We start from the raw sequence: 57,295 nt of genomic DNA, 5'->3' as shown, positions 1-57,295 counted from the left end.
GTTTCGCACGCGTGGCTGGCGCGCTTCCGCTTTGGTCCGGTGGAATGGCTATGGCGTGCAATGACCTACCGCCAGTGGCCACCGATGCGGCGTGGAGCCGGGCAGGGCTGATCGATGCAGGGCGCGCATCCTCACGTCTGGCTTGCAGCTGGGCATGGCATGCTCGGCATCAGCATGAGCGCCGGCAACGGCCAGCTGATCGCCGATCTCGTATGAGTCCGTACGCCGGTGATCGACCCTGCCCCCTACCGACCCGAGCGATTCCGATGAGCACTGCACCCTATGACTACGACCTGATCGTCCTCGGCGGCGGCTCCGCCGGCCTGGCCGGTGCGATCCGCGCCGCGCAGCACGGCAAGCGCGTGGCGCTGCTGGAGCCGGGCGAACTGGGTGGGACCTGCGTCAACGTCGGTTGCGTGCCGAAGAAGGCCATGTGGCTGGCAGCTGACCTGCATGAGCGCATCGGCCTGGCCAGTGCGATGGGCTTCGATGTCCAAGCGCGCCCGGCGCTGTCGTGGAAGGAACTGGTGATACATCGCCAGGCCTACATCAGCAATATCCATACCAGCTACCACAAGCGCCTGGACGAAACCGGCGTGGTGCGCATTCCGGCGCGCGGCCATCTGCTCGATGCGCACACCGTGGCCTGCAGCGATGGCGTGCGCTACAGCGCCGAACACATCCTGATCGCCACCGGAGCGCACCCGCTGCGCCCGGACATTCCCGGCGCGGAACTGGGCCTGGTTTCCGATGATTTCTTCGATCTGCGCGCGGCACCGGCCGAGGTGGCGATCATCGGTGGCGGTTACATCGCGGTGGAGCTGGCTGGCCTGCTGCAGGCACTGGGCAGCAGGGTGAGCCTGCTGGTGCGCGGTCAGCGGCTGCTGGATCGCTTCGACTACGAGCTGACCGATCAGCTGGCCGAGAACCTGAAGCAGCAGGGCGTGCGCATCCATTTCGGCTATCGCCTGCGCGAACTGCAGCGCGATGGTGAGCGCGTACGTGCATTCGGCCATGATGGCCCGCTCGACAGCGTGTTCGATGCGGTGTTCTTCGCTGCCGGCCGCCGCGGCAACAGCCGTGGCCTGGGTCTGGAAGCGCTCGGCATCGACATCGGCGAGCACGAGCAGGTGCAGGTGGACGAGTGGCAGACCACCCGTGTGCCGAGCGTGCATGCGGTCGGCGACATCGCCGGCAAGGTCGGCCTGACCCCGGTGGCGGTGGCCGCGTCGCGGCGGCTGATGGACCGGCTGTTCGGGGGCCGCCCGCAGTCGAAGATGGATTACGAGAACGTGGCCAGCGTGGTGTTCTCGCATCCGCCGCTGGGCGCGGTGGGCATGAGCGAGGAGGAAGCGCGCCGGCGTTTCGACCAGGTGAGCGTCTACCACAGCCGCTTTCGCCCGATGCTGCAGGCGCTGGCCAACGGCCCCCAGCGCAGCCTGTTCAAGATGGTCTGTGCCGGCCCGGAAGAACGCGTGGTGGGCATCCACCTGCTGGGCGAAGCGGCCGACGAGATCCTGCAGGGCTTTGCCGTGGCGGTGAAGATGGGCGCGACCAAGGCCCAGTTCGACGACACCGTGGCGATCCACCCGACCTCGGCCGAAGAAGTGGTGCTGATGCGCTGAGCCGGGCCGTTGTGGCGCCGAGCCCTGCTCGGCTGCCTTTCGCCCCGGCCTGGCGAAGCCGAGCGCGGGCTCGGCTCTACAGGGCAGCGGGCGCCCCCGTGCGACAATGGGCGTCCCCACGTCTTACCGGGCCGCCCTGCGCGGCCCGCCGTCGTCCTGATGTCCACTCCCGCTTCCCGCATCGCTACGGCTTCCCCACGCATTGCGCTGGGCGGCATCGGCCTCGCCGCGATCGGTGCCATTGCCGCGTCGGGCAAGGCGATCATCGTCAAGCTCGGCCTGCGCCATGGCGTCGATGCCACCACGCTGCTCGCGCTGCGCATGCTGATGGCGCTGCCGCTGTTCGTACTGATGGCCCTGTGGGCCGCACGCCGGGCCGAGCCGCTGTCCTGGGCTGATCGCGCCCGCGTGCTGTGGCTGGGCTTCACCGGCTACTACCTGTCCAGCCTGCTCGACTTCCAGGGCCTGCAGTACATCAGCGTGACCCTGGAGCGGCTGATCCTGTACTTGAACCCGACCCTGGTACTGCTGATCAACGTGCTGCTGGCGCGCCAGCGGCCGGGCCGCTGGCAGATCGGTGCGCTGGTGCTGAGTTACCTCGGCGTGCTGCTGGCCTTCGGGCACGACCTGCAGCGCGAGGGCGGCCAGATCATCGTCGGCAGCCTGCTGGTGCTGGGCAGTGCGCTCAGCTATGCGCTGTACCTGTTCGGCAGCGGGCAGGTGGTCGCGCGCATCGGTGCAGTGCGGCTGACCGCCTATGCCAGCTGCGTGGCCAGCGTGCTGGTGCTGCTGCATTTCGCGGTGACCCATCCGCTGCCACTGCTGTGGCAGGCACCGGCGCCGGTACAGTGGCTGTCGCTGGTCAACGCCACGGTGTGCACGGTGCTGCCGGTGCTGGCGATCATGCTGGCGGTGCAGCGCGTGGGTTCGTCGCTGGCCGCACAGGTCGGTATGCTGGGCCCTGTTTCCACCATCGTGATGAGCCTATGGCTGCTCGACGAACCGATGGGGCCGGCGCAGATCGCCGGCACCGTGCTGGTGCTGATCGGCGTGCTGCTGGTGACCCGGCTGCGGCGCTGACCCCGGAGCAGGCGCGTGCGCGCATCCTGGCGGTGATCCGCGCGATCCCGGCAGGGCAGGTGATGGGCTATGGCCAGGTCGCGATGCGCGCTGGCCTGCCCGGGCGCGCGCGCCTGACCGCGCGCGTCCTGGGCCAGAACGACGACCCGGACCTGCCCTGGCACCGCGTGCTGCGCTCGGACGGGCGCATTGCCCTGGAAGAAGGGTCGGCGGGCTGGCGTGAGCAATCGCAGCGGCTGCGTGCCGAGGGCGTGGTGGTTGAGAACGGCCGGGTGCGGATGCCCACGACCGATCCGACGGTAGCGCTGGATGCTGCCGTATGGGGGCCGGGCTGAGCGCCGCTGGCGACTGAACAGGCCGGACCTGCGGGTCGCCAACAAGGCGCGGTGCTGCGGCTATGATGGAGGTCGTTCCATGCCGGTGCTCCCATGTTCCCGCGACTGCCAACCGTCACCAAGGCCCTGCTGATCGCCAACGCGATCCTGTTCCTGCTGCAGCAGCCGTTCCTGCTCGGCATGCAGACCTTCGAGCCGTTCATGCTGCAACCGCTGCAGCAGGGCTTCGATGCGTTCTCGCCGGGCGGCAACTTCCAGCCGTGGCAGCTGCTGACCTATGGCTTCCTGCATGGCAGCTTCGGCCACCTGTTTTTCAACATGCTGGCGGTCTTCATGTTCGGTGCGCCGCTGGAGCAGACCTGGGGCGAGAAGCGCTTCCTGCTGTATTACCTGGTCTGCGTGGCCGGTGCCGGTGTCTGCCAGCTGCTGGTGGGTACGCTGCTGGAGAACCCGGCCACGGTGCTGGGTGCCTCTGGCGGCGTGTTCGGCCTGCTGCTGGCCTACGGCATGCTGTTCCCGAACCAGCGGGTGATGCTGCTGTTCCCACCAATCCCGATGAAGGCGCGCACGTTCGTGATCCTGTTCGGCGTGGGCGAACTGGTGCTGGGCATGACCGGCTGGCAGCCGGGCGTGGCCCACTTCGCGCACCTCGGGGGCATGCTGTTCGGCTGGTTGCTGATCCGCTACTGGCGCGGGCAACCGCCGTTCAACAAGCGCCGCCCGCCGGGTCCACCGAAGCGCCCGAACCATCTGCGCAGCGTCAAATGAGCCGAAGGATCATTTGACGCTGCAGGTGCCAACCTTGGTTGGCACACCTCGCCAGGATCATTTGACGCGGTAGGTGCCGACCGCTGGTCGGCACGCCTTCAGAGATCCTGCAACACTACCTGCGCCGCATTGTGACCTGGCGCGCCGGTCACGCCGCCCCCGGGATGTGTTCCCGACCCGCACAGATACAGGCCGGGCAGGGCGCCACGATAGCCAGCCTGGCCGACCATCGGCCGTGCCGAGAACAGCTGGTTGGCGCTCAGTGCGCCGTGGAAGATGTCACCGCCGACCAGGCCAAAGGCGCGTTCCAGGTCCAGCGGTGACAGCACCTGTCGGCCAAGCACGCTGTCGGCGAAGCCGGGTGCATACCGGTCGACAGTCGCGATCATCAGATCGGCCACCGTGTCACGGTGATCATCCCAGTGACGTCCATCGGACAGCACCGGTGCCACGTGCTGGCAGAACAGACTGGCCACATGCCGGCCGGGCGGCGCCAGCGAAGCGTCCAGCGTGCTGGGAATCAGCATCTCCACAATCGGTTCGCGTGACCAGCCGTCGCGTCGCGCATCCAGCCAGGCGCGGTCCATGTACTCCAGGCTGGGCGCCATGATGATGCCGGCGCTGAGGTGATCGCCGGGCCCGGGCAGGGCGCGGAAGTCCGGCAGCCGCGACAGCGCCACGTTCATCCGGAACGTGCCGGAACCGCAGCGCCAGTTCGCCATGCGTTCGCGGGTCGCGTCCGGTACCTGTGCCGGGGCCAGCATCTGCTCGTACAACAGCTTCGGATTGACGTTGGCGATCACCGCGCGTGCACGCAGGATTTGACCGTTGGTCAGTTCCACTCCCACGGCACTGCCGTGTTCAACCAGTACGCGTCGCGCGCCGGCGTCCACGTGCAGTTCCGCGCCAGCCGCGCGTGCAGCGGCGGCGATGGCCTGGCTGATTGCGCCCATGCCGCCGATCGCATGGCCCCACGCACCTTTCACGCCATTGCACTGGCCGAACACATGGTGCAGCAGTACGTAGGCGCTGCCCGGTGTATACGGGCTTGCATAGTTGCCGACAATGCCATCAAAACCGAACAGGGCCTTGATCGGCTCGCTCTCGAACCAGCGGTCCAGGTACTCGGCGGCCGACAGCGTGAAAAGGTCCAGCAGTTCCTGGCGTAGCGAAGCATCCAGCGTTGCCAGTTCGCGGCCGAGGCGGCCCATCTGCCAGAGCGCGGGCAGCGCACGCCAACCGCCTGCTACACCCAGGTCCGGTGGCGCGCGTAGGGCCCAGGCGCGCAGCACGTCGGCGAAGATCTCCAGGCGCGCTTCGTATTCGGGTAGCCGCTGTGCATCCCGCTCGGAGAACTTCGCGACCTCGACCTGGGTGCGGCCCGGTGCGGACAGCAGGTAGCGGCCGTCCGGCAATGGCAGGAAGTTGTTGGCCGGGCGATTGATGATGCGCAGCCCATGCGCATGCAGCTGCAGGTCGTCGATCACCTTCGGCTGCAGCAATGACACCGTGTAGGACGCCACCGAGTTGCGGAACCCGGGGTGGAATTCCTCGGTGACCGCCGCGCCGCCGAGAACGCCACGACGTTCCAGTACCAGCACCTTCTTGCCAGCGCGTGCGAGATAGGCCGCGCAGACCAGGCCGTTGTGGCCACCACCGATGATGATCGCATCCCAGGACATCAGCACCTCGGGAAAAGGGACGGAGAGGATTGAGTTGCAGTTGGCACGCGGCCAGCGGCAATGGGGAAAAACGACTTAATCCCCTCCGTCCCCTTTTTTGATCGCTGCTTCGATGCTGGCGATGTCGATCTTCTTCATTGGCATCATTGCGTTGAAGGCCCGCTTGGCCAGCGCCTTGTCCTTGCTGGTCACCGCTTCGATCAGCATGCGCGGGCTGATCTGCCAGGAAATGCCCCAGCGGTCCTTGCACCAGCCGCACTGGCTCTCCTGGCCACCGTTGCTGACGATGGCGTCCCACAAGCGGTCAGTCTCGGCCTGGTCCTCGGTCTGGATCTGGAAGGAGAAGGCTTCGCTGTGCTTGAACGCGGTGCCGCCGTTGAGGCCGACGCAGGGGATGCCGCAGACCGTGAATTCGACCGTCAGTACGTTGCCTTCCTTGCCGTCCGGGTAGTCGCCCGGGGCGTGGTGGACAGCGCTCACCGCGCTGTCGGGAAAGGTGTTGGCATAGAAGGTGGCGGCCTCGAGCGCGCCGTTGTCGTACCAGATGCAGATCGTGTTCTTGTATGCCATGGTCGGGCTCCGCAGCGGACGAAGGCGCAGCGATAGCACGGGCGGTGTTAACCCGGGATCGTGCTGCATCCGCAAAAAAAAGGGCGCCCGAAGGCGCCCTCTGCATCCCCAGCGTGACGGCTGGCTCAGCGCCAGACCTTGATCTGCTCGGATTCGCTGCGCTGCATGGGCTGGCCAGCCTTGCAGCTGAAGGTGGCACCGAACGCCGGCAGGTTGGCCAGCGTGCCATTGCTGCGCCACAGGCCCGGCGCGCGGATGTCGGCGGTCAGGCGGCGCGCGGCCTCGTTCGGCGACAGCTGCTGCGCCCACAACGTGGACCAGGCGCGGAAGAAGCCCTGCTGCTGTGCCGGCTTGGCCTTCGGCTCCTGCGCGGTGTATGCGGCCCAGGCCAGTTCCAGGCCGGCGATGTCGGCCAGGTTCTCTTCCTGGGTGAGCGTGCCGTTGACCTTGGCACCCTTCACGCCCGGGAAGTCGTAGGCGCTGTACTGCGCGGCCACGCGATTGCCGAGCAGGGTCCAGGCGGTCTTGTCGGCCGGAGTCCACCAGCTGCGCAGCTCACCCTTGGCATCGACCAGCGCGCCCTTGGCATCGATCGCACGGGTCAGTTCATGGCCGACCAGACCACCGAAGCTGCCGAACTTGTCGGCGGCGTCGGCCTTGGCGTTGAACACCGGGCCCTGCAGGATCGCGGCGGTGACGATCAGGCGGTTCTGCGCCAGGTCATAGGCCAGCGACGGCTGCTGCGGCAGCACGTCCCAGCGACGGTCGGCGTTGCCCTTGCCGATGCGCTTCATTTCCTCGCGATGGCGCCAGGTCGACGCGATCAGCATATTGCCACCGAACGAGCCGCGGCCCATCGGCTGCACGCTGTAGTCCAGGTCGCGCAGTGGAGTGCCGATCTCGATCTTCAGCGCAGCCAGCTTGGCCTGCGCTTCGGTCTTGGCTTCGGCACTCATCCAGCTGCTGTTCTTTACCGCCTCGATCTGTACTTCGCGCACCTTGTCGACGATCCATGCGGCCTGGCGACGATCTTCGGCCGACAGGTAGCGGGCGGCGTACTCGCGGCCGACCATCGGGCCGGCGGCCACATTGATTGCATCCAGCACGGATTCCCAGCGCTGCGGCGGCAGGGTCTGGCCACGCAGCACACGGCCACGGAATTCGAACTCGGCGTCGCGGTAGGCCTTGGACAGGTACGGCGCCATCGAGTCGCCCACGCGCCAGCGCAGGTACGCCTTCCACTGCTCCGGCTTGAGCTTGGTGACCATGCCATCGAGCTGCTTGAACAGGCCCGGGTCGGCCAGCGAGACCAGGTCATCGTCCACGCCCTGTGCCTTCAGGAAGGCATCCAGCTGCAGGTTGCGGTAGCGGCTGTTGAGCTCCTTGGTGGAGATGGGCGCGTAGTTGTTGAACGGGTTGTTGATGCCGGCCAGCGACTGCGCATTGCGTGCCAGTTCGGTTTCCAGCGCGATCACCGCCTGCGACTCGGCATCCAGCTTGGCGGCCGGGGTACCGGTCAGCGCCAGGATCTGCTTGACGTAGTTGCGGTAGCGGCCCATCAGCGCCACGGTGTCGGCGTCGGTGCGGGTATAGAACGCCGGATCCGGCAGGCCCATGCCGCCCTGCATGAAGTAGCCGATGTGACGATCCAGCGCCTTCAGGTCGACGTCCGGGCCGAAGTTGAAGGCCACCGGGATGCCGACCTGGTGCAGCGCGGCGATCGAGGCCGGCACATCCTTGGCCTTCTTGATGGCGTTGATGCGGGTCAGCAGCGGCGCAATCGGATTGGAGCCGTCTGCTTCCACGGCGGCTTCGTCCAGGCCACTGGCCCAGAAGTCGCCCAGCAGCTTCTGCACATTGCCCTGCGGCGACTTCATCGCGGCGTCGAGCAGTTCACGCTGCTGCTGGCGGCTGCGGTCAACCAGCTGTCCCAGCGCGGTGACGGCGCCGGTCTGCGGCACCGGGTTGGCCTTCAGCCAGCCTGCATTGGTGGCGTCGTAGAAGTCGCTGCACTGGGCGCTGACGGCCGGAGCGCGTGCGGCCTTCTTCTTGGCGGCGAACGCATCGTGAGTCGGGACCAGGGTCGCCAGGCTGATGCCCAGGGCGATGGCAAGCGGACGGAAGTTGGGCATGTGGAACGAATCCGTGATGGATTGAGGGCGCGCGCACTATAGCAAGCCAGGCATGGGCGCGGGATGCACGCGTCGCGGTGCATTCGCCGACCAAGGTCGGCAGCTACCGGGGAGCGCCGGGATCAGAAGATCCACGCCATGCGTGGATGAAAGACACCCCGGAAAAACAAAGGCCCGGGAATTCCCGGGCCTTTGCAGGTCTGCAACAGCGTCAGCCAGGACTTACCAGATCACCACCTGCTGCTCGCCGGTGCGGGCCATCGGCGAACCGGCCTTGCACTGGAACGCGGCCGCGAAGGTCGGCAGGTTCGACGGTGCACCCATGGCGCGGAACTGTGCCGGGGCGTGCGGGTCGGTCGCCAGGCGGACCTTGGCGTTCTCCGGGGTGTACTTGGTGCGCCACACGGTGGCCCAGTTGAAGAAGAAGCGCTGGTCGCGGGTGAAGCCGTCCACCTTCGGGTCTTCCTTGCCGGCGCTGGCCTTCTGCAGGGCATCGTAGGCGGTAGCCAGGCCGCCCAGGTCGGCGATGTTCTCACCCAGGGTCAGGTGGCCGTTCACCGCCTGGCCGTCGACCTTGTACTGGTCGAACTGCTTGACCAGCTTGCCGGTCAGGCCTTCGAAGTTCTTCTTGTCAGCGGCGGTCCACCAGTCTTCCATGTTGCCGGTCGGCCCGAAGCGCGCGCCCTGGTCGTCGTAACCATGGGTCATTTCGTGGCCGATCACCGCGCCGATGCCGCCGTAGTTCAATGCGTCGTCGGCCTTCGGGTCGAAGAACGGCGGCTGCAGGATGGCGGCCGGGAACACGATCTCGTTCTGCAGCGGGTTGTAGTAGGCATTGACCGTCTGCGGGGTCATGCCCCACTCGGTCTTGTCCACCGGCTTGCCGATCTTGGACAGGTTGAACTTGTAGTTGAACTCGTTGGCCGCGCGCACGTTGCCCAGGAAGCTGTCGCGCTGGGTCTGCAGGCCCGACCAGTCACGCCACTTGTCCGGGTAGCCGATCTTCGGGGTGAAGGTTTCCCACTTGGCGATGGCCTTGGCCTTGGTCTCCTCGCTCATCCAGCTCAAGCCCTGGATGCGCTCCTTCAGCGCGGCGGCCAGGTTCTTCACCAGTTCTTCCATCTTCGCCTTGGCTTCCGGCGAGAAGGCAACCTTCACGTACAGCTGGCCGAAGGCTTCACCCGCATCGTTTTCGATGGTGCCCAGCACGCGCTTCCAGCGCGGCTTCTGTTCCTTCTGGCCGTTGAGGGTCTTGCCGTAGAACTCGTAGTTTTCCTGCACGAAGGCATCGGCCAGGTACGGCGAGGCGCTGTCCACGGTGTGGAAGCGCAGGTAGGCGCGCCACACCGACGGGTCGGTATCGCCCAGCGCCTTGCTCACTTCCTCATGGAAGGCCGGCATGGCCAGCGAGAACTTCTCCGGCGCGGCCACGCCCTGCGATTTGAAGAACTCGGTCCAGCTGAAGTTCGGGGTCAGCTTGTCGGCATCGGCCAGGGTGACCGGGTTGTAGTACAGCTCGACGTTGCGCGACAGCTCCACGCGCGACTTGGAGGCCTTGGCCAGGCGGGTCTCGAACTTGACCACGTCCTCGGCCTGCTTGGCGGCGTCGGCAGCGGCGACACCGGACAGCTCCAGCACCTTGGCGACGTGCGCCTGGTAGGCCTTCAGCTTGTCGGCATTCTTGGCGTCGGTGTAATAGGTGCTGTCCGGCAGGCCCAGGCCGCCCTGGCTGGCGTAGGCCATGTTCACGGCCGAGTTCTTGAAGTCGGCTTCGGCACCGAAGCCGAACAGGACGTTGTCGCCCCTGGCCGCGCTGGTGCGCAGGTAATCGGCGATGGCCGCCTTGTCCTGCAGGCCGTCGATGGCGGCCAGGTCGGCCTTCAGCGGCTCGATGCCCTGGGCATTGATCTTGGCCTCGTCCATGCCGGTGGCCCACAGGTCGCCGACGATTTTCTCGATGTGGTTCGGATTCTTGACCTGCGCCACCTGTTCGGCCAGCTGGTGCTGCACGGCCACCGAGCGCTCGTCGAGGATGGTGAACGCACCCCAGCTGGTGCGGTCGCCCGGAATTTCATTGGCGGCCAGCCACTTGCTGTTCACATAGTCGCCGAAGGCGCCGCAGGCGTCCTTGGTGGTATCCAGATCGCTGGGCTGGAAAGCGTTGTAGGCCGGCAGCTTGCTTTCGTCCAGCGTGTAGTTGGTGGCTTCGGCCGCGGCCGGCGTGGAGGCGGTGGCGTCCTTGGCCGGGGTTTCAGTCTTGCCGCAGCCGACCAGCGCGGCCGAAACGGCCAGGGTCAGCAGCACGATCTTGGGAGTACGGGTCACTTTGATGGCCTCCAGGCCGAGTGAGTCAGGGAAAGGCCGTGGGACGGCCGTGGGCCGAACGATACGCCGCCGGCCAGACCTGCAAGGGTGTCGAAGGTCATGGCCGGGTGCAAGGGGGCCGCTTGGTGGCCCGGAAAAGACAGACCCGGCAAAAGCCGGGTCTGTCGGGTGTTGCGGTCAGCGGTGGATCAGAACTTGTACTTCAGGCGCACGAACGGGGTGCGACCGTAGTAGTCGTACTGGGTGGCGAACGGGTGGGTGTTGCCGTAGCGCGAAGAGTAGACGCTGCTGGAGATCAGCGGCGGCTTGGCATCGAACACGTTGGAGACGCCCACCAGAATCTGCCAATCGGCCTGCTCGTAGCTCACCGAGGCGGTGTGATACCAGCGGCTGCCAGCGGTGATGTCGCGGTAGGAATTCGGACGGCCCTGATAGGTGAACGTCTCCAGCAGGTCCGGGTCCTTGGTCGACGCGATGTACTGGGTCATCCAGTTGTAGGTCCAGTCGCCACGCTCCAGGCTCAGGCCCAGGTTGCCGACCAGGTCCGGGCGACCGAAATCACCCAGCTGGTCCGACGAGGACAGGCCGCTGGCCGCTGCGCTGTCGAACAGCTCGGCGGTGTCTTCAACCGTGTAGGTGACCTGCGAGTCCAGCGAGAACTTGCCGAAGCTGAACTCGTGTTCCCAGTTCAGGGTCAGATCCCAGCCGCGGGTGCGCTGGCGGTTGATGTTCAGGTACTGCGCATACACCTCGGTGATCATGTTCGCGTTGGTACCCGAATTCGGATTACGACGCATCAGGTCGCAGTAGCGGTTCGGATAGGTGGTCGACTCGTAGCAGCCTTCCAGGATGGACGCTGCACTCAGCGCGGTGATCTGGTCGCTGACTTCGTAGTCGAAGTAGTCGATCGCAACGCTCAGGTCAGCAAATTCCGGGGTGAACACCAGGCCGATGCTGCGTGCACGCGAGGTCTCCGGCTTCAGGTCGCCGCCAGCGCCGCCACGAGTGAAGACGGTGGCGCTGCTGTTGCCTGCGGCGGTGTAGTCGCCCGGGATACCGGCAGCGGCGCAGTTGGCAGCAGCGTTGCTGTTGTTGCCTTCAGCCCAGCGGATGCAGGGATCGATCGCGGTCTGCGCCTGGAAGCCGGTCTGATTGCCAAGGTACAGCTCATACAGGCCCGGTGCACGGTAGGAGGTACCGATGGTGCCGCGCAGGCGCAGCGACGGGATGATCTGCCAGTTGACACCGAACTTCCACACCTTGTCCGAACCGGACACCGTGTCGTACTTGAAGACGCGGGCCGAGCCGTTCAGCGACAGCGACTCGATGCCCGGAACTCCCTTGAAGACCGGCACATCCAGTTCGACGAACGCTTCCTTCACCTTCTCGTCGCCCTTGGTGCGACCGGCGGTGGTCGAACCCCAGATGTCGGCAAAATCGGCACCCGGCTGGTCGTCGATCTTGTAGTTGCGGTACTCCACACCGACTGCGGAAGCCACGGCACCGGCCGGAAGATCGAACAGCTCACCGCTGAACACGGCGTTGACCGTGGTCTGATCGTAGGTGGTCTTGCCCTTGGCCCAGACGCCGAGGATCGAGACCAGCTCGTCGACCTTCGAGCCATTCAGATAGCCCGGGTCGAAGTAGTTCGCAGCTGCAGTGCCGGTACCCGGACGGCCGATGTCGCCGCTGATCGAGTTGCGGATGCCAAGGTTGCTGTACTTGCCACTGGAGTGGCTGTAGTTGGCATTGACTTCCCAGCCCCAGGTGCTGCTGCCGAAGCCGCCATCGAACTTGTTGGCGAAGTAGTAGTAATCAACTTCGGTCTCGGAAGCAGACTTGAACGGCAGCACCGGCTGAGCGCGGGTGGTGGTGCCGGGGATCAGCACTGTCGGGAAGAACTGGCGCCACGAGAAGTTGTCCGTGGTGCGGTTGTTGTAGAGGAACTGGGTCTTCCAGTTGAACGAATCAAAGCCGAAGTCAGTGGCAAAGTAGACCGTCTTGCGCTCTTGGCGGTTGATGATCTGGGCTTGGCCGTAAGCCTGGAAGTTGTACGGCTCCTGATACGTCGCCACGGGGTTGCCGTTGGCATAGGTCTGGTTGGCGCGCGGACGATAGCCCGGGAACGGGCCAACCGTGCTGCCATCGGTGCTCGGCACGTAACGGACGGAACCGACGTCGATGACGTTGTGCAGCATGTTCTGGCAGTTGGCCAGGTTGGTGCCGGCCAGGATGGAGCGGTCGACGCGGTCGATGCGGTTGCCCTTGTCGTCCCAGACGATATCTTCGGCGCACTTGAAGAAATCGCGGTCACCGCGGGTCAGTTCGTTCTGGCGGTACCATTCCACGGCGGCGACGATGCTGCCATTGTCGAAGTTCCAGCCGTTGGCCAGCGACGCCGAGAATACTTCACCGCCGCCTTCGGTCGGAACGCGACCGCTGACGGTCAGCTCGGGACGGTCGAAGTTCTTCTTGGTGATCAGATTGACCACGCCGGCGACGGCATCGGAGCCATAGATGGAGGACGAACCGTCCTTCACGATCTCGGCACGCTGCAGGACGGCGGTGGGCAGCACGTTCAGGTCGAACGCGCCGACCGCGCCGCGGGTACCGGCCGGGCCCGGACGCTGGCCATCAAGCAGGATAAGCGTGCGATTGGCACCCAGGCCGCGTAGCGAGAACGTCTGTACGCCGGTACCACCATTGGTGGTGAAGCCGCCGAACTGATTGGTGATCTGCGTTTCGGCGGCGCCGATCGCCGACTTCTGCAGGAATTCACTGACGCTGGTCTGGCCCTGGGCGGCATTGCGCTCGGTGTCGATGGTGAACACCGGCGAGGTGGTTTCATAGTCCGCGCGACGGATCAGGGAGCCGGTGACCGTAACCTTGTCAAGATCAGTGGCCTTCTTGTCAGACGTCGAAGCACTTGACGCCGCTGCTTCCTCGCGGGTGGATTCCTGGGCCAGCACCGGGGCTGCCTGCAGGCAGGCAATCACTGCCAGGGCGAGCGGCAGGCGGCTGGGCGTAATAAGGCGGTTGGTCTTGCGCATTGTGTCGGATCCCCACTTGTTATGCTTCGGTTAACGGAGTGTATGTACGGCGTAAAGTAAATGCAACATGAACATTCCCCGTATGTAACGCGCTTTTGCTAATGGCGTATTCATGTGCCGATGGGGAGCTGCAGAGCTCCCCAGCTGCGTGGACGACGGCAGGGTGCCTCCCTGGGCGGCCTACAGGCCGCCTGGGCCGCAGTCCTTGGCCAGGAAGTCGGCCATCAGCGGCAGCGTGGCCCGGTAGTGGCTCGGGTACCACGGCATGCTGTGCGGCATGTCGGCGATCAACTCGAACTTCGCCGGAACCTTGCCTTGGACTGCGTTGTAGAACGATCGGGCGTGGAACGCCGGAGTACGTACGTCACGATCTCCGACGTAAAGCAGTACCGGGATGGTCGCCTTGGCCGTGTTCTGTATCGGGTCCATTCCCTTGACGGTCTGCCCCTGCAGGATGCGCTGCAGGCGGTTCTCGCTCCATGACATGCCGACTCTGCCGAGATCGGTGACGGGCGCTCCGGCAATGGCGCACTGGAAAGTCGAGGGGCTGCGGACCGTGGCTGCCGCGGCTGCGAAGCCGCCATAGGAGTACCCGAAGATGGCCAGGCGGTCCTTTGCGGCGATGCCCTGCTGCACCAGCCACGCAGCCGCATCGTCATTGTCGTCCTGCATGGTCAGCCCCCACTGCCTGTCACCCGCGAGCCAGTGGTCGCGTCCAAAGCCGGTTGAGCCTCGATACTGGGGGCGGATGACAGCGTAGCCACGCGAGGTGAAGTAAGGCACCCAGCCAGATGCATCCCAGCCGGCATAGTCACGAGCCCATGGGCCACCGTGCGGGTGCACGAGCGCTGGAAGTGGTTCTCCCCCTTCCTTCCAGCCCGCGGGCAGATCAAGGATGGCGGGAATCTTTCGTCCGTCGCGGGCGGTATAGGTGACCCAGCGTTGCTGGCCGATCTGCCTGCCATCGATCCAGGGTCGCTCACTGCCCAGGGTGGTCACCTGTTTGCGGTCGCTGAGTATGTGATAGGTCGTCGGCGTGTCGGCACTGTTGGTGGTAAAGAGCACGCGGGAGAGATCGTCGTTGTAGCCGGTGATGGCGACGTACTTCCCCGGATAGGCCTGTTTCAGGCCGTCGTAGAGGGCCTTCATCTGCGGATCGACATAGATCGCTTCGCGCCGCGGCCCATCCACATAGAAGCCCAGAACCTGATTGAAGTTGCTGGGTTTGCTGCCGAGGATGAGGCCGCTGATCGGATGCTGCGGGTGGGCGGCCAGCGGCTCCTTGTCGAAGGTCCGGGTTGCTGGGTCGTACAGGCGGGCCTGCACCTGCTCGGAAAATCTGTCGGTGAGGATGTAGAGCTTGCCGGTCTGGTCATCGATGCCGGCCACGTCCATCGTGTAGCGTTCGCTGAGCTTGGTTGTCAGCGCATCGTGCTTCTCGAACTTTCCGCTTGCCTTGTCCTTGATCAGGATCTGCTGTTCGTACTCGCTCGACCCGGCCGGTTCGATCTGGGTCCTTGTCAGGAGTTCGCCGCTGCGGGGATGGAACAACCCGGGCGTCGAGCGCGCGTCGCCACGGAAGAGCAGCTCGGTCTGTCCGGTCTTGAGATTGAACAGGTAGTAGCCTGCCGAGAACGTTGACTGATTGATCTGTGAAATGATGACCTTGTCAGGGTCCATTGGGAGCGAGTGAACCAGTGACGCAGTTCCCGCCAGTTCCAGGCAGCGTTGTGTCTGTTCGCTGATGCCAAGCTTGCGTGAATTGTCGGCGAATGCTTCGTCGAACTTGGTCTGGGAAGTGTCGGTCAGGTAAGCCTTCGATAGGAAAGTCTTGGTGTTTCCCACCGAGTTGCCTTCTCCACAACCGGCCAGCTGCGCGGTAAGTTCCTGGCGGCCGATGACAAGGCTGCGGCCGGCCTTCAATGCGCTGGCGGCGATGAACTTCATGCGGTCGCCGGAGGGCGTGATGGCCACCGGGCCTGCGCCGAGATTGTCCAGGTTCCAGTTGGCGAGCGCGGTGTCACCGTTGTTGCTTCCCGGGGCAGCGATGATCGCAACCAGCTGCTTGCCATCGGGGCTCATGGTGACCGATTGGATGGCGGGAATCTTGGCGAAGTCGTCGACCGGCAGCGGTGTAGCCAGCGCCTGGCCCACGGCCAGGCCCAGCAGCGTAGCAGCAGCGCCCAGATGGGCGAAGAGGCGTGTGGCTTTCATGTACAGGGCATCCTTGGCAGTTTGACTGGAAGATGACCTGAAGATGAACGAGGGCGCCCGGTTCGTCAACTTGGCGTGAAATCTACAACCCTGGCCGGCCCTGGTTGCGTTCCAAAGTAGAAGGCCCCGCTGGAGCGGGGCCTTCTGCAGCACAAGTGGCGTCAGCGGATCAGCGGCCACCGAACTCGTACTTGGCCTGCACGTAGATGGCTCGCCCGTAGGCGTTGTACAGGTAATTGTTGTACGGCTGGCCACTGGTGCCGGCGAAGCTGAAGCGCTGGTTGTCCGGCATCCTGTTGAAGACGTTGTTGACCATCAGCGACAGGGTCAGGTTGTCCAGCGCGCGATAGTTCACGCTCAGGTTGTAGGTGGTGTAGGAGCCCCACTTGCCCGCCTTGTAGCCGGAGCTGTGCACATAGTCGTAGCCATTGCCCAGGTATGCCATGTAGTTCGGCGTCTTGCCGATGTAGTTGGCATACAGGGTAGTGGTCCACTTGTCCTTGGCCCAGCCGATCGAGCCGTCCGCGCGCACCTTTGCGTAAGAGTCGTACACCCACATCGCGTAGGGGTCACGCAGCAGGTCCAGGAACTCATCGCCCGGCTGCGGCTGCAGCTCGCGCTTGAGCATGTCGGTGTAGTTGCCCGAGAACTGCAACGAACCGAAGCGACCCATGTCGTGCACGTACTTGAAGCTGGCGGTCAAAGCTTCCAGGTTCTGGCGCGCAACATTCATCTTCGGGGTGTAGATCTCGTCCAGCACGCCGGATGCATCACGGGTGATCCAGTCGTTGACGTTCTGGCAGCTTGCAGAGGTGTTGTTGGCCTGGTCGTTACGGCAGTAGTACTCGGCCAGCAGCAACTGGTCCGAACTGAGCGTGTCGACCTCGTTCTTGATTTTCCAGTTGTAGTAGTCAACCGACAGCGAGAGGTTATTGATCGGAGCCCACACCACGCCCGCGTTCCAGACGTCGGCGGTGATAGGCTCCAGGTCCGGGTTGCCCGAACGCGTACCGAACACCGATACGCTGTCATACGGGCAGCCAGCGGTGTTGCTCGGGGCATACCCCAACTGGCCGCAACGGTAGTAGTCGGTGGAGCCGTTGGCATAGTAGCCACTGCGGCCCTGGAAGGCATCGGACAGGGTCGGCGCGCGGAAGGCCGTCCCGTACTTGCCACGGAACAGCAGGCTCTCGATCGGGCGGAACTCGATGCCGATGCTGTAGGTGGACTTGTCGACGGTGTTGCTGCCGATCTTGAAGGCGTCGTAGCGGCCGGATCCGGTCACGGTCAGCATGTCATGCAGCGGCAGGCGCAGTTCGCCTGTCACGGCGTAATTGCTGCGGTGGCCGGCGCCGGAGACCGCCGTGGTGCCCCAGACGCTGCCATCCATCAGGCCCGGATCGGGAGTGTAGTCCCAACCTTCGCTGCCACCCTCAACCACCACCGCCAGGCCGGCGTCGCCACCGGGCAGCTTGAACAGCGACCCGTTGGTGACCTGGGCCCGGGCCAGGTTCTGCCAGGTACGGCTCTGGCTGTAGCTGTAGCCGGTGAACGTCTGGAAATCACCTGCCGGCAGTGGCGCATAGAACGCTTCCCAGTTCGGGCTGTAGATGTTGTAGCCAGTGCTGGTAGTACCCAGCACCGGGCCCAGCACACGCTGCTCGAAGTAGTCGTTGATCGGATCGTTCCAGCGCACGAAGTTGCGCTCGGTCAGCTTGTACTCGCCACGGGTGAAGCTGACGCTGTAGTCCCAGTTGCCGGCCGTGCCGCGGCCGCCCAGTGTCACCTGGTAGGCCTTGTTGCGGTCGGTGTTCATGATGTCGCGGTAGCCGGCGCCGCCGATGTCTTCCGGGGCGAACACGCGCTGCAGGTTCATGTACTGGCCGCTGGCCTGGTCGTAGAAGCGACCCCAGCCGGACGAGGTGCCCCACCAGGTGTAGTTGGAGCCGGTCGCATACTTGACCTCTTCCAGGCTGTACAGCGCATCGCCAAACAGCTGCAGGTTGTCATTGAGGTCAAAGGTGGCAGAGCTGTAGATCTGTGCGCTTTCCTTGCCGTTCTTGATGGTCTTGTAGCCGGTGCCGTACACCGAGCCGCATGCCTGGCCGGTCGGGCGGGTGCCCAGTACGGTGGTACCGTCGAACTGGCCCGCCACGTTGGCGCAGAGGTTCGGGTCCATCATGGCGTAGCGGTTGTTGGCGGCCGGCAGCAGCACCAGGAAATCGTTGGAAACGTACTGCGGGCTGTAGCCGTCTGGATTGTTGACCTTGGTCAGGTCGCGCTGGTAACCCCAGATCGGGCTGGTCTTTTCGTACTGCACGTTGACCAGCGCGTGGAAGCGGTCATCGACGCCATTGAACCCGTGTGCGCCGCTCAGGCGGAAACTGTTGCCACCGCCTTCGCTGTAGGCACCGCCACGGACGTTGAGAACGCCGCCGTCCATGCGTTCCTTGAGGATGATGTTGACCACGCCGGCAATCGCATCCGAGCCATACAGGGAGGACTGGCCACCCGGCAGGATCTCGATGCGCTCCACGATGTCGATGGGAATGCCGCTGATGTTGTTGAACGTATCGCCGCCGTTGTACAGCGCTGGATACGAAAGCATCGGGCGGCCATTGATGAGGTACTTGGTGTAGCCCGGGCTGAGGCCGAACATGCCGGCCGCTTCGGCGCCCTGGGTGAACGAGGCCGAGGTCTGGCCGCCCTGGAGGCCGCCCGTGGACAGTGAGGACTGCTGCAGTACGTCGGCCACACTGGTGAAGCCGCGGGTCTGGATGTCCTCGGCGGTGACGGTCAGGACCGGCGTGTGGTTCTCGATTTCGGTCTGTGGAATCAGCGAGCCGGTGACGGTGACGCGGTCAAGCTGGGTCGGTGCGTTGCCGCTTTGCGCCAGCGCGGTACCGGAGGCGAGCAGGGTGCCAAGCAGGGCGAGGGTCAGTGGGTGGCGCAGCGGCGTGGAGCGATGGCAAGACATGATGGATCCCCGTATGAGCGTTGTCGGCTGGCTGACGTCCTCCCTGACAGCTTTCATGATTTGTTCAGTTGCAATCCATTCAGCTGGACCGTAACACGGCGTTCACGTAGACAAAATAGTCCAGTCACAACAACAGGCTGGCTTTCTCTGAAAAAGTTCTTTTAAATCAAAATCTAAGGCTGCTTGTTTGGGAATGTTTCAAAATGTTGCGCTGCGGAACGGTGTTGTTCACTTTTACATTCAACATATAAATCAATAGCTTACGTAACGACCGGCATGCTAATGAAATATTAACAAATGGTGTGGATGTGGATTCGTGCAACATTTGTTAAAAAAAGGCCCCGCCGAAGCGGGGCCGTTGGTCCAACAGACGTGTGCTGCTTACTTCCCGCCGAACTCGTACCTGGCCTGCACGTAGACGGCGCGGCCGTAAGGGTTGTAGATGCTGCTGTTGTAGGGAGCGCCGACGTTGCCGGCGTAACTGTGTGCCTGACCGTCGGGCATCTTGTTGAACACGTTGTTGACCATCATCGACAGCGTCAGGTTGTCCATCGCCTGATAGTTCACGCTCAGGTTGTAGGTGGTGTATGAGCCCCACTTGCCGGCCTGGTAGCCGGACGGATGCACGTAGTCGTAGCCCTTGCCCAGGTACGCCATGCGGTTTGGCGTCTTGCCGATGTAGTTGAAGTACAACGTGGTAGTCCACTTGTCCTTCGCCCAGCCCACCGCACCGTCGGCACGCACCTTGGCGTACTGGTCGTAGTTCCACATCGCGTACGGGTCGCGCAGCAGGTCCAGATACTCATCGCCCGGTTGCGGCTGCAGCTCGCGCTTGATCATGTTGGTGTAGTTGCTGGAGAACTGCAGCGCGCCGAAGCGGCCGATGTCCTGCACGTACTTGAAGCTGGCCGTTACCGCCTGCAGGTTCTGGCTGGCGATGTTCATCTTGGGCGTGTAGATCTGTTCCAGCTTGCCGGCGCCATCGCGGGTGATCCAGTCGTTTACGTTCTGGCAACTGGCCGAGGTGTTGTTGGTCTGGCCATTACGGCAGTAGTACTCGGCCAGCAGCAACTGGTCGGAGCTGAGCGTATTGACCTCGTTCTTGATCTTCCAGTTGTAGTAGTCCACCGACACCGACAGGTTGTTGATCGGCGCCCACACGATGCCGGCATTCCAGACGTCGGCGGTGATCGCTTCCAGCTCAGGGTTGCCTGACTGCTCGCCGAACACCGATTCATTGGCATAGGGACAACCCACCGTGTCGCTGGGGTTGAAGCCGAGCTGTCCACAGCGGAAGTAGTCGATCGAACCATTGGCGTAGTACCCACTGCGCCCCTGGAACGCGTCGGACAGGCTGGGCGCGCGGAAGGCGGTGCCGTACTTGCCACGGAACAGCAGGCTTTCGATCGGGCGGAACTCGATACCGATGCTGTAGGTCGATTTGTCGACGGTCTTTTCGGCGATCCTGAACGCGTCGTAACGTCCGGAGGCGGTCACGGTCAGCGACTCCAGCAGCGGCATGCGCAGCTCGCTGGTCACCGCGTAGTTGCTGCGATGGCCGGCACCGGCCACCGAGGTTGTGCCCCACACGCTACCGTCCAGCAGGCGCTGGTCAGGGGTGTACGACCAGCCTTCGCTGCCGGCTTCGGCCACCACGGCCAGTCCGGCATCACCACCAGGCAGCTTGAACAGCGAACCGTTGGTGATCTGCGCGCGGCCCAGGTTCTGCCAGGTGCGGCTCTTGTTGTAGGTGAAGCCGGTGAAGGTCTGGAAATCACCGGCCGGCAGCGGCGAATAGAACGCGCTCCAATTGGGGCTGTAGATGTTGTAGCCGTCGTCGGTGATGCCCAGTACCGGGCCCAGCACGCGGTCTTCGAAGTAGCTGTCGATCTCGTTCGCCCAGCGCGCAAAGCTGCGCTCGGTCAGCTTGTACTCGCCTCGGCTGAAGCTGGCGCTGTAATCCCAGTTGCCGAAGTTGCCACGCCCTCCCAACGTGACCTGGTAGGCCTTGTTGCGATCAGTGCTCATGGTGTCACGGTAGCCGGCGGGACCGATGTCCTCCGGCGCGAACGCGCGCTGCAGGTTCATGTATTCGCCGCTGGCCTGGTCGACGAACGCACCGAAGCCGACATCACTGCCCCAGAACGCGTAGCCCGAACCGGCGTTGTACTGGACCTCCTCCAGGCTGTACAGCGCATCGGCGAACAGCTGGAAGTTGTCGTTGACATCAAAGGACATCGACGAATAGATCTGGCTGCTTTCCTTGCCGTTCTTCAGCGTCTTGTAGCCAGCGCTGAAGGGCGAGCCGCAAGATTCACCGACCGCGCGCGTGCCCAGTACGGTGGTGCCGCCGAACTGGCTGGCCACGTTGGCACAGCGGCTTGGATCCATCATCACGTAGGCGTTCTGCTGGTCCGGCAGGTAGACCAGGAAGTCGTTGGTCGGAACCTGTGGCGTATAGCCACGGGTGTTGTTCTGCTTGGTCAGGTCGCGCTGGTAACCCCAGATCGGACTGCTCTTCTCGTACTGCACGTTGACCAGCGCATGGAAACGGTCATCGAAGGCGTTGAAGCCATGCGCGCCACTGACTCGGAAATCGTTGCCGCCACCCTCGGTGTAGGCGCCGCCGCGCACGTTCAGTACGCCGCCGTCCATGTGGTCCTTGAGGATGATGTTGACCACGCCGGCGATCGCGTCCGAGCCGTACAGCGACGATTGGCCGCCCGGCAGAATCTCGATGCGCTCGACGATGTCGATCGGGATGCCGCTGAGATTGTTGAAGGTGTCGCTGCCGTTGTAGAGAGCGGGGTAGGACAGCATCGGCCGCCCGTTGATCAGGTACTTGGTGTAGCTCGGGCTGAGGCCGAACATGCCTGAGGCTTCGGCGCCCTGGGTGAACGAAGCTGAGGTCTGGCCGCCCTGCAGCCCGCCAGTGGTCAGCGAATTCTGCTGCAGTACTTCGGCCACGCTGGTGAAGCCGCGGGTCTGGATGTCCTCGGCGGTAACAGTCAGGACCGGCGTGTGGTTCTCGATCTGTGTCTGCGGGATCAGTGAGCCGGTGACGGTTACGCGTCCGAGATCGGTGGGCGTGTTTTCCTGGGCGAGCGCGATCGCGCTGCTGCCGGCCAGGATCAGGCCGCTGAGGATGGCGCGGGTGAGCGGGTGACGCGGGAAGCCATTACGAGACATGCGGTACTCCGTGTGGTCGTGAGAAACGCGTTTTCCCTTTCCTGGGAACTCATGGATGGTTCAGCAGCCTTCAAAACCAGAATGGCGGCGTCTTTCGAACGTAACACACGCTTAACCTGATTTGCGCGACTTTGTAATGTGTTGAGCTGGGGCTGGCCTTGAATAATATTTTTATTTTAAAAAACAATTGGTTGCATTAATCAGTGGACTTTGCCGAGTCTGGCTGAATGAATGATGAGTAAATAAATGCTGGCTGGCAGCGGAAGTCGCTGTTCCGCGCTGAATATCAATCCAAAAAAAAGGCCCCGCCGAAGCGGGGCCTGGTCCGGAATCAAACCCGGAAAACGACGGGATTACTTGCCGAAGTCGTACTTGGCCTGCACGTACACGGTGCGACCGTAGACGTTGTACAGGTAGTTGTTGAACGGCGTGCCGGAGGTGCCCTGGTAGCTGTGGGCCTGCTGTTCGGGCATCTTGTTGAACACGTTGTTGACCATCAGCGACAGGGTCAGGTCATCCTGCGCACGGTAGTTCACGCTCAGGTTGTAGGTGGTGTACGAACCCCACTTGCCTGCCTTGTAGCCCGATGCGGCGTGGGTGTACTCGTAGCCGTTCAGGCCTGCCAGGTAGTTCGGGGTGTGGCCGATGTAGTTCGCGTACAGCGTGGTGGTCCACTTGTCCAGCGACCAGGCCACCGACGCGTCGGAACGGACCTTGGCGTAGCTGTCGTAGTTCCACATCGACTTCGGGTTGCCCAGCAGGTCCTGGAAGTCCTCACCCGGCTGCGCCTGCACTTCACGCTTCAGCATGTTGGTGTAGTTGCCCGAGAACTGCAGCGAACCGAAGCGGCCGATGTCCTGCAGGTACTTGAAGCCGACGGTCACGGCCTGCAGGTTCTGGCGGGCCACGTTCATCTTCGGGGTGTACAGCGAGCTCAGGTTGCCGGCCGAATCGCGCACGACCCAGTCGGCCACGTTCTGGCAGGTGGCCGAGGAGCCATTCGGCAGGCCGTTGCGGCAGTAGTACTCGGCCAGCAGCAGCTGGTCGGTGCTGGCCGTATCGACTTCGTTCTCGATCTTCCAGTTGTAGTAGTCGGCCGAGATCGACAGGTTTGCCATCGGTGCCCAGACGATACCCGCGTTCCAGACGTCGGCGGTGATCGGCTCCAGGTCCGGGTTGCCGGCCCGCTCGGAATAGACCGAGACGCTGTCGGCGTAGCGGCAGGCGTCGGTGTTGCCCGGGGTGTAGCCCAGCTCGCCGCAACGGTAGTAGTCGGTCGAGTTGGCAGCATAGTAGCCGCTGCGACCCTGGAAGGCGTCGGGCAGGGTCGGCGCGCGGAAGGCGGTGCCGTACTTGCCGCGGAACAGCAGGCTTTCGATCGGACGGAACTCCACGCCCACGCTGTAGGTGGCCTTGTCGACGGTGTTGTCGGCGATCTTGAAGGCGTCATAGCGACCGGAAGCGGTCACCGTCAGCGACTCCAGCAGCGGCATGCGCAGTTCGCTGGTCACCGCATAGTTGCTGCGATGGCCGTTGCCGGCAACAGCCGACGAGCCCCACACGTCGCCGTCCAGCAGGCGCTGGTCGGGGCTGTAGTCCCAGCCTTCGCTGCCGCCTTCGACGACCACGGCCAGGCCCGCATCGCCACCCGGCAGCGAGAACAGCGAACCGTTGGTGACCTGCGCGCGAGCCAGGTTCTGCCAGGTGCGGCTGTGGTTGGTGGTGTAACCGGTGAAGCCAGCGAAATCTTCCGGCGAGATCGGCGAGTAGAACGCGCCCCAGTTGGTGTTGTAGATGCCGAAGCCATCCTTGGTGCCCAGCTGCGGGCCGAGCACCTTGTCGGCGAAGTAGCTGTTGATGGCATTGCCGAAGCGCTGGAACTTGCTTTCATCCAGGCGATATTCGCCGCGGGTGAAGCTCAGGCTGTAGTCCCAGTTGCCCACTGCGCCCTTGCCGCCCAGGGTGACCTGGTAGGCACGGCTCTTGTCGTTGTTCAGGATGCTCTTGTAGCCTTCGCCGCCGATGTCTTCCGGAGCGAAGGCGCGCTGCAGGTTGACCAGCTTGCCCGACGCCTGGTCGTAGAAGCCGCCCATGGTGCTCTTGGTGCCCCACCACAGGTAGTTCGAGCCCGAGGTGTATTCGGTCTTTTCCTTGCTGTACAGCACGTCGGCGAACAGCTGGAAGTTGTCGTTCACGTCGAAGGTCATCGACGAATAGAACTGGCCGCTGTCCTTGCCGTTCTTCAGGGTCTTGTAACCGGCGCCGAACACCGAGCCGCAGGACTGGCCGGTCGGGCGGTTGGCCAGCACGGTGGTGCCGCCAAACTGGCCGGCGACATTGGCGCAGTTGCCTGGGTCCATCATGTACAGCGCATTGGTCTTGGCGTCGATGACGGCGAAGTCGTTCGACGGCAGCTGTGCGGTGTAGCCGTGGGTGTTGTTCTGCTTGGTCAGGTCACGCTGGTAGCCCCAGATCGGGTTGCTGCTTTCGATCTGCACGTTGACCAGCGCATTGAAGCGGTCGTCCAGCGCCGAGAAGCCGTGCGCGCCACTGATGCGGAAGCTGCTGCCACCGCCTTCGGTGGAAGTGCCGCCACGCACGGACAGGCTGCCGCCTTCCATGTGGTCCTTCAGGATGATGTTGACCACGCCGGCGATCGCGTCCGAACCGTACAGGGAGGACTGGCCGCCCGGCAGGACTTCGATGCGCTCGACGATGTCGATCGGAATGCCGCTGATGTTGTTGAACGCGTCGCCGCCGTTGTACAGCGCCGGGTAGGACATCATCGGGCGGCCGTTGATCAGGTACTTGGTGTACCCCGGATTCAGGCCGAACATGCCAGCGGCTTCAGCGCCCTGGGTGAACGAGGCGGAGGTCTGGCCGCCCTGGATGCCGCCGGTGGTCAGCGAAGACTGCTGCAGCACTTCGGCGACGCTGTTGAAGCCGCGCGACTGGATGGCTTCAGCGCTGATGGTCATGACCGGGGTCTGGGTCTCAACCTGGGTCTGCGGGATCAGCGAACCGGTGACGGTGATCTTGTCCAGGTTGGTGGCCTTGTCCTGGGCCATTGCCGGCGAGGCGGCGACCAGGGCGGAAATCAAGGCGACGGCGAGGGTGTTGCGACGTGCGGAATTGCGAAGGTCTTTCATGTGGTTCCGTTCAAAGAGCAAATACAAATACGGCACTGCGCATGCGCCATCGTGCGTGCAATGAAACAGCGACGCAGCCCAAAACCAGTGCTTAGCGAACGTAACATGAACTTAACAACCTGTGCACGAATCTGTAGCAATCCTGAATTTCAGTCAGCTTGTGTCCAGCTTGTATGATGTTTGGTTATTCCCCCTGACCCGCCGGTGCTCGTTGTGAACAGTTCTCCCCGCCGTCCCCATGCAAGCCAGGTCCAGAAGGGGCTCACGCCGCATGCCCGCATCCGCAACGTGATCGCGGTTGGTTCGGGCAAGGGCGGCGTCGGCAAGTCGACCACCGCAGTCAATCTGGCCGTGGCGCTGCAGCAGCTCGGCGCACGCGTGGGCGTGCTTGACGCGGACATCTATGGGCCGAGCGTACCGGCCATGCTGGGCCTGTCCGGTCGTCCGGAAAGCCCTGACAACAAGAGCATCGAGCCGCTGCGCGCGTTCGGCGTGGACACCATGTCGATCGGCTACCTGATCGAAGAGGATACGCCGATGATCTGGCGTGGGCCGATGGCCACCTCGGCGATGACCCAGCTGTTCAATGACACGCTGTGGGATGACCTGGATTTCCTGCTGATCGACCTGCCGCCGGGCACCGGTGACATCCAGCTGACCCTGACCCAGAAGATTCCGCTGGCCGGTGCGGTGATCGTTACCACGCCGCAGGACATCGCCACGCTGGATGCGAAGAAGGCGCTGAAGATGTTTGAGAAGGTGGAGGTGCCGGTGCTGGGCATCGTCGAGAACATGGCGGTACATACCTGCAGCAGCTGCGGGCATGTCGAGCACCTGTTCGGCGAGGGCGGCGGCGAGCGCATGGCCGCGCAGTATGGTGTGCCGTTGCTGGGTTCGCTGCCGCTGCAGATCGGCATCCGCGAGCAGGGGGATGCTGGCACTCCGATCACCGTGGCGCAGCCCGATTCGGTGCCAGCCCAGGCCTACCGCCATGCCGCCCAGCGCCTGATCGAGGAAGTGGGCAAGCGCCCGCGTGCCTCCATTCCGATTCTCTCTTCGCTGCTGTAGGTGCCAGGGCAGGGCCGCCGGCGACGCCCGGCCCCCTGCTAGAATCCACGCGCCCCCTCGTACCCAGGACAAAGCATGAGCATCAAGAGTGACCGTTGGATCCGCCGCATGTCCGAGCAGCACGGCATGATCGAGCCGTTCGAGGCCGGGCAGGTCAAGCAGGCCAATGGCGAGCGCATCGTCAGCTACGGCACCTCCAGCTACGGGTACGACGTCCGTTGCTCGCGCGAGTTCAAGGTGTTTACCAACATCAACTCGACGATTGTCGATCCCAAGCATTTCGATTCGGGCAGCTTCGTCGACATCACGGCCGATGAGTGCATCATCCCGCCGAACAGCTTCGCCCTGGCGCGTACCGTGGAGTACTTCCGCATCCCGCGCGACACCTTGGTGGTGTGCCTGGGCAAGAGCACCTACGCGCGCTGCGGCATCATCGTCAACGTGACCCCGTTGGAACCGGAGTGGGAAGGCCACGTCACCCTGGAATTCAGCAACACCACGCCGCTGCCGGCCCGCATCTATGCCAACGAAGGCGTGGCGCAGATGCTGTTCTTCCAGGCCGCGGCCGATGACATCTGCGAGACGTCGTACCGCGATCGTGGCGGCAAGTACCAGGGCCAGACCGGCGTGACCCTGCCGCGGACCTGATCGCCCGCGTCATTGCATGACGAAAGCGCCGGGCCGTGCCCGGCGTTTTCGCATGGTCCACGCGGTGCGTTCGCCGGGCACGACCCGGCGCTACGTCATTTGCCGCGACCGAACAGCATCGCAATGCCCACGCCCACCAGTGCCACCGGCCACCAGGTCAGCAGCAGCTTGGACAGGTTCAGGTGCGTCCAGCCGAGGTTGCTGGCGAGCATGAACAGGCCGATCAGGATCAGCAGGATGGCGGCAACGAGGTTGAATCGCATCGGGTCGGGCAAGGCTCAGGAACGGGCTGGATATCCTAGCCGTTCCTTCCAGTAGGCGACATGCTGGTCCAGCGCCGCAGGCTCGTAGCGGTGCGCCGGGCCGCTGCCCCAGACCGGGCCGGGCCAGGCCGGATCGCCGTCATGGCGGCCGATCACATGGAAGTGCAGCTGGCGCACGATGTTGCCCAGCGCGCCGATATTGATCTTCTCCACGCCGTCGTGGCCCTTCAGGGCCTTGCAGGCGCGGTTGAGCTCGGTGCGCAGCTTGTCCTGCTGCTCGCCGTCCAGCTCGATCCACTCGGTCACCCCGGCCAGGCGTGGTACCAGCACCAGCCAGGGGAATCGTTCGTCGTTCATCAGCCGCACTTGCGACAACGGTCCTTCCGCCACCAGCACGCTATCGGTGGCCAGGCGTGAATCGAGTTCGAATTCGCTCATCCAAGATGCTCCGAGAAGAAGTCCAGGGTGCGTTGCAGCGCCAGGGCGGCGCTGTCTGGATCATACGCATGTCCGACCTCGCGGTTGAAGGCGTGGTCGGCCGGATAGACGAAAGTGGCCATCTGCGGCAGCTTGTCGCGGTGGGCCTGGACGGCCTCCGGCGGGATGCTCCTGTCCTGGGTGCCGAAGTGGAAGATCACCGGCGCCTTGGGTGTCTCATCGAGGAACTGGACGTTGCGTGCGCCGTAGTAGCTGACCGACGGCAGCCCGAGCCGCAGCGCCGACAGCATCGCCACCGTGCCGCCCCAGCAGTAGCCGACGGTGCCGACCTTGCCGTAGGGGGCCAGCCGGGTGGCCGCCGCGCGGACCACTTCCAGCGCCTTCTCCATGCCCAGCGCGCTGACCCTTTCCAGGCCCTGCTTCACGCCGTCGGCGTCGTAGGGCAGGGCATCCGGGTCGGCATCGGGTCCATCGACCAGGTCGAAGAACGAAGGAGCCAGCACCGCATAGCCCTCGGCGGCGAAGCGCTCGGCCACGGCACGGATGTGCGGGTTGGCGCCGAAGATTTCCTGCACCACCACCAGCCCGCCTCGCGCGGTGCCCTCGGGGAGTGCCTGCCAAGCCCGTACCGTGCCGTGGTGCGTATCCAGGGTGATCCATTCGTTCATCGCGGCTGACTCGCTTTGGAAACTGAAACCCGATTATCCGGTGCGCGTCAGTGCACGTCATGTCGGCAGTTGGGCCGGATCGGTGATTTCCAGCTGCCTGGCGTCTCCAGCTATCTGCGGGCAGGGTTGGAAACCATGGCCTAAGGTGGTTAGATGGCGGGGCACCACTGCGCTTGATCGTAGTTGGCGCCGCACGTGCGTTTTTTCGTCAAATTAACGGAGTGATTGATGAAGAGCATGATCGTGATGGCAGTAATGGGCATTTCATTGCTTGCGGTGATGGGGCCTGCCAAGGCTGCGGACCCTTATCCGAGGTGCACCGCGTGCTCCAGGGGCTGGGCCGAGTGTGTAGCAAACAACGGTGCTGATCACCCGATCTGTCAGCACAAGCAACTCGTATGCGATCAGATCTGCGCATGGGAGATCCCGGTAGTGGGCATCCCATCTGCCTTGGACGCGGGCGGGCGCGAGGCTCCGACAGGCAGGCTGGAGCTTGCTGTGGCGATGGCCAAGCGATTGTCCAGCTCCTGAGGTACAAGGGGCCGAACGACGGCCCCTTCCTCGGGGCGCGTCTCAGGGCGCGGGACGATAGCGGCGAGCCATCAGGCCAGCCCGGTATCCTCACTGGGGCGGCTGGCCGTTCAGAGCGCCGCCGCCAACCCCGGTATACTGGCGCCCTTTCAGGCCCCGGCCCCCAGGAACCCCTGCCATGCCGGCAGGGGCCCAGGCCCCCAGAGTCCCGCGATTCCATGTCCCAGCTGAACCCCAAAGTCGGCTTCGTCAGCCTTGGCTGCCCGAAGGCCCTTGTCGATTCCGAGCGCATCCTCACCCAGCTCCGCTCGGAAGGCTACGACATCGTCCCGTCCTACGATTCGGCCGACGTGGTGGTGGTCAACACCTGTGGCTTCATCGATTCTGCGGTGACCGAGTCGCTGGACGCGATCGGCGAGGCGATGAACCAGAACGGCAAGGTGATCGTCACCGGTTGCCTGGGCAAGCGCCCGGAGCAGATCCGCGAGGCGTACCCCAACGTGCTGGCGGTGTCCGGCCCGCAGGATTACCAGAGCGTGATGGAAGCGGTGCATGAAGCACTGCCGCCCAAGCACGATCCGTTCGTGGACCTGGTGCCCGACTACGGTATCAAGCTGACCCCGCGGCACTACGCGTACCTGAAGATTTCCGAGGGCTGCAACCACAAATGCAGCTTCTGCATCATTCCGTCGATGCGCGGCAAGCTGGTTTCGCGCCCGGTGGACGAGGTGCTGCGTGAAGCCGAGCGCCTGGTGCGTGGCGGCGTGCGCGAGCTGCTGGTGGTTTCGCAGGACACCTCGGCCTACGGCGTGGACGTGAAGTACGCCGAAAAGATGTGGCGCGACAAGGCCTACCAGACCCGTTTGAAGGCGCTGTGCGAAGGCCTGTCGGAGCTCGATGCGTGGGTGCGCATGCACTACGTCTACCCGTATCCGCACGTGGACGAAGTGGTGCCGCTGATGGCCGAGAACCGCATCCTCCCGTACCTGGATATCCCGTTCCAGCACGCCAGCCCGCGCATCCTGCGCCTGATGAAGCGCCCCGGCGCGGTGGAGAAGACCCTGGAGCGCGTGCAGAACTGGCGCCGTATCGCGCCGGACATCACTGTGCGTTCGACCTTCATCGTCGGCTTCCCGGGCGAAACCGAAGCCGAGTTCGAGGAACTGCTGTCGTTCCTTGACGAAGCGCAGCTGGATCGCGTCGGTGCGTTCGCCTACTCGCCGGTCGAGGGTGCCACCGCCAACGACCTGCCTGACGCCGTGCCGGAAGAGGTGAAGCAGGAACGCCTGGCCCGTTTCATGGGGAAGCAGGCGCAGATTTCCGCCGCGCGCCTGGAAGCCAAGATCGGGACCGTGCAGCAGTGCCTGGTCGATGCCATCGAAGGCGATATCGCCGTGGCCCGCTCCAGGGCCGATGCGCCGGAGATCGACGGCCTGGTGCATATCCAGAACGCCGATCAGGTGCCGCTGCGGGTGGGCGATTTCGTCGACGTGGAAATCACCGAGAGCGACGAGCACGACCTGTACGGCGATGCGCTGCCGGCCAATGCCCGCCCGGCGTTCGACCTCAAGGTACTGTGATCGCAACGGCCGCCGCCGGTGACGGCAGCGGTGTCCGGCGCTTCGTGCCGCCGCCGCGTGCGGCGGTCGATCCGCAGGTGTTCGCGCATCCGTTGTTTGCCGGATTGCAGGATTTCCGGGATCTGCTGCTCGGCCCTCGCTGGCCGTCCATCGCTGCACTTGATGCGCGCCTGCCATTGCCCGGGAAGCGCCTGGTTGAACAGGACGCCGCGCTGCTGGCCGATGGCCTGCACTACGAAGCCCGCATCGCGCAGGGGCGCATCGCCACCCGCGCAGACAACTGGCACGACCTGTTCAATGCGCTGGTCTGGGCCTCATGCCCACAGCTGAAGCGTGCGCTCAATGTGCAGCAGTGCGGGCATATCGAGGCCATGCCGCCTGGCCAGCGCAACCGCGCGCAGGCCGCGTTGACCCAGTTCGACGAAACCGGTGTGATCGTGCGCGTGCGCGATGACTCACTGCGGGCTGCCTGGGATGCACACGACTGGCCCGCGTTGTTTGACCCGGTGAACTGGCAGAGCGATGACATCGCCATCACCGCGGTATTCGGGCATGCGCTGATGGAACAGGCACTGCTGCCAGGGCGATTGCTAGTGGGCAAGTGCGTGGTGGTGCACAGCGATGCCGATGCGGCCTGCGTTGACGCGGTGGCCGTGGCCATCGCCGAGGGCAGGGCGGTGACCGATCCCTTGCAGCTGCGTCCGCTGCCGTTGGCTGGAATCCCGGGGTGGCACGAGGGACAGGACGCCGCCTTCTATCGCAATGCCGACTACTTCCGCCCGCTGCGTGCGGGACGCACATACCCGCCGCCGTTGTAGAGCCGAGCCCATGCTCGGCTGCGTTTGCCCATCAGCCGAGCATGGGCTCGGCTCTACAACGGCTCGTATTCCACGCCGATCACCGCAAAGGTGAACCGCCCGCCGGGCAGCTCCACCGAAAACTCGTCATCCAGCCGCTTCTTCAGCAGCGCACGCGCCAGCGGCGAATCGATGCTGATCCAGCCCAGGCCTGCGTCGGTCTCGTCCGGGCCGACAATGCGGTAGCGGCTGGTGTCGCCACTGTCCACGTTCTCCAGCTCCACCCACGCGCCGAAGAACACCGCCAGCGGATCGGTTGGCGTAGTGTCGACCACGCGCAGTGATTCCAGCCGCTTGGTCAGGTAGCGCACGCGGCGGTCGATCTCGCCCAGCTGCTTCTTGCGGTAGGTGTACTCGGCATTTTCCGAACGGTCGCCTTCTGCGGCGGCTGCGGCCAGTGCTTTCACCACTTCGGGTCGCCGTACCCGCCACAGGTCATCCAGTTCGGCCTTCAGCCGAGCGTGGCCGGAGGCGGTGATCAGGGCGGTGCTCTTTTCTGCAGGGGGACGCCAGCGCGACATGCAATACGACTTCTTTTCCGGGGGACGAACGGAGGGTGGGGTCAGACTCCGCTTCCGCGGGAAGGGCTCTGACCCCAGCAGCGGCGGATCAGATCAGCGCTTGCCACCGAAGATGCCGCCCAGCAGGCCGCGCACGATCTGGTTGCCCAGCTTGGTGCCGACCGTGCGCGTGGTCTGCTTGGCCATGGTCTCGATCATGCCCTGGCGGCGGTTGGTGCCGAAAATCGCATCCTTGATCGCCTGGCCAAAACCGCCTTCCTGCGCATCGTCCTGTTCGCGGCTGCGCGCGGCTGGCGCCTGCGCCTGCTCGACGCTCTTCTGTGCGCGCTGGGCCAGCAGTTCTGCAGCCGATTCGCGGTTGATCGCGGTGTCGTAGCGACTGCCGACCGGGCTGCCGGCACGCACCTGGGCGCGCTCGGCTTCGGTGATCGGCCCCATCCGGCAGCGTGGCGGCGCGATCATCGTCTGCTGCACCGGCATCGGCACGCCCTTGTCCTGCAGCGTGGAAACCAAGGCCTCACCGGTGCCGAGCTGGCTCAGTACCTTGGCCACGTCCAGCTTCGGGTTCGGCACGAACGTCTCGGCCGCGGTCTTCACCGCTTTCTGGTCGCGCGGGGTGAACGCCCGCAGCGCGTGCTGCACGCGGTTGCCGAGCTGGCCGAGGATGTTGCCCGGCACGTCGTCGGGGAACTGCGAGCAGAAGTACACGCCCACGCCCTTGGAGCGGATCAGGCGCACCACCTGCTCGATGCGCTGCACCAGCGACGGCGGTGCGTCGTCGAACAGCAGGTGGGCCTCGTCGAAGATGAAGACCAGCTTCGGCTTGTCCAGGTCGCCCACCTCCGGCAGCTGTTCGAACAGCTCCGACAGCAGCCACAGCAGGAAGGTGGAATAGAGCTTGGGCTTGAGCACGAGCTGGTCGGCGGCGAGGATGCCGATCATGCCGCGGCCGTCGTGATTGACCCGCATGATGTCGGCCAGTTCCAGGGCCGGCTCACCGAAGAAGTTCTCGCCGCCATCCTGCGCCAGGCGCAGCACCGACCGCTGGATCGCGGCGATCGACTGCGCGCTGACCAGGCCGTATTCGGTGGAAATGTCCTTGCGCTCCTCGGCCACCAGGCCAAGCAGGGCGCGCAGATCGTCCATGTCCAGCAGCAGCAGGCCACGATCGTCGGCCAGCTTGAACACTATGTCGAGCACGCCGGACTGGGTGTCGTTCAACTCGAGGATGCGCGCCAGCAGGGTCGGGCCCATCTCGCTGACCGTGGTGCGCACCGGATGCCCGAGCTTGCCGTACAGGTCCCAGAAAATGGTCGGGCTGGCGGCCGGTGCGTAGTCGGCCACGCCGATCTCGGCGGCGCGCTTGAGCAGGTTCTCCGCGCCGGTGCCCGGCACGGCCAGGCCGGACACGTCGCCCTTCACGTCGGCGAGGAATACGGGTACGCCCAGTCGCGAAAAGCCTTCGGCCAGGGTCATCAGGGTCACGGTCTTGCCGGTGCCGGTGGCGCCGGCCACCAGGCCGTGGCGGTTGCCGAGTTTCGGCAGCAGGGTGACGGCCACATCGTCGGTGATGCCTTTGCCGAGCAGAATCGGATCCATGGTCCAGCCCTTGTGGTGAATAGCCCAATGTTAACCGCCGGCAGTGGCAGTCCGAAGGTCGGCTTGCCCCGACCTTGGCGGCGCCGCTACTCTGCCTGCCTGTTTCGCACACAGTGCCATCAATGCCCGTTCCTGTCCTGATTTCCCGCGGTTGGCCGCTGCTGGCCCTGGCCGGCCTGGTTTCCCTGGCGCCCGACGCCCATGCGCAGCGGGTCTCGGCCCGGGACAAGGCGAAGGTGGATGCGCTGCAGCAGCGCATGACCGTCGCCGAGAAGCGCTACAGCGATGCGCTGCTGCTGGTCGCCAATGCCGACCCCAAGGGCAGCAACGAGGCCGACGCGGCGCTGGAGGACATGGAAGACGTTCTCAACGACTGCGTGAAGCAGAAGGGCTGCCAGATGGGCACGCTGCTGGCCAGCTACAAGCGCCTGCTCAAGCACGACGCCGATGCGGCGGGCAGCGATGAGGTGGCCGACGAGGGCGGTGACCGGCTGGAAGCCGACCCCGACCATATCGGCCCGCTTACCGCCGACGTGCCGGAGGCGGCCCGCGCCGCTGCGCTGCTCAACGACAAGCGGCACGCCTTCGACAGCATGGTCGAATACAACCCGGCCGTGCAGGCGGGCATCCGCCGCTGGCTGACCGACATGCGCCCGGCGCTGCTGACCAGCTACGAGAACTACCAGAACCTGCGTGCGGTGATGTGGCCGGAGTGGGAAAAGCGCGGCCTGCCCGAGGCGCTGCTGTTCGGCATCATGGCCAAGGAGTCCAACGGCCGCGTGCATGCCTCCTCGCGCGCCGGCGCCGCCGGCCTGATGCAGTTCATGCCGGCTACCGGCCGCCGCTTCGGCCTTGGCCCGGATGGCACCGGCTTCGACACCCGCTTCGACGCGCGCAGCGCCGCCGAGGCCAGCGCCAGCTATCTCAACGAGCGCCTGCGCGAACTGAACAACAACGTGGAAATGTCGGTGGCCGCCTACAACGGTGGTGAAGGCCGTGCCGCGCGCGTGTTCAAGCAGAGTGCGGGCCAGAGCTTCTGGACCGACAGTGTCTACAACCAGTTCCCCGGCGAGACCAAGGACTATGTGCCGATGGTGATCGCGGCGGCCTGGATCTTCCTGCACCCGCAGCAGTACGGCGTGGAATTCCCGAAGATCAGCGCGCAGCCGGCCACGCTGCGCCTGGCCAAGTCCACCACCATCTACGAACTGACCATCTGCCTGGGCAGCCACGGCACCCGCGATGGCTACATGCGCGCGCTGCGCAACCTCAACCCGCGCTATGAAGCCGACGGCTGGATTCCGGCCGGCACGCTGATCAACGCCACCACCCGCATCGCCGGCCTGTACCAGCGCAACTGCGTCAGCGGCCCGCGTGCCGACCTGGCCCGTACCCTGATCACCGCCGACCTGAACGCGGCGATCAAGCGCCCGGCCGCCGCCAGCTACACCGGCAGCGTGGCCGTGGGCGGCGTGGTGCCGGTGGCCGACGCCGCAGCCTCCACCAGCGTGCCGACCACCCCGGTCGCTCCGGTGGCCGCGCCGCGCCCGGCCGCACGGCCAAAGCCGCCGCGCAGCCACAAGGTGGGCCGGGGTGAAACCCTGGGCGCCATTGCCGCGAAGTTCCAGTGCGATGTGCCGACCCTGGCCCGCGCCAACGGCCTGAAGGCCCCGGCCTACAGCCTGCGCCAGGGCCAGACGCTGAAGCTGCAGGGCTGCGACAAGTAATTCCCACGACCGCTGGAATCTGCAATGGACCTCGAAGACACCCGCAACCTGTTCGCCAACCTCCGCGAAAACACCGACTGGGACATCAAGGGCCCGTTGCTGTGGGGGTACTTCTTCGTGCACTCCACCGCTGAGCCGCTGCAGGCGCTGGCAGAGCACCTGCAGGCGGAGGGCTATACCTTCGTGGAATTGTTCGAGCAGGAGCCGGAAGAGGGCGACGCGCCGTTCCACGTGCTGCATGTAGAGCGCGTGGAGATCCACGACGAAGCCTCGCTGGACCGCCGCAACCAGGAATTCGCAGCGCTGGCCGCGGAGAAGGGCGTGGAAGACTACGACGGCATGGACGTCGGTCCGGCCCCGGTCCTGCAGTAACGCGCGTACCGGTAGTGCCGGCCGCTGGCCGGCAATGCCCGACGCGTTGGATCAACGGAGATGCCGGCCAGCGGCCGGCACTACCGAAGCCTCAGCGCAGCTTCGCCAGCGCCTGGCCCAGCTGCACCGGGCTTTCAGCGGCCAGCTGCGGGGCGAACTCAGCCACGCCCGGCGGCAGCAGCACGATCACGGTCGAACCGTAGTTGAAGCGCGCCATCTCGGCGAAGCGCTCCAGCCTGATGCCCTGGCCGCGGTAGTCCTTGCGCGTGATGCGGTCGCCATAATGCGGAATTTCCTCGCCGCTCCACACGGTTTCGACGCCCGATACCAGCAACGCACCCACCATCACGCTGACCATCGGGCCGAAGCTGGTGTCGAAGTGGCAGACCAGGCGCTCGTTGCGGGCGAACAGGCGCGGCACGCCGTTCACTGCGGCCGGGCCGACGCTGAACAGGCGGCCCGGCACGTGCACGGTCTCGCGCAGGGTGCCGGTCCACGGCATGTGCACGCGGTGGTAGTCGCGCGGCGACAGGTACACGGTCGCGTACAGGCCGTCGTTGTACGGTTTGGCATCCTCGTCACTGCCCAGCAGTTCGGCGGCGGTGAACGATTGGCCCTTGGCCTGGAAGATGCGGCCGGCCTCGATCCTGCCGAGCTGGCTGATGCGGCCGTCGGCCGGCATCACCAGGCTGCGCGGATCGGCGTCGGCCACGCGCGCGCCCGGCTTCAGCGCGCGGGTGAAGAACTGGTTGAAGGTCGCATAGCTGCGCGGGTCCGGGTTGGCCGCTTCGTCCAGGTTCACGTTGAACTTGCGGGTGACCGTGTCGATCAGCCAGCGCGACACGCGCGGATCGTCCGAGTACGCCAGCGAACGCGCCATCGAAGACAGCAGGCGGTGGGGCAGGGCGTACGTCAGGGCGGTGGTGAGGCTCATGGGGCGGTTTTCTCGGTCAGCTTCTGCAGGTCGCGGGCGATCGCCGGCGCGTTGAACGGGGGCCGTACCAGGCCGGCAAGGCGGCCCTGCGGGTCGAGCACGGCCAGGCTGGCTGAGTGCTCGACGGTGTAATCCTCGGGGTTCTCGTCGAAGTGCTTGCCCGGCACCTTCTGGAACACGAAACCGAGCGAGGTGGCGAAGCGCTCCAGCGACGGGATATCGGCGGTGGCGGCCAGGGTGTCCTTGTGGAAGCCGTGCACGTACTCGCCGAGCCGGGTGGCGCTGTCACGATCCGGGTCGACCGAGATGAACAGCACGCGCGGGCGCAGGCTGTCGGGCAGGGCCTCCCACTGGTTCTGCGCGCCAGCCAGCTCGGCCAGGGTGGTCGGGCAGACGTCCGGGCAGAAGGTGAAGCCCAGGAACACCAGCGTCCAGTGGCCCTTCAGCTCACCCGGTATCAGGCGGGTGCCGTCGGACTGGGCCAGGTTGAAGTCGGGCAGTTCGCGCGGCTGCGGGTACAGCGTGATCGCTTCGGTGGCCGGGGCATTGGCCGGCGGCTTCGGCGCAAACACCTGCTGGGCGGCCAGCAGGCCCAGGCCCGCCGCCAGGGCGATCAGCAGGATGATGCCGGCATTGCGATTGAACATGGGTGCCCCCGCGCGAAGTGGGCTCCATCATACCGGGTGAGGCCGGATCGTTTCCGCCGCAACGGATGCTGCCGCGGGCGCCAGCCCCTATAATCGGGGCCCACTTTGCCCGCAGTACCGCCATGACCGCTGAAACGGCCGCCGAACTCCACACGATCATCGATCTGATCCGCTACGGCACCAGCCGTTTCAACGAAGCCGGGCTGACCTTCGGTCACAGCTACGACAATGCGCTGGACGAGGCCACCCAGCTGGTGCTGCACAGCCTGCACCTGCCGCACGATCTGGGCCCGGCCTATGGCCAGGCGCGCCTGCTGCAGGCCGAAAAGCTGCGCGTGCTGGAACTGTTCCAGCGTCGAATCGATGAACGCATCCCGGCCGCCTACCTGACCGGTGAGGCCTGGTTCGCCGGCCTGAGCTTCAAGAGCGACAAGCGCGCGCTGGTGCCGCGTTCGCCGATCGCCGAACTGATCGAATGCGGCTTCGAGCCGTGGCTCGCCGGCCGCGATGTCAGCCGTGCGCTGGACCTGTGCACCGGTTCGGGCTGCATCGCCATCGCCATGGGCCACTACTACCCGAACTGGGAAGTGGATGGCGTCGACCTCAGTGACGAAGCACTGTCGCTGGCCGAGGAAAACAAGGAACGCCTGCAGGCGCACAACGTCACCCTGATCAAGTCGGACCTGTTCAACGGCCTGACCGGCCGCCACTACGACCTGATCGTCACCAACCCCCCGTACGTCACCAACGACGAGACCGACGCCCTGCCGCAGGAATACTCCTACGAGCCGGAGATGGGCCTGCGTGCCGGCGACGACGGCCTGGACCTGGTGCTGAAGATCCTGCGTGACGCGCCGCTGCACCTGAGCGAGGACGGCCTGCTGATCTGCGAAGTGGGCGAATCCGAGCAGCACCTGATCAAGCTGCTGCCGGAAGTCGATTTTTCCTGGATCGAGTTCAAGGTCGGCCAGATGGGTATCTTCGCGGTCGAATGCCGCGAGCTGATCGCCCACAGCGCACGCATCACCGAACTGGCGGCGCAGCGCCCGTGAGCTCCAATTCGTTCGGCAAGCTGTTCACCGTCACCACGTTCGGCGAGTCGCACGGGCCGGCCATCGGCTGCGTGATCGATGGCTGCCCTCCGGGGCTGGCGCTGGACGCGGCCGAATTCGCCCACGACCTGCAGCGCCGTGCCACCGGCAAGAGCCGGCACACTTCCGCGCGGCGCGAGACCGACGAGGTCGAGATCCTCTCTGGCGTGTACGAGGGCCTGACCACCGGCACCCCGATCGCGCTGCTGATCCGCAACACCGACCAGCGCAGCAAGGACTACGCCAACATCGGCCAGCAGTTCCGGCCGGGCCATGCCGACTACAGCTACTGGCACAAGTACGGCATCCGTGACCCGCGCGGTGGCGGCCGTTCCTCGGCGCGCGAAACCACCATGCGCGTAGCCGCCGGGGTGGTCGCCAAGAAGTGGCTGGCCGAGCGCTTCGGCGTGACCGTGCGCGGCTACCTGTCGCAGCTGGGCGACATCACCCCGGTCGGTTTCGACTGGTCGGCGGTGGAAGACAATCCGTTCTTCTGGCCGCACGCCGCACAGGTGCCCGAACTGGAGGCGTACATGGATGCGCTGCGCAAGTCCGGTGATTCGGTCGGTGCGCGCGTGGACGTGGTGGCCGACAACGTGCCGCCGGGCTGGGGCGAGCCGATCTACGGCAAGCTCGATGGCGAACTGGCTGCCGCGCTGATGAGCATCAACGCGGTGAAGGGCGTGGAGATCGGTGACGGTTTTGCCAGCGCTGCACAGAAGGGCACCGAACACCGTGACCTGCTGACCCCGCAGGGCTTCGTCAGCAACCACGCCGGCGGCATCCTTGGTGGCATTTCCACCGGCCAGCCGGTGGTCGCGTCGATCGCGTTGAAGCCGACCTCCAGCCTGCGCCTGCCGGGCCCGTCGCTGGATACGGCCGGCAATGTGGTCGAAGTGGTCACCACGGGCCGCCACGACCCCTGCGTCGGCATCCGTGCCACCCCGATCGCCGAGGCGATGATGGCGATGGTGCTGATGGACCAGGCGCTGCGCCATCGCGCGCAGTGTGGCGATGTCGGCACGGTCACCCCGCGCATTCCCGGGCAGATCGATGGCTGATACGCGGCCGACCGTGTGGGTGAGCCAGCCGCTGATCGATGCGGCCATCGCGCCGCTGCGCGATCGCGTGCAGCTGCGCAGCACCGACACCGTCACCGCCTGGGCGCCGGACCAGATCGCCGAACAACTGGCCAGCGCCGACGGCGCGATCATCACGCTCAACGAGCGCATCGGCGCGGCCCAGGTGGCCGGCGCCGCGCAGCTGCAGGTGATCGCCAATGTCGGGGTGGGCTACAACAACCTGGATGTGGACGCGCTCAGCGCGGCCGGCATCCTGGCCAGCAACACGCCGGACGTCCTGACCGAAACCACCGCCGATCTCGGTTTCGCCCTGCTGATGGCCACCGCGCGCCGCATTACCGAGTCCGAGCGCTGGCTGCGCGAAGGGCAGTGGCAGCAGTGGTCGTTCCAGACCATGCTCGGTGCCGATATCCACGGCAGCACGTTGGGCATCCTTGGCATGGGCCGCATCGGCCAGAGCATCGCCCGTCGCGGCGCGCACGGTTTCGGCATGAAGGTGCTGTACCACAACCGTTCGCAGCTGCCGGCGGCGACCGAGGCGGAATTGGGCGCGACCTATGTGGATCTGGATGCGCTGCTGGCACAGTCCGACCACCTGCTGCTGGTGCTGCCGTACACGCCGGCCTCGCATCATCTGATCGATGCCGCCGCACTGGCGAAGATGAAGCCGTCGGCGACGCTGGTGAATATCGCCCGCGGTGGCCTGGTCGATGAGATCGCGCTGGCCGACGCGCTGGCCAACGGTCGCCTGGCTGCGGCGGGCCTGGATGTGTACGAAGGCGAGCCAACGGTACGCCCGGAACTGCTGGCGCTGCGCAACGTCGTGCTCACTCCGCATATCGGCAGCGCCTCGCTGGCCACGCGCACGGCGATGGTACAGCTGGCCGTGGATAACTTGGTTGCTGGGCTCGGCCTGGACGGCGGCCCGTCGCGCATGCCGAGCGCGATCAACGCTGATGCGGCGATGGCCGCGCGCGTGACGCTGGGCAAAAAAACCGGGAAACGATAGGGAACCTCCGCGCGCCCCGCTTGAGGAGGTTCCCCGAACCCAGCTGTCGTGCGTGTTTTTCCCCATTCCCGTTTTCGTGAGAGTTCCCCCATGAGCAATGCACAGCGCAGTTTCCACGTCGCCGTCGTCGGTGCCACCGGCGCCGTCGGCGAGACCATGTTGTCGATCCTGGCCGAGCGTGATTTCCCGATCGGCACCCTGAGCGTTCTCGCCTCCGAGCGTTCGGCCGGCGGCGAGATCGAATTCAACGGCCAGAAGGTCAAGGTGCAGGACCTGGCCACCTTCGATCCCACCGGCGTCGAGATCGCCCTGTTCTCGGCCGGTGGCAGCGTGTCCAAGGAATACGCACCGAAGTTCGCCGCAGCAGGCGCGGTGGTGATCGACAACTCCTCGGCCTTCCGTTACGACGATGACGTGCCGCTGGTGGTGTCCGAGGTCAACCCGGAACAGGTCGCCAACCGTCCGCGCGGCATCATCGCCAACCCGAACTGCTCGACCATGCAGATGCTGGTGGCGCTGGCACCGCTGCACCGCAAGTACGGCATCGAGCGCATCAACGTCTCCACCTACCAGTCGGTGTCCGGCGGCGGCCGCTCGGCGATGGAGGAACTGGGCAAGCAGACCGGCCAGCTGCTCAGCTTCCAGGAGATCGATCCGCAGCGTTTCCCGGTGCAGATCGCCTTCAACCTGATCCCGCACATCGATGACTTCCAGGACAACGGCTTCACCAAGGAAGAAATGAAGCTGATCTGGGAGACCCGCAAGATCCTCGGCGATGACAGCATCCTGGTGAACCCGACCGCGGTGCGCGTGCCGGTGTTCTACGGCCACTCCGAGTCGGTGGCGATCGAGACCCGAGACAAGGTCACGGTCGCCGAAGCGCGCGCGCTGCTGGAGCAGTCGCCGGGCATCGAAGTGGTGGATCGCCACGAGGCCGGTGGTTACCCGACCCCGGTCACCCACGCCTCAGGCACCGACGCGGTGTACGTCGGCCGCATCCGCGAGGACCTCTCGCACCCGCGTGGCCTGAACCTGTGGATCGTGTCGGACAACGTGCGCAAGGGCGCAGCCCTGAATGCCGTACAGCTGGCCGAGCTGGTTGCCGCCGAGCAGCGTTGATGGAGAGGCCGGGCAATGCTCGGCCTTTCCTGTAGAGCCGAGCCCACGCTCGGCTCAGGCCATGCAGCCGAGCATGGGCTCGGCTCTACATGGGTGCGGACCTTGGTCCGCACGCTTTATAGTGTCGCCCATGAATAAACGGGCCAGGGGCGCAAAGCGCCCGCTCACCTATCTGTCCGCAGCGCTGCTCGCCTTGGCCAGCAGTTCGGCGCTCGCCCTGGGGTTGGGCGACATCCGCGTCCTGTCCAGGCCGGGCCAGCCCCTGCTGGCAGAAATCCCGGTCGTTTCGGCCGATCCGTCCGAGCTGGAAAACCTGCGGGTGGCCTTGGCCTCGCCGGTCACTTTCGAGCGTGTCGGCCTGCAGCGGCCGACCGGACTGGTCAGCGAACTGCAGTTCGAGCTGACCCGCGACACGCAGGGCAGAGCGGTGGTGCGGGTGACCTCGCAGGCACCGGTGGAGACGCCGTCGCTGAGCTTCCTGATCGAAGCCGACTGGGGCCAGGGCCGCCTGGTGCGCGAGTACTCGGCGCTGGTCGATGCGCCGCCCAGTGCGCTGGCCGTGGCCGAGCCGGAAATCGTCGCGCCGGCAGGCACGCTCTCCAATACGATCGTGCGCGAACCTGCACCGGCTTTGGCAACGGCGCCAGCCGCAGAGGCGCCCGCTGCGCCGCCACCTGCGGTGGCGGCTGCAGCAGCACGCCCGCGTGCGGCCTCCGCGCCGGTCGCTGCACCGGCGGCCGATGGCAGCGTCACCGTACAGCGCGGTCAGACCCTGTCGCAGATCGCCAGGGTGGTGGCGCGTGGCAACCAGGTCAGTCGCGACCGCGCGATGATCGCCCTGCTGCGTGCCAATCCCGAAGCCTTCATCCGTGGCAACGTCAACCTGCTCAAGCAGGGCGCGGTGCTGCGCATGCCGGGCAGCGATGCGCTTGCGGCGGTCGACGCCGCCGAAGCGGCGACGCTGGTGCGCGAGCACGCCGCGCAATGGCGTCAGGCGCGTACCGTGCCGCAACCGGCGGGCATGCTCGCACCGGTTGCCAGGGCGGCAGCCACGAACGCTTCTTCCCCGGCTGCGGCCAACGGGCCACGGCTTGAGATCGCTCCGGCGCTGGCGTCAGACGCCGCGCACGCGGGCACAACCACCGGCACAGCTGCCGGCAGCGAGGGTGACATGCTGGGCAACGAACAACTGCGCCAGGCGCGTGAGGACATCGCCACCCGCGATGCCGAGATCGGCGAGCTGAAGCAGCGCGTGGCCGATCTGGAGAAGCTGAAGGAACAGCAGCAGTCGCTGATCGCGATGAAGGACAACGACCTGGCCGCTGCGCAGCAGCGCCTGGCGCAGGCGCCGGGTGCCCGTGATGCGGCGACACCGTGGTACTGGCTGGGGCTGCCGGTACTGCTGCTGGTGGCGGGGGCGGCCTGGCTGCTGCGTCGTCGCAAGCCGTCGCCGTTGCCGCCGCTGCGTGAGGAAGACGATGCCGCCGGCCTGGCCGCAGCGGTGCCGGCAGGTGCCGCGCTGGATGCGCTGGCCGAGCAGTCCTCGTGGTCGTCGCCTGATGCCGGCAACGGCCGCCAGGAACCGGCGATGCCTGCGTGGGCGACCGGAACCGAAGTGCACGACGTGGTGGTCGCCGAACCCACCGCTGAGCACGCGGTGCGGGCCGACCAGGAGGCCGACACGCTGCGCGACCAGGACGCGGTGGCATTGCCCGAAGCGGTGACCGATCTGCCGCGCTGGGACGATCCCGCAACCACCGGCGACGAGGTGGTCCCGGCCGAGCCGCTGCAGGACGATCGCGTTGTACCGCAGGTGCCGGCCGAAGTGGTGGTGCCCGACTACGCACTGCATGCCGAACGGCAGCCGCAGTTCCGCGGTGTGTTCGATCTGCCGGCCGACGCGCATGAGAACCCGTCTCCGGCGGATGCCCCAGGTCCCGAAGCCATCGACGGCATCGACCGTGGCAGCACCGAGGCTGCTCATTCCGACGACACCGCGTCGAGCGCCCCCGCGCCTGCCGATGACGCGGGCTGGTCGCCACGTGCCGGCCAGGAGCGCCTGGAACTGGCCATTGCCTACCTCGATCTGGGTGACGCGCAGACGGCGCGCACCTTGTTGCTGGAAGTGGCCGAGGGCGGTGACCTGCACAGCCAGGCGCAGGCCCGCGAACTGCTCGCCCGCCTGCCGTGACCGAACCCGCCGACAAGGACCCTGCCATGAGCCGCGAGCGCCGTATCGACTACGTTGAATTCGCCTCCAGCGACCCGGCCGCCAGCCGTGTCTTTTTCGAAACGGTGTTCGGCTGGTCATTCGTCGACTACGGCAGCGACTACACGGCTTTCGACGATGGCCGCCTGCAGGGCGGCTTCTTCCGTGGCCAGCCGCAGCGGGCCGGCGACAGCGGTGCACCGCTGCTGGTGCTGTATGCCGACGATCTGGCTCCGGTCGAGGCGGCCGTGCGCGACGCCGGCGGCCAGATCGTACGCCCGGTGTTTTCCTTCCCCGGTGGCAGCCGCTTCCAGTTCGTCGAGCCCGGTGGCAACGAACTGGCGGTCTGGTCCGAACGCGATCCGGCCTGAGCGCCGCCCCACCCGCAACATCGAGGTAGCACATGCGTTATGCGCTTGGCGTCGAGTACGACGGCAGCGATTTCAGGGGCTGGCAGAACCTGGGCCAGGGTGGTCCCAGCGTGCAGGCCAGCCTCGAGCAGGCCTTGTCATCGGTGGCGGATGCGCCGCTGCAGGTGGTCTGCGCCGGCCGCACCGATGCCGGTGTGCACGGCCAGTGCCAGGTCGTGCATTTCGACACTGACGTGGTGCGTGACCCGCGCGCCTGGATGCTCGGCACCACCACCCGCCTGCCGCGTTCGATCGCGGTGCGCTGGTGCGTGCCGGTGGCCGATGATTTTCATGCGCGCTTCTCGGCACGTGCGCGCCGCTACCGCTATCGGCTGCTCAACCGCGAGGTGCGGCCCGCGCTGGACCGGCAGACCCTGAGCTGGGAGCGCCGCGCGCTGGACGAGACCCTGATGCACGCCGCCGGCCAGGCCCTGCTCGGCGAGAACGATTTCAGCGCGTTCCGTTCGGTGCAGTGCCAGGCGCTGCATGCCCGGCGTGAGCTGCAGTCATTGCAGGTCAGCCGCCAGGGCGAAGTGATCGAAGTCGCAGTGCGTGGCAATGCATTTCTTCATCACATGGTCCGCAATATCGTCGGATCGTTGATCCTGGTGGGCAGCGGCGAAAAACCGGTGGAATGGATCGCCGAACTGCTGGCTGGGCGCGACCGCACCGTAGCTGGTCCCACCGCACCGCCGCAGGGCCTGGTGTTCCTTGGGCCCCTGTACCCCGACAACTGGCATCTGCCCGCCGAGGTCACGCTATGAGCCGTTCCTACTACCGTACACGCATCAAGTTCTGTGGAATGACCCGCGCCGGCGATGTCCGTCTGGCCGGTGAGCTGGGCGTGGACGCAGTGGGTTTCATCTTTGCCCGCGAGAGCAGCCGCCGGGTCGCGCCTGCCGAGGCGCGCGCGATGCGCCAGGCAATCGCGCCGATGGTCGACGTGGTTGCGCTGTTCCGCAACAACAGCAAGGAAGAAGTGCGCGAGGTGCTGCGCACGGTACGACCGACGCTGCTGCAGTTCCATGGCGAGGAGGACGAGAGCTTCTGCCGCAGCTTCAACATGCCGTACCTGAAGGCGATCGCCATGGGGGGGCGCGAAGAGGTCAATGCCCGCACCCTGCAACTGCGCTATCCCAGCGCTGCCGGCTTCCTGTTCGACAGCCACGCGCCGGGTGGCGGTGGCGGCACCGGCGTGGCGTTCGACTGGGGCCGCGTCCCGACCGGATTGCATCGGCCGTTCCTGCTGGCCGGTGGCCTGAACCCGGAAAACGTCTACGACGCCGTGCTGGCGACGCTGCCGTGGGGCGTGGACGTCTCCAGCGGTATCGAACTGGAGCCGGGCATCAAGGACGGTTACAAGATGCGCACCTTCGTCGAGGAAGTGCGGCGCGCCGATTGCACCGTCCTGGAGTGATCCGCGTCACCTGAGGGGCGCCCGGATGTCATCGTCGACGGTGAGCCTTGCAGCAGACCCTCAACCAGGGACTGTCCGCCGACGGCATCGTCGGTCGCCACACCGCTGCCGCACTGGCGGCGGGGCGTGTGCAGGGTCATGAACCCGCAGCGGCTGTGCCCAAAGGGCCGTCGCTCAACGATGCATCGCATCCGGACCACGCACTGCACAACGCTGGCCGCAGCAAGCTTCCCAGCGTGTTTTCCGAAGAGGCTGCGGCCAATATCACCCTGCATGCAAAGCAGAACGGTATCGACGCGGCCCACAAGCTGCAGAGCATCACGGTGCAGGATGGCAAGCCGTTCGTGATGGGCACGACGCCGGGCTTCCGCACCGCTGTCGATCTGGCCCAGGCGCTGCCGTCGCTGGAGCAGACCAGTGCCAAGCTGCTGGCAGATCCGTCGCACCAGCAGCAGGTGCATGAGGAGCAGCAGCGGGTCGCGATGGGCGGTCGCTGAGGCCTGCATTGCCGGCTCCGGGAGGTGGATGCCGCCCGGGGCCTCGTCTCATCGCAGTTGCGCTGCTGCCCAGTCGGCCAGGGCGTCTACCCGTGCATCGGCCGGGCCATCCGGCCGCGCCAGCACCCAGAAGCCGCCGGTGGCCGCAAACCCCCACGGTGCGACCAGCCGGCCTGCTGCCAGATCTTCGGCCACCAGCGGCTCGGGCGCGATTGCCGGGCCCAGCCCGGCCACGGCTGCTTCCAGCAGGTAATAGAGATGTTCGAAAGCGGTGCCCAGCTGCAGCTTTGACGGGTCCAGGCGGTGTGCCTGCGCCCAGGCGGGCCAAGCCTGCGGACGTGACGTGGTGTGCAGCACGGTTTCCTGCAGCAGTGCCGAGGGCGGTGCCTGCCGCAGGCGCTGCGCCGCCGGATGTGACGGGGCCACCACCACACCGACCCGTTCCGGTGCCAGCTCGCGGACCTGCCAGCCGCGTGGCCACGGTCCCTGCGCCAGCAACAGCACGGCGTCCAGCGCCGCCTGCGCTTCGGTGAAACTGCCGTCCAGCGCCGACCACTGCAGGCGCACGCCGGGCAGGGCGGCCTGCAGCACGGGCAGGCGCGGAATCATCCAGCGTGCCAGTACGCTGCCGCTGCAGCCCAGTACCAGTGCTGGGGAGGCCGCGGGCCGCCGCAGCTCGCGCACGCAGCCTTCGATCCCGGCGAAGGCCTCGCTGCACGCTGCCTGCAGGCGCGTGCCCGCAGCGGTCAGGCGCAGGCCGCGACCGGCACGCTGGAACAGCGCCAGGCCGAGGTGATCCTCCAGCAGCTTCAGTTGCCGGCTGACCGCGCCGTGGGTGACGTGCAGGTCCTGTGCGGCGCGCCCGACGCCGCCAAGGCGGGCAGTGGCTTCGAACGCGCGCAGCGCATTGAGGGGAGGCAGCAGGGAGCGGATCACGTGAGATTTCCTGACGATATGTGCCAGATAATATCCATTTTTCCGGTCTTGACCCGTGCGCTAGAGTATCCACCTGTCTGAACCACCGGTCGTATCCATGTCTGCCTCCCCCATTGCCGACTACCACGCCTTCCCGGATGCCCAGGGCCACTTCGGCCGCTACGGTGGCAGCTTCGTTGCCGAAACCCTGGTCGGCCCGCTGCAGGAACTGGCCCAGGCCTATGACCAGGCCCGCCAGGACCCCGCGTTCCAGGCGGCCTATGACCGCGACCTGGCGCACTACGTGGGCCGGCCGAGCCCGATCTATCACGCCCAGCGCCTGAGCGATCACGTCGGCGGCGCGCAGATCCTGCTCAAGCGCGAGGACCTGAACCACACCGGTGCGCACAAGATCAACAACACCATCGGCCAGGCACTGCTGGCCGCACGCATGGGCAAGAAGCGCATCATCGCTGAGACCGGTGCCGGCCAGCATGGCGTGGCCAGTGCCACCGTTGCCGCGCGTCTGGGCCTGGAATGCGTGGTCTACATGGGCGCCACCGACATCGAGCGGCAGAAGATCAACGTCTACCGCATGAAGCTGCTCGGTGCGACGGTGGTGCCGGTCACCTCCGGCTCGGCCACCCTGAAGGACGCGCTCAACGAAGCGATGCGCGACTGGGTGACCAACGTGCAGGACACCTTCTACATCATCGGCACCGTGGCTGGACCGGACCCGTACCCGCGCATGGTGCGCGACTTCAATGCCATCGTCGGCCGCGAAGCGCGTGAGCAGATGCTGGCCGAGTACGGCCGCCTGCCCGATGCGATCACCGCCTGCGTCGGCGGCGGCAGCAATGCCATCGGCCTGTTCCACGCCTTCCTCAACGATCGCCAGGTCGAGATCGTCGGCGCCGAAGCCGCCGGTGATGGCATCAGTACCGGTCGCCATGCCGCCTCCATCGCGGCAGGCCGCCCCGGCGTGCTGCACGGCAACCGCACGTACGTGCTGTGCGACGATGACGGCCAGATCATCGAGACCCATTCGGTGTCGGCCGGCCTGGACTATCCGGGCGTCGGCCCGGAGCACGCGTTCCTGGCCGATACCGGCCGCGCGCGCTACCTCGGCATCACCGACGAGGAAGCGCTGCAGGCCTTCCATCTGCTGGCGCATACCGAGGGCATCCTGCCCGCGCTGGAATCCAGCCATGCGCTGGCACAGGCAATCAAGCTGGCGCGTGAGCGTCCGCGTGACCAGATCGTGCTGTGCAACCTGTCCGGCCGCGGCGACAAGGACGTGCACACCATCGCCGCGCGCGAAGGGCTTGTGCTGTGAATCACGTGCTGCGCCACGGCGGGGCGCTGGTGCTGGTGATCGGCATGGGCGGCTGCACGCCGCCCGATCCACCGGTGCTTGCCCCGGCGCCGGCCGCCCCCGCGGCGATCGCCCCGGCACGCGAACCGGCCAGCAACGACGATGAGGCCGCACATCGCCCGATCGAGGGCGCGGCGATGTCCACGGCAGGCGATGGCGGCGAGGACCAGGCGGCCCGGGCGGTGGTGTCGGTGGCCCTGGACCATGCCGGTGAGGTGCTGATCGGCCAGCCCTTCAGCGAACTGCAGGGCGAGGCGCAGTGGCACTCGGCCGGGCTGGGCGAGTCGACCGCTGGGCGCTGCGAGTACTACGAGCGCGGCACGCTGCCCGAGGGCGTGGCGATGATGGTGCAGGACGGCGACGTGGTGCGCTTCGACCTGGCCCCCATCGACGATTCCGGCCAGGTGGTGCTGCAGCCGGGGCCGTTCGGCCTTCATCTGGGCATGCCACGCGCGCAGGCACTCCAGCAGTTGCCCAAGGGCGTTTCCACGCAACCCTATGGTGATGATGCGGAGGCCGGCGAGAGCCTGCTCTGGCAGGACCCCGGTTCCGACCTGGCGATCCGTGTGGAGATCGTCGACGGCACCATCTCCCGAATGTACTGGGGCGCCAGCGGCGCCGTTGACCTGATCGAAGGATGTACCTGACATGTCCGTATCCCGACTCGATGCTTGCTTCCAGCACCTGCGCGAACAGCAGCGCAAGGCGCTGATTCCCTTCATCACCGCAGGTGATCCCTCGCTGGAAGCCACCGTGCCGGTCATGCACGCGCTGGTCGATGCTGGTGCCGACGTGATTGAACTGGGCGTGCCGTTCTCCGATCCGATGGCCGATGGCCCGACCATCCAGCGTAGTTCCGAACGCGCGCTGGCGCGGGGAGCCGGCAGCCGCTATGTGCTGCAGGCGGTGGCGCAGTTCCGGGCGCGTGATGCGCACACCCCAGTGGTGCTGATGGGCTACCTGAACCCGGTGGAGATCCACGGCTACGCTGCCTTCGCCGGGGCGGCCGTGCAGGCCGGCGTGGACGGGGTGCTGCTGGTCGACCTTCCGCCGGAAGAAGCCGTTGAAGCGCAGCAGGCCTTCGATGCAGCGGGCCTGGCGCTGGTCCTGCTGGCGTCGCCGACCACCAGCCAGGCGCGTGCCGACAAGCTGCTGGCCCTGGCCCGTGGCTACCTTTATTACGTCAGCTTTGCCGGCGTGACCGGCGCCTCCGAGCGTCTGGACAGCGACGCCGCCAGCGCCCGCCTGCAGGCGTTGCGCGCGCGCGCCTCGGTGCCGGTGGTGGCGGGCTTCGGCATCAAGGACGCCGGCAGTGCCGCAGCCATGGCCCGCCAGGCGGATGGCGTGGTGGTCGGAAGTGCGCTGGTGGCGGCGCTGGCCGAAGCGGGCTCGGCTGAAGACGCGGCCCAGCGTGCGCGGGCGTTCCTCGCCCCGCTGCGGCAGGCGCTGGACGCGTAGCGGTAATGCTGGCCGCTGGCCGGCATCGTCCGTACCCACCCGCGTGCAGGGCCGCCGGCCAGCGGCCGGCACCGCGCAGCACCTAAACGTACGTCCCAGCATGGTTTTTCCGGCTGCCCCGTAGCTGGCAAGGGGGTGCACGGCCGGGGAAAGCGGAGCTAGACTGTCCGCCTTTGCGGCCCATGGGCCGCCCTGAACGGAAGTGTCCTCCCGCATGAGTTGGCTCAGCAAGTTGATGCCGTCCGGCATCCGCACCGACAACACCCCCAGCAAGAAGCGCAGTGTCCCCGAGGGCCTGTGGGAAAAGTGCAGCAACTGCGGCAGCGCGTTGTACCGTCCGGAACTGGAAGAGAACCTGGAGGTCTGCCCGAAGTGCGGCCACCACATGGCGATCCGCGCGCGTGCGCGCCTGGCGGCCCTGTTCGACGCCGACAGCACCACCGAGATCGGTGCGCGCCTGGGACCGACCGACCTGCTCAAGTTCAAGGATCAGAAGAAGTACAGCGAGCGCATCAAGATCGCGCAGAAGAACACCGGCGAATACGACGCGCTGATCGCCATGCGCGGCCTGCTCAAGGGCCGTGCGCTGGTCGCCTCGTCGTTCGACTTCGCCTTCATGGGGGGCTCGATGGGCTCGGTGGTGGGCGAGCGTTTCGCGCTGGCTGCAGAAACCGCGGTCGAGATCGGTGCGCCTTACGTGTGCTTCTCGCAGAGTGGCGGCGCGCGCATGCAGGAAGGCCTGTTCTCGCTGATGCAGATGGCCAAGACCTCCGCTGCGCTGGGCAAGCTGCGTGAAGCCGGGCTGCCGTACATCTCGGTGCTGACTCATCCGACCACCGGCGGCGTTTCGGCGTCGTTCGCGATGCTGGGCGACATCAACATCGCCGAACCGCAGGCACTGATCGGCTTCGCCGGCCCGCGCGTGATCGAGCAGACCGTGCGCGAGAAGCTGCCGGAAGGTTTCCAGCGTTCGGAGTTCCTGCTGGAGCACGGTGCCATCGACCAGATCTGCGATCGCCGCGAACTGCGCGACCGCCTGTCCGATCTGCTCGCCATGCTGGGTCGGCAGCCCGCGCCGCAGGTAGCCTGATGGGTGCCCGCAAGTACTTCGGCACGGACGGCATCCGTGGCCGGGTCGGGCAGGGCGTGATCTCGGCCGACTTCGTGCTGCGCCTGGGCAATGCGCTGGGCCGTGTCCTGCTCGCCCAGCGTGGCCAGGACGGACGCCGGCCGATCGTGGTGATCGGCAAGGACACCCGCATTTCCGGCTACATGTTCGAGGCGGCGCTGGAGGCCGGCCTGGTCGCCGCCGGTGCCGACGTGCAACTGCTGGGTCCGATGCCGACCCCGGCGGTGGCGTTCCTGACCCGCACGCTGGGCGTGGACGCCGGCATCGTCATCAGCGCCTCGCACAACCCGCATTACGACAACGGCATCAAGTTCTTCTCGGCCCAGGGCGAGAAGCTCGACGATGCCACCGAGCTGGCCCTGGAGGCGGCGCTGGACGTTCCGTTCACCACCGCCGAATCGGAAAAGCTGGGCAAGGCATTCCGTGCACGCGAAGCGGTCGGCCGCTACATCGAATTCTGCAAGGCCAGCGTGCCGCGCACATTCGATCTGCGTGGCCTGCGCCTGGTGCTGGATTGCGCGCATGGTGCCACCTACCAGATCGCGCCGCTGCTGTTCCGCGAACTGGGTGCCGAGGTGATCGGCATCGGCGCCGAGCCCAATGGCATCAACATCAACGCCGGCGTGGGCTCCACCCATATCGACAACCTTGCGGCCAAGGTCCGCGAGACCGGCGCCGATCTCGGTATCGCCTTCGATGGTGATGGCGACCGCGTGCTGATGGCCGACGACCAGGGCAACCCGGTCGATGGCGATGACCTGCTGTACATCCTGGCCCGTGCCTGGAAGGCCGAAGGCCGCCTGCGCGGCCCGGTGGTCGGCACGCTGATGAGCAACTATGGCATCGAGAAGGCCCTCGCCGACCTGCAGATTCCATTCGTGCGCAGCAATGTCGGCGATCGCTACGTGCACCAGGCGCTGATCGAAGGCGGTGGTGTGCTCGGCGGTGAAGCCTCCGGCCACCTGCTGTGCCTGGACCGCGCCACCACGGGGGACGGCATCGTCAGCGCCCTGCAGGTGCTGGTCGCGCTGCGCAACAGTGGGCAGACCCTGCGCCAGGCGCTGAAGGGCCTTGTGCGGGTACCGCAGAAGACCGTGAACGTGCGTCTGGGCAATGTCCCGGCCAAGACTGCGGTGCAGTCTGAAAGCGTGCAGTCCGCGCTGGCTGTGGCGCAGCAGGCTGTCGCCGGCCGTGGCCGCGCGTTCCTGCGCCCGTCCGGTACCGAGCCGGTGGTGCGGGTCACGGTCGAGGCCGATGACGCCACGCTGATGCAGGACACGCTGGACCGCCTGTCCGCAGCGGTGCGTGAAGCCGCTGCCTGAAGCGCGTGCACATTCGCACCAACGAAAAACGCCCCGCAAAGCCGGGGCGTTTTTCATTCAACCGGCAGGGGCGTGGTGCTTATGGCCCCGGCACCATCTTCTTCTGGCGCGCTTTGAAGCCATTGAACAGTGGCGCGATCAGCGGGTTGTAGCTCTGCGCGATGCGCTTGCGCAGCCAGCTGGCCGGGCGGTTGCGGATCGCGAAGCGGTAGATCCGCTCCGGATCACCGCCGACCACGTTGCGGCCGAACGGGTGGGTGGTGTGCAGGTAGCGGAAGCCCTGCTCGCGTGCCACCTCGATGTGGTCCTGGTCGAAATCGCCGTAGGGCCAGCACAGCGTATCGGACACCTCGCCGAGCTTGTCCTGCAGGACGTCGCGCGAGATTGCCAGATCCCGGCTGAGGCCCGCACGGCGCTGCGCACGGTCCAGATCGTCGCGGCGCAGCCAGCGGGTGTGGGTGTGGGTATGGCAATGCACTTCGAAGGTGCCGGCGGCAATGGCTGCGCGTGCTTCGCTCCAGCGCATCATCACGTCGTCGCTGCGGTCCTGCTCGTAGATCGCCGCTTCGCAGCCACGATGGTCCGGCGTCGACGGCAGTGCCGCGCCGGCAATGCCGGCGTGCGGACGTTCCGGGCCTTCGCCCATCCAGCCGGTGACCACGAACACCACCGCGTGCATGCCGTACTTCTGCAAGATCGGGTGCGCATACACCCAGTTGTCGAGATAGCCATCGTCGAAGGTGATGACGATCGACTTGCGCGGCACCGGCTTGCCGGCCAGGAAGCCGGCGTACTGCTCCAGCGTCAGTGAGGTCCAGCCATTGGCTGCCAGCCACGCAATCTGGCTTTCGAAGTTCTCCGGCGACACGGTGATCATGCCCGGCGAAGGGCTGACGTGGTGGTGCATCAGCACCGGAACGGTTCGTGCATCAGCCATGTCCCAGCTCCTTCAGCCACTGGTGGTAGTAGTGTTCGGTCGCTTCACCGTGGCCGTCCGGCGTGAAGCGATGTGCGCCGTGCATCCACTCCCAGCCAGCGCGCCCCATCTGCCGTCGCCGTTCCGGGTCGTCCACCAGCAGGCGCAATGCACCTGTCAGGGCGGCATTGTCACCCAAACGGGTGAGAATCGCATTGCTGCCATCGATCACCATTTCCGGCACGCCGCCCACCCGCGTGGCGACGATCGGTACGCCCACGTAGGCCGCTTCCAGGAATACGGTGCCGGCCGCTTCCTTGTGCGAAGCCAGTGCGAAGATGTCGAAGCCGGCCATCAGCCTGCAGGCTCCATCGCGGTAGCCGAGCAGGTGGACCTGGCGCTGCAGCCCGTGCTCGGCGCACATCGCCTGCAGTCGTTCCGTCACGGCCTGGCCATCACCGACAATCACCAGGTGCAGGTCCGGGTTGGCTTTGCACAGCGGCACCATCGCCTGCAGCAGGTCGGCATGGCCTTTGGGCTCACGCAGCACGGCCACGCAGCCGACCACGATGTCCTGCTCGCCGAAGCCAAGCTCGGCACGCACTTCCGCGCGTACGTCCTGCAGGCACTGCCAAGGATCGGCCTTGCGGATATCACTCCAGCGTGGAGGCACCGCGATTGGCGGCACGATACCAATGCGCTCGGCTGGAATGCCGCGGTCGACCAGCAGTTGCTTGACGAAGCTGCTGACGGTCAGCACCCGGTGTGGAAGCTTGGTATAGGTCAGCAACGAGTTGACCGGGCTCATCAGATGGCGCGAGCGCACCACCAGCGGCGTGCCGCCCAGGCGTGCACCGGCGGCTGCGATCAGCGCATCGCGGCGGCTGGTGGTATTGACCACGTCGAAGCGTTCGCGGCGCACCAGCCGCGATACCGACCACATGCCGCGCAGCAGGCGTGCCAGGCCACCCATGCGCAGCGTATGCACGGTGAATCCGTCCTCGCGTGCCAGTGTGGCCAGGCGTGCATCGGGCTGGCACAGCAATGACACCTCATGGCCACGCGCGCGCATCACCTGCATGTGCCGGAAGATGTAGATCTCCTGCCCGCCCATTCCCTTGGCGGCTTCGGTATGCAGGATGCGCAGAGGACGGTTCATGCAGGATCGGTCCTTGAAGATCAGCGGTTGCGGAAGCGGGTCAGCGCTTCCCATGCAGAGCGGATGGCTGCGGCGTCCGGAGCCTGCTGCGGCAGCGGGCGGTAGTGCCGGTCGAGCGCGGTGGCGTTGCCGAACTTGTCGAATACGTAGATGGCATCGCCATGGCGTACAGCGCGTTGCGACCAGCTCTCCACCACCAGTGCACGTTCGCTGGCGGCGGGCGTGGCCAGCAGGTCCTGGCCGGTACTGAAGTCCGTCAATGCGTTCTCGCAGCCCAGCGCATGGCGCATCAGCGTCGGTACCCAGTCTTCGTGCGAGCTGGTGCGGACGTCGCGGCCAGCGGCCCTGCCTGGCCAATGCAGCACGAACGGGACCTGCAGCTGGTAATCGGAGAAGTTGCCGTTGTGGCCCCAGTAGTTCAGCTTGAGGTCGTTGAACTCTTCGGCATGGTCACCGGTGACCAGCACGATGGTGTCCTCGGCCAGGCCCTGCGCGCGCAGGTCGTCCAGCAGCGAACCGATCAGGCTGTCGGCATAGTGCACGGCAGTGCGGTAGCGGTTGAGTTCCGGCGTCGGGTCGTGGTCCGGGCCGAAGGACAGGAAGTCGATCTCCTTGGCCATCGGCGTGGCTACCGGTGGGTAGCTGGCGGGCAGGTGGTAGCCGGCGTGGGTGGAGTCGAGGAACACGAAGCCGAACCATGGGTGCTGCGCCGCCTGGCTGCTGCGGATGTCATTCCGCAGCGCGGCGACGATGGCTGCGTCGCGCTTGTCGGGGGTCATGGCGGAAGGGCCTTGGTGCAGCCGGTCGCGCACATCGGCAAATGCCGTGCGATCGAATTCCGGGCTGTACAACGGCGCGCTGCCGTACAGGTGCAGGTCGTAGCCCTGCTGGCCCAGCACCTGGAACAGCTGCGAGCCGCGCTGTTCGTCCAGCATGCTCTGCCAGTAGCCGCCGGGCAGGCCGTAGAGCAGGCCGAACAGGCCGTAGCGGGTGGCATTGCCGGTGCTGAAATGGCGATCGAACACGCGCGCGTCCTGCGCCAGCGCCGACGTGTTGGGCATCAGCTGCGGCGTCAGCACGTCCTGGCGCAGCGATTCCAGCACCACCATCAGCACATTGGGGCGGTGTGGGTTCTGGCAACGCAGGGGCTGGAGCGGATACAGCAGCTGCGCATGGCGCGGGTCGGGCAGGCCCGCCTGCTGTTCGCTTATGACCCCGAGCCTGCGCATGAAGCTCTTGGCGGTGATCGGCTGTGCCCAGGGCAGGTAGTTCCACTGCGCGATGACGGCACGGTCGCCGCGGGCATCGTAATAGGCCGTGGCGGCTTGGCCGCCGGCCATCAGCAGCGCAACGATGGCCCACCCCTGCAGGACCCGGCGGCGGCGCGGCCGGGCGGGCAGCAGCTTCCAGCATGCCCAGGCCAACAGTCCTTCAGCCGTGAAGATGGCGGCCACCAGCAGTCCGGCCTGCAGCCAGGTCTTCCACGACAACGCGACCTGGTCCTGCAGCGCACCGCCGAACACCATGTTCACCACCATGGCATTGAGGTGAAACCGATACAGAGTGAAAACCTTTGCATCAACCAGCAACAGGCACAGCCACAGGCCCTGCAGCAGCACGGCGCTGAGGCTCAGGGGGCGTGCGCTGCGCGGCCAAAGGCCCATCAGCAGCGGCAGCAGGCCGGCGAGGGCGCCGAATGCCAGCAGGTGACCGGGCAGGGCAACGGCCAGATAGGCCAGGCCCACGCTGCCCCCCGGGTTGTCTGCCAGCGGCACGTTGCCGAGCGTGATCCCCATGGCCAGCAGCGCGTTGCCGGCCACGAACAGCGACCACCAGGCCAGGCGGCGCCAGTGGCGTGCGGGGCCGGAGGGCAGGGCGGGGTCGGCAGAGGGAGCAGCAGGGCGCATGAGGGACTGGGGCGGCGGGTGATGCAGGCGGCGGGATCCCCGGGGTGACGGAATCGTGGGGCCGCGCGCGGGTCGCGCATTGTATCTGTTTGTTTCTTCGTATCGGGTGGCGTCCCCCGGGCGATCTGTCACAATGTTCAGGTGGGCCATGAATGCGCTGGCCCCCCAGACCCAATGACAAGCCAGGAACCGCTGTGAGCCAGATCCCCACCCTCGACATCACCCGTTTCGACAGCGACCGCGAGGCCTTCGTGGCCGAGCTGGGCGCGGCCTACCGCCAATGGGGATTCGCGGGCATCCGCAACCACGGCATTCCGCAGGCCGACATCGATGCGGCCTACGATGCCTTCAAGGCCTTCTTCGCCCTGCCCGAAGAGGTCAAGCGCAAGTACCACGTGGCCGGCAGCGGCGGCGCCCGCGGCTACACCCCGTTCGGGGTGGAGACCGCCAAGGGCTCCAAGCACTTCGACCTGAAGGAGTTCTGGCACATCGGCCGCGAGATCGCCGACGACTCCAAGTACCGCGATGTGATGGCGCCGAACCTGTGGCCGACCGAGGTCGAGGGCTTCCGTGAGCGCGGCTACGGCCTGTACCAGGCACTGGACAACCTGGGGTCGCGCGTCCTGTCGGCGCTGGCCCTGCATATCGGCCTGCCTGCAGACTTCTTCGCCGACAAGACCAACTTCGGCAACTCGATCCTGCGCCCGATCCATTACCCGCCGATCACCACCGACGACATCCCGAACGTGCGTGCTGGTGCCCATGGCGACATCAACTTCATCACCCTGCTGGTCGGTGCCAGTGCCGCAGGCCTGGAAGTGCAGTCGCATGATGGCGAGTGGGTGCCGTTCACGTCAGACGCGGACACCATTGTGGTCAACATCGGCGACATGCTGCAGCGCCTGACCAACCACGTGTATCCGTCGACCATCCACCGCGTGGTCAATCCCCCGGGCGAGCTGGCGCGCCAGCCGCGCTACTCGGTGCCGTTCTTCCTGCACCCGAACCCGGACTTCCTGATCGACGTGCTGCCCTCGTGCATCACCCCGGAGAACCCGAGCCGGTACCCGGAGCCGATCACCGCCCACGGCTTCCTCGAGGAGCGCCTGCGCGAGATCAAGCTGAAGTAAAGAGAAGTGAGGCCGCCGAAAGGCGGCCTTTTTCTTTGCAGGGCTGCACCCTGCACCCGCAGAGGCCAAAGCCAAAGCCAAAGCGGCTCTGGGGTGTTCCGTGGGGAGGCGGGGAGGTGTCGGATGGCGGGGACGCCGTGGACCCATCCCTGGGGGCTTGGCCGCGGCATCCATGCCGCGGACACCCCGCCATCCGACACC

Annotated in this window: 46 protein-coding genes and 2 pseudogenes; 28 read left to right on the top strand and 20 right to left on the bottom strand. The window is 65.9% G+C overall.

Annotation, left to right across the window (positions count from 1 at the left end; genetic code table 11):
* From VG543_RS19630 to VG543_RS19605, 6 genes and pseudogenes are all read left to right on the top strand, one after another.
* The coding region (locus VG543_RS19630; RefSeq protein ID WP_423179076.1) for a DUF418 domain-containing protein at positions 1-111 on the top strand (111 nt) is incomplete at its 5' end.
* A 15-nt stretch (positions 112-126) separates the two neighbouring features.
* Positions 127-216 (top strand): annotated as a pseudogene (locus VG543_RS19625) (FAD-dependent oxidoreductase); the annotation flags it as partial.
* 50 nt (positions 217-266) lie between these two features.
* Complete coding sequence (gorA, locus tag VG543_RS19620) at positions 267-1,625, top strand: glutathione-disulfide reductase (protein ID WP_019660629.1); 1,359 nt, start codon at positions 267-269, stop codon at positions 1,623-1,625.
* 159 nt (positions 1,626-1,784) lie between these two features.
* Entirely contained in the window at positions 1,785-2,705 is a 921-nt protein-coding gene (locus tag VG543_RS19615) for a DMT family transporter (protein WP_019660628.1), read from the top strand.
* Positions 2,612-3,040 carry an MGMT family protein gene (locus tag VG543_RS19610; protein WP_423179075.1) on the top strand — a complete coding sequence of 143 codons (429 nt, stop codon included), beginning with the start codon at positions 2,612-2,614 and terminating at the stop codon, positions 3,038-3,040. Before VG543_RS19615 ends, VG543_RS19610 begins: the two co-directional genes overlap by 94 nt.
* A 93-nt stretch (positions 3,041-3,133) precedes the next feature.
* Positions 3,134-3,808, top strand: a complete 675-nt coding sequence (locus VG543_RS19605) for a rhomboid family intramembrane serine protease (RefSeq protein ID WP_005410509.1) — start codon at positions 3,134-3,136, stop codon at positions 3,806-3,808.
* Positions 3,809-3,906: 98 nt separating this feature from the next.
* On the opposite strand, the gene VG543_RS19600 is transcribed toward VG543_RS19605, so the two are convergent.
* From VG543_RS19600 to VG543_RS19560, 9 genes are all read right to left on the bottom strand, one after another.
* Positions 3,907-5,490, bottom strand: coding sequence for a phytoene desaturase family protein (locus tag VG543_RS19600; RefSeq protein ID WP_423179073.1), 1,584 nt, complete (start codon positions 5,488-5,490; stop codon positions 3,907-3,909).
* A 75-nt stretch (positions 5,491-5,565) separates the two neighbouring features.
* Positions 5,566-6,060, bottom strand: coding sequence for a VOC family protein (locus tag VG543_RS19595; protein WP_423179072.1), 495 nt, complete (start codon positions 6,058-6,060; stop codon positions 5,566-5,568).
* Positions 6,061-6,185: 125 nt separating this feature from the next.
* Positions 6,186-8,192 carry a M13 family metallopeptidase gene (locus tag VG543_RS19590; protein WP_312543886.1) on the bottom strand — a complete coding sequence of 669 codons (2,007 nt, stop codon included), beginning with the start codon at positions 8,190-8,192 and terminating at the stop codon, positions 6,186-6,188.
* 222 nt (positions 8,193-8,414) lie between these two features.
* The gene (locus VG543_RS19585) at positions 8,415-10,517 is read right to left on the bottom strand and encodes a M13 family metallopeptidase (protein WP_019660623.1); all 2,103 of its coding nucleotides are present in this window, start codon (positions 10,515-10,517) and stop codon (positions 8,415-8,417) included.
* Positions 10,518-10,705: 188 nt separating this feature from the next.
* Complete coding sequence (locus VG543_RS19580) at positions 10,706-13,567, bottom strand: TonB-dependent receptor domain-containing protein (RefSeq protein WP_019660622.1); 2,862 nt, start codon at positions 13,565-13,567, stop codon at positions 10,706-10,708.
* 180 nt (positions 13,568-13,747) lie between these two features.
* On the bottom strand, positions 13,748-15,781 hold the full coding sequence (locus tag VG543_RS19575; protein ID WP_423179071.1) for an alpha/beta hydrolase family protein: 2,034 nt from the start codon (positions 15,779-15,781) through the stop codon (positions 13,748-13,750).
* Positions 15,782-15,950: 169 nt separating this feature from the next.
* The gene (locus VG543_RS19570) at positions 15,951-18,758 is read right to left on the bottom strand and encodes a TonB-dependent receptor domain-containing protein (RefSeq protein WP_058981090.1); all 2,808 of its coding nucleotides are present in this window, start codon (positions 18,756-18,758) and stop codon (positions 15,951-15,953) included.
* 381 nt (positions 18,759-19,139) lie between these two features.
* Complete coding sequence (locus VG543_RS19565; RefSeq protein ID WP_423179070.1) at positions 19,140-21,947, bottom strand: TonB-dependent receptor domain-containing protein; 2,808 nt, start codon at positions 21,945-21,947, stop codon at positions 19,140-19,142.
* A gap of 353 nt (positions 21,948-22,300) precedes the next feature.
* A complete protein-coding gene (locus VG543_RS19560) occupies positions 22,301-25,096 on the bottom strand; it encodes a TonB-dependent receptor domain-containing protein (protein ID WP_019660618.1) in 2,796 nt (931 codons plus the stop codon).
* Positions 25,097-25,309: 213 nt separating this feature from the next.
* Between VG543_RS19560 and apbC the strand changes: the two genes are divergently transcribed.
* Together apbC and dcd are read left to right on the top strand one after the other, a co-directional pair.
* Positions 25,310-26,164, top strand: a complete 855-nt coding sequence (gene apbC, locus VG543_RS19555) for an iron-sulfur cluster carrier protein ApbC (protein WP_031270225.1) — start codon at positions 25,310-25,312, stop codon at positions 26,162-26,164.
* Positions 26,165-26,239: 75 nt separating this feature from the next.
* On the top strand, positions 26,240-26,812 hold the full coding sequence (gene dcd, locus VG543_RS19550; RefSeq protein WP_005410499.1) for a dCTP deaminase: 573 nt from the start codon (positions 26,240-26,242) through the stop codon (positions 26,810-26,812).
* A 95-nt stretch (positions 26,813-26,907) separates the two neighbouring features.
* Here dcd and VG543_RS19545 read toward each other — a convergent pair whose 3' ends face one another.
* The 3 genes from VG543_RS19545 to VG543_RS19535 are packed head-to-tail and all read right to left on the bottom strand — an operon-like array spanning position 26,908 to position 28,181.
* The gene (locus VG543_RS19545) at positions 26,908-27,075 is read right to left on the bottom strand and encodes a LiaI-LiaF-like domain-containing protein (RefSeq protein WP_005410498.1); all 168 of its coding nucleotides are present in this window, start codon (positions 27,073-27,075) and stop codon (positions 26,908-26,910) included.
* A 15-nt stretch (positions 27,076-27,090) separates the two neighbouring features.
* Positions 27,091-27,513 (bottom strand): HIT domain-containing protein, encoded by a 423-nt coding sequence (locus VG543_RS19540; protein ID WP_019660615.1) that lies wholly within the window; start codon positions 27,511-27,513, stop codon positions 27,091-27,093.
* Entirely contained in the window at positions 27,510-28,181 is a 672-nt protein-coding gene (locus VG543_RS19535) for a dienelactone hydrolase family protein (RefSeq protein ID WP_346469277.1), read from the bottom strand. The genes VG543_RS19540 and VG543_RS19535 overlap by 4 nt, the downstream gene beginning before the upstream one ends.
* Before the next feature lie 228 nt (positions 28,182-28,409).
* On the opposite strand from VG543_RS19535, the gene VG543_RS19530 reads away from it, so the two are divergent.
* The 3 genes from VG543_RS19530 (at position 28,410) to VG543_RS19520 (ending at position 31,110) form a co-directional block, all read left to right on the top strand.
* On the top strand, positions 28,410-28,712 hold the full coding sequence (locus VG543_RS19530) for a hypothetical protein (protein ID WP_021203403.1): 303 nt from the start codon (positions 28,410-28,412) through the stop codon (positions 28,710-28,712).
* Between the two features lie 218 nt (positions 28,713-28,930).
* The gene (gene rimO / locus VG543_RS19525) at positions 28,931-30,292 is read left to right on the top strand and encodes a 30S ribosomal protein S12 methylthiotransferase RimO (RefSeq protein ID WP_312543883.1); all 1,362 of its coding nucleotides are present in this window, start codon (positions 28,931-28,933) and stop codon (positions 30,290-30,292) included.
* Positions 30,289-31,110, top strand: a complete 822-nt coding sequence (locus VG543_RS19520) for a DUF3025 domain-containing protein (protein WP_423179069.1) — start codon at positions 30,289-30,291, stop codon at positions 31,108-31,110. Before rimO ends, VG543_RS19520 begins: the two co-directional genes overlap by 4 nt.
* 53 nt (positions 31,111-31,163) lie before the next feature.
* Here VG543_RS19520 and greB read toward each other — a convergent pair whose 3' ends face one another.
* Positions 31,164-31,670, bottom strand: coding sequence for a transcription elongation factor GreB (greB, locus tag VG543_RS19515; RefSeq protein ID WP_423179068.1), 507 nt, complete (start codon positions 31,668-31,670; stop codon positions 31,164-31,166).
* 93 nt (positions 31,671-31,763) lie between these two features.
* Positions 31,764-33,269 (bottom strand): helicase HerA-like domain-containing protein, encoded by a 1,506-nt coding sequence (locus tag VG543_RS19510; protein WP_423179067.1) that lies wholly within the window; start codon positions 33,267-33,269, stop codon positions 31,764-31,766.
* Between the two features lie 122 nt (positions 33,270-33,391).
* On the opposite strand from VG543_RS19510, the gene VG543_RS19505 reads away from it, so the two are divergent.
* Together VG543_RS19505 and VG543_RS19500 are read left to right on the top strand one after the other, a co-directional pair.
* Positions 33,392-34,996: a transglycosylase SLT domain-containing protein gene (locus VG543_RS19505; RefSeq protein ID WP_058981100.1), complete on the top strand. Its 1,605-nt coding sequence runs from the start codon at positions 33,392-33,394 to the stop codon at positions 34,994-34,996.
* A 24-nt stretch (positions 34,997-35,020) separates the two neighbouring features.
* On the top strand, positions 35,021-35,368 hold the full coding sequence (locus VG543_RS19500; protein WP_019660608.1) for a ribonuclease E inhibitor RraB: 348 nt from the start codon (positions 35,021-35,023) through the stop codon (positions 35,366-35,368).
* Positions 35,369-35,459: 91 nt separating this feature from the next.
* Here the strand turns inward: VG543_RS19500 and asd are convergent, their stop codons facing one another.
* Together asd and VG543_RS19490 are read right to left on the bottom strand one after the other, a co-directional pair.
* Complete coding sequence (gene asd / locus VG543_RS19495) at positions 35,460-36,302, bottom strand: archaetidylserine decarboxylase (protein ID WP_021203408.1); 843 nt, start codon at positions 36,300-36,302, stop codon at positions 35,460-35,462.
* Entirely contained in the window at positions 36,299-36,949 is a 651-nt protein-coding gene (locus VG543_RS19490) for an SCO family protein (RefSeq protein WP_010483041.1), read from the bottom strand. The genes asd and VG543_RS19490 overlap by 4 nt, the downstream gene beginning before the upstream one ends.
* Positions 36,950-37,071: 122 nt before the next feature.
* On the opposite strand from VG543_RS19490, the gene prmB reads away from it, so the two are divergent.
* From prmB to VG543_RS19445, 9 genes and pseudogenes are all read left to right on the top strand, one after another.
* The gene (gene prmB / locus VG543_RS19485; protein WP_021203410.1) at positions 37,072-38,001 is read left to right on the top strand and encodes a 50S ribosomal protein L3 N(5)-glutamine methyltransferase; all 930 of its coding nucleotides are present in this window, start codon (positions 37,072-37,074) and stop codon (positions 37,999-38,001) included.
* A complete protein-coding gene (gene aroC / locus VG543_RS19480; protein WP_423179066.1) occupies positions 37,998-39,101 on the top strand; it encodes a chorismate synthase in 1,104 nt (367 codons plus the stop codon). The genes prmB and aroC overlap by 4 nt, the downstream gene beginning before the upstream one ends.
* Entirely contained in the window at positions 39,094-40,131 is a 1,038-nt protein-coding gene (locus VG543_RS19475; protein ID WP_423179064.1) for a 2-hydroxyacid dehydrogenase, read from the top strand. Before aroC ends, VG543_RS19475 begins: the two co-directional genes overlap by 8 nt.
* A gap of 90 nt (positions 40,132-40,221) precedes the next feature.
* Positions 40,222-41,250: an aspartate-semialdehyde dehydrogenase gene (locus VG543_RS19470; RefSeq protein ID WP_423179063.1), complete on the top strand. Its 1,029-nt coding sequence runs from the start codon at positions 40,222-40,224 to the stop codon at positions 41,248-41,250.
* A 130-nt stretch (positions 41,251-41,380) separates the two neighbouring features.
* Complete coding sequence (locus tag VG543_RS19465) at positions 41,381-43,441, top strand: FimV/HubP family polar landmark protein (protein ID WP_423179062.1); 2,061 nt, start codon at positions 41,381-41,383, stop codon at positions 43,439-43,441.
* 26 nt (positions 43,442-43,467) lie between these two features.
* Positions 43,468-43,830, top strand: a complete 363-nt coding sequence (locus VG543_RS19460) for a VOC family protein (protein ID WP_279936814.1) — start codon at positions 43,468-43,470, stop codon at positions 43,828-43,830.
* 32 nt (positions 43,831-43,862) lie between these two features.
* Entirely contained in the window at positions 43,863-44,633 is a 771-nt protein-coding gene (gene truA, locus VG543_RS19455; RefSeq protein ID WP_423179061.1) for a tRNA pseudouridine synthase A, read from the top strand.
* Complete coding sequence (locus VG543_RS19450; protein WP_019660598.1) at positions 44,630-45,286, top strand: phosphoribosylanthranilate isomerase; 657 nt, start codon at positions 44,630-44,632, stop codon at positions 45,284-45,286. The genes truA and VG543_RS19450 overlap by 4 nt, the downstream gene beginning before the upstream one ends.
* A gap of 68 nt (positions 45,287-45,354) precedes the next feature.
* Positions 45,355-45,783: pseudogene (locus VG543_RS19445) on the top strand (peptidoglycan-binding protein); the annotation flags it as partial.
* A gap of 48 nt (positions 45,784-45,831) precedes the next feature.
* Here VG543_RS19445 and VG543_RS19440 read toward each other — a convergent pair.
* On the bottom strand, positions 45,832-46,719 hold the full coding sequence (locus tag VG543_RS19440; RefSeq protein ID WP_423179060.1) for a LysR family transcriptional regulator: 888 nt from the start codon (positions 46,717-46,719) through the stop codon (positions 45,832-45,834).
* 97 nt (positions 46,720-46,816) lie between these two features.
* Here VG543_RS19440 and trpB point away from each other — a divergent pair, with 97 nt between their 5' ends.
* The 5 genes from trpB (at position 46,817) to glmM (ending at position 51,982) form a co-directional block, all read left to right on the top strand.
* Positions 46,817-48,034, top strand: a complete 1,218-nt coding sequence (gene trpB, locus VG543_RS19435) for a tryptophan synthase subunit beta (RefSeq protein ID WP_014647880.1) — start codon at positions 46,817-46,819, stop codon at positions 48,032-48,034.
* The gene (locus tag VG543_RS19430) at positions 48,031-48,720 is read left to right on the top strand and encodes a hypothetical protein (RefSeq protein ID WP_058981118.1); all 690 of its coding nucleotides are present in this window, start codon (positions 48,031-48,033) and stop codon (positions 48,718-48,720) included. The genes trpB and VG543_RS19430 overlap by 4 nt, the downstream gene beginning before the upstream one ends.
* Before the next feature lies 1 nt (position 48,721).
* Positions 48,722-49,531, top strand: coding sequence for a tryptophan synthase subunit alpha (gene trpA, locus VG543_RS19425; RefSeq protein WP_423179059.1), 810 nt, complete (start codon positions 48,722-48,724; stop codon positions 49,529-49,531).
* Between the two features lie 214 nt (positions 49,532-49,745).
* A complete protein-coding gene (gene accD / locus VG543_RS19420; RefSeq protein WP_019660593.1) occupies positions 49,746-50,621 on the top strand; it encodes an acetyl-CoA carboxylase, carboxyltransferase subunit beta in 876 nt (291 codons plus the stop codon).
* Positions 50,621-51,982, top strand: a complete 1,362-nt coding sequence (glmM, locus tag VG543_RS19415; protein ID WP_111102200.1) for a phosphoglucosamine mutase — start codon at positions 50,621-50,623, stop codon at positions 51,980-51,982. Before accD ends, glmM begins: the two co-directional genes overlap by 1 nt.
* Positions 51,983-52,061: 79 nt before the next feature.
* Here glmM and VG543_RS19410 read toward each other — a convergent pair whose 3' ends face one another.
* From VG543_RS19410 to VG543_RS19400, 3 genes are read right to left on the bottom strand one after another with little or no spacing between them, the layout of a single operon-like run.
* Complete coding sequence (locus VG543_RS19410; RefSeq protein ID WP_021203418.1) at positions 52,062-52,919, bottom strand: polysaccharide deacetylase family protein; 858 nt, start codon at positions 52,917-52,919, stop codon at positions 52,062-52,064.
* A complete protein-coding gene (locus VG543_RS19405) occupies positions 52,912-54,057 on the bottom strand; it encodes a glycosyltransferase family 4 protein (protein ID WP_058981121.1) in 1,146 nt (381 codons plus the stop codon). The genes VG543_RS19410 and VG543_RS19405 overlap by 8 nt, the downstream gene beginning before the upstream one ends.
* A 20-nt stretch (positions 54,058-54,077) precedes the next feature.
* Entirely contained in the window at positions 54,078-55,964 is a 1,887-nt protein-coding gene (locus VG543_RS19400; RefSeq protein WP_423179058.1) for a DUF3413 domain-containing protein, read from the bottom strand.
* A 152-nt stretch (positions 55,965-56,116) separates the two neighbouring features.
* Here VG543_RS19400 and VG543_RS19395 point away from each other — a divergent pair, with 152 nt between their 5' ends.
* Positions 56,117-57,094, top strand: a complete 978-nt coding sequence (locus VG543_RS19395; RefSeq protein ID WP_050563262.1) for an isopenicillin N synthase family dioxygenase — start codon at positions 56,117-56,119, stop codon at positions 57,092-57,094.
* Positions 57,095-57,295 lie beyond the last annotated feature (201 nt).

The sequence above is a fragment of the Stenotrophomonas sp. CASM101 genome (genome assembly GCF_049384845.1).
Lineage (GTDB): Bacteria > Pseudomonadota > Gammaproteobacteria > Xanthomonadales > Xanthomonadaceae > Stenotrophomonas > Stenotrophomonas hibiscicola.
This window is presented reverse-complemented; position numbering and strand designations above follow the sequence as displayed.

Coding starts and splice junctions, on each gene's coding strand:
- gorA (WP_019660629.1), top strand. CDS start 267: ATGAGCACTGCACCCTATGACTACGACCTGATCGTCCTCGGCGGCGGC.
- VG543_RS19615 (WP_019660628.1), top strand. CDS start 1,785: ATGTCCACTCCCGCTTCCCGCATCGCTACGGCTTCCCCACGCATTGCG.
- VG543_RS19610 (WP_423179075.1), top strand. CDS start 2,612: ATGGCTGCTCGACGAACCGATGGGGCCGGCGCAGATCGCCGGCACCGT.
- VG543_RS19605 (WP_005410509.1), top strand. CDS start 3,134: ATGTTCCCGCGACTGCCAACCGTCACCAAGGCCCTGCTGATCGCCAAC.
- VG543_RS19600 (WP_423179073.1), bottom strand. CDS start 5,490: ATGTCCTGGGATGCGATCATCATCGGTGGTGGCCACAACGGCCTGGTC.
- VG543_RS19595 (WP_423179072.1), bottom strand. CDS start 6,060: ATGGCATACAAGAACACGATCTGCATCTGGTACGACAACGGCGCGCTC.
- VG543_RS19590 (WP_312543886.1), bottom strand. CDS start 8,192: ATGCCCAACTTCCGTCCGCTTGCCATCGCCCTGGGCATCAGCCTGGCG.
- VG543_RS19580 (WP_019660622.1), bottom strand. CDS start 13,567: ATGCGCAAGACCAACCGCCTTATTACGCCCAGCCGCCTGCCGCTCGCC.
- VG543_RS19575 (WP_423179071.1), bottom strand. CDS start 15,781: ATGAAAGCCACACGCCTCTTCGCCCATCTGGGCGCTGCTGCTACGCTG.
- VG543_RS19570 (WP_058981090.1), bottom strand. CDS start 18,758: ATGTCTTGCCATCGCTCCACGCCGCTGCGCCACCCACTGACCCTCGCC.
- VG543_RS19565 (WP_423179070.1), bottom strand. CDS start 21,947: ATGTCTCGTAATGGCTTCCCGCGTCACCCGCTCACCCGCGCCATCCTC.
- VG543_RS19560 (WP_019660618.1), bottom strand. CDS start 25,096: ATGAAAGACCTTCGCAATTCCGCACGTCGCAACACCCTCGCCGTCGCC.
- dcd (WP_005410499.1), top strand. CDS start 26,240: ATGAGCATCAAGAGTGACCGTTGGATCCGCCGCATGTCCGAGCAGCAC.
- VG543_RS19545 (WP_005410498.1), bottom strand. CDS start 27,075: ATGCGATTCAACCTCGTTGCCGCCATCCTGCTGATCCTGATCGGCCTG.
- VG543_RS19540 (WP_019660615.1), bottom strand. CDS start 27,513: ATGAGCGAATTCGAACTCGATTCACGCCTGGCCACCGATAGCGTGCTG.
- VG543_RS19535 (WP_346469277.1), bottom strand. CDS start 28,181: ATGAACGAATGGATCACCCTGGATACGCACCACGGCACGGTACGGGCT.
- VG543_RS19530 (WP_021203403.1), top strand. CDS start 28,410: ATGAAGAGCATGATCGTGATGGCAGTAATGGGCATTTCATTGCTTGCG.
- rimO (WP_312543883.1), top strand. CDS start 28,931: ATGTCCCAGCTGAACCCCAAAGTCGGCTTCGTCAGCCTTGGCTGCCCG.
- greB (WP_423179068.1), bottom strand. CDS start 31,670: ATGTCGCGCTGGCGTCCCCCTGCAGAAAAGAGCACCGCCCTGATCACC.
- VG543_RS19510 (WP_423179067.1), bottom strand. CDS start 33,269: ATGGATCCGATTCTGCTCGGCAAAGGCATCACCGACGATGTGGCCGTC.
- VG543_RS19505 (WP_058981100.1), top strand. CDS start 33,392: ATGCCCGTTCCTGTCCTGATTTCCCGCGGTTGGCCGCTGCTGGCCCTG.
- VG543_RS19500 (WP_019660608.1), top strand. CDS start 35,021: ATGGACCTCGAAGACACCCGCAACCTGTTCGCCAACCTCCGCGAAAAC.
- asd (WP_021203408.1), bottom strand. CDS start 36,302: ATGAGCCTCACCACCGCCCTGACGTACGCCCTGCCCCACCGCCTGCTG.
- VG543_RS19490 (WP_010483041.1), bottom strand. CDS start 36,949: ATGTTCAATCGCAATGCCGGCATCATCCTGCTGATCGCCCTGGCGGCG.
- prmB (WP_021203410.1), top strand. CDS start 37,072: ATGACCGCTGAAACGGCCGCCGAACTCCACACGATCATCGATCTGATC.
- VG543_RS19475 (WP_423179064.1), top strand. CDS start 39,094: ATGGCTGATACGCGGCCGACCGTGTGGGTGAGCCAGCCGCTGATCGAT.
- VG543_RS19470 (WP_423179063.1), top strand. CDS start 40,222: ATGAGCAATGCACAGCGCAGTTTCCACGTCGCCGTCGTCGGTGCCACC.
- VG543_RS19465 (WP_423179062.1), top strand. CDS start 41,381: ATGAATAAACGGGCCAGGGGCGCAAAGCGCCCGCTCACCTATCTGTCC.
- VG543_RS19460 (WP_279936814.1), top strand. CDS start 43,468: ATGAGCCGCGAGCGCCGTATCGACTACGTTGAATTCGCCTCCAGCGAC.
- truA (WP_423179061.1), top strand. CDS start 43,863: ATGCGTTATGCGCTTGGCGTCGAGTACGACGGCAGCGATTTCAGGGGC.
- VG543_RS19450 (WP_019660598.1), top strand. CDS start 44,630: ATGAGCCGTTCCTACTACCGTACACGCATCAAGTTCTGTGGAATGACC.
- trpB (WP_014647880.1), top strand. CDS start 46,817: ATGTCTGCCTCCCCCATTGCCGACTACCACGCCTTCCCGGATGCCCAG.
- trpA (WP_423179059.1), top strand. CDS start 48,722: ATGTCCGTATCCCGACTCGATGCTTGCTTCCAGCACCTGCGCGAACAG.
- accD (WP_019660593.1), top strand. CDS start 49,746: ATGAGTTGGCTCAGCAAGTTGATGCCGTCCGGCATCCGCACCGACAAC.
- glmM (WP_111102200.1), top strand. CDS start 50,621: ATGGGTGCCCGCAAGTACTTCGGCACGGACGGCATCCGTGGCCGGGTC.
- VG543_RS19410 (WP_021203418.1), bottom strand. CDS start 52,919: ATGGCTGATGCACGAACCGTTCCGGTGCTGATGCACCACCACGTCAGC.
- VG543_RS19405 (WP_058981121.1), bottom strand. CDS start 54,057: ATGAACCGTCCTCTGCGCATCCTGCATACCGAAGCCGCCAAGGGAATG.
- VG543_RS19400 (WP_423179058.1), bottom strand. CDS start 55,964: ATGCGCCCTGCTGCTCCCTCTGCCGACCCCGCCCTGCCCTCCGGCCCC.
- VG543_RS19395 (WP_050563262.1), top strand. CDS start 56,117: ATGCGCTGGCCCCCCAGACCCAATGACAAGCCAGGAACCGCTGTGAGC.